Consider the following 56,710-nt stretch of genomic DNA (forward strand, 5'->3'; position numbering starts at 1 on the left):
CCGCAGGAACTCGGCGCGAACGCCCGGCGGGCCGAAATGTGCGATGATCGCGTCATAGCTGCCCAGATGCCGCCCGATCGTCCCCGCCAGATCGGCGAGCGGCGCGTTGTAGCCGCCCTTCGCCGCCTTGATCGCGCGGAGCAGCGTGGTGCGGAAACGACGGCCGAGGATCGCCGTCGCCCCCCGCCCGATCCGTTCCGCGATCGAGCGATGCGGATCGCGCGCGGTGCGGATGGCGCGCAACCGCACCTTCCCCGCCAGCGGATCGGCCACGTCGGGATGATATTTTCCGGTCACGACGGTCACTTCGTGGCCGAGGTCGATCATGCCGCGGATCTGGCGGATCACGAAGGTTTCGGACAGCACCGGATAGGCGGCGAGGAAGAAAGCGATACGCATCGGCTGGGCCATGGTCAGCCGACCAGCGACCGCAGCTTGCGGGCGATCCGCCGTCCGATACCCGGCCGTTCGACCGGTGCCGGCGCGGAGGTCGTCGGCATCGGCATGGTTGCGGCCAATGCCTGCGCGCGCTCCGGATCGGTCTTCGCCAGCAGATGCAATGCCAGCGACGGGATCAGCACCTCGCGCCGTTTGAACGCGCCGGTGACGTGATAGATATACGTATCGTCGTCGTCGCTCAGATAGGGCGTCGCATCGGTCATGTCGGCCCATTCGCCCGCCGGCAACGTCGACGCCGGCAGCCGGTTGAACGCCTTGGGCAGGATCGTCAGCGGCACTTTGGCACTGTTGAGCAAATAATAGGTCAGCGTCTGGTGCGGATATGCCGCGAACAGCATCTCCCGTGCCGCAAGGATGCGTTCGGGCGAGATCGCGTCGGCCATCCCGCGCGTGTAGAGCATGACGCCCGAGTTCATGTAATGCTCGGGGTTATAGGGAATTTCCGGCTCGCCGCGTGCCTTCAGATATTTGCGGATTTCCTTGAAGCTCAGCTCGGCATGGGCATGGCTGGTTTCGGTCAGGCCGACCGCGCCCGGTTCGATAAAGTCGAACACATTGGGCGCATCGTGCTTCACGCAGCAGGAATCGTCGACAACCAGAACCCGGTCATACCCCTCCAGCGCCAGCAGGCGCCATGGCAGGAACGCCTTCAGCGCATACACGCGCTTATGGGCGCGGCCGGGGCTGTCAGGCAGCGCCGGCAGCGGAAAGTCCTCGTCCGACGGTTCTTCGGTCTGGAGGATGAAGGTTGCCCCGCACCGCTTCGCATAGTCGCGGAACAGCTCGGACGTGACGCGCGACCATGGCCGTGCGCCGATCGCGATCATCAAAATGGCAAGCCGCTCGTTCGATCCAGCCACACTCATGGTCGAACACCTCCCTGTTTAGATCCGATCGAAACCAGCCCCCGGCACGGTACGGATCGAACCGAATTTCATGCTGCAAGTGCGAACCAATGGAGCAACCGCAAACCGATGCCAAGCCGTTTCCAGCCCCCTGCTGGTACAGGCAAGACGCGCGCAGGAATATAGCGAAATGCAGCCAAGGCACCGGCGGATCGGGAAACTATCGGGGCGCGCGCCGTAAAACCCTTTCGCTGCGGTGCGTGGTAGGCTAGGCGAACGGCCATGCAAGCTGTTTCCGTCGTGATACCTACGCACTTGCGTTCCCATCTGTTGCGCGAATCGATCGCCAGTGTTGCGGCCCAGACGTTGCAGCCGGCCGAACTGCTGATCGTGGACGATGCGAACGATCCGGCGACGCAGGCGGTGGTTGCCGAAGCCGACGCACGGCTCCCTTTTGCAGTGCGGTATATCGCGAACGACGCGGGCGGCGTCTGTCATTCGCGTAACAAGGGCGCGCAGGCGGCTACGGGCCAGTGGGTCGGCTTTCTCGACGATGACGATCTGTGGCATCCGCCATTCCTCGAACGGCTGGTCGGACTGGCCGGGCAGAAGCGGGTCGGCCTCGTGATCAGCGGCCTGTTGCACCATGAGGACGAACATAGCGTCAAGCCGCGCGCGCAGTTGACCGGCCTGACCGCCGACACCGCCCTGCAGCAGAACGGGTCGATGACGGGCAGCAACTTCGTGATCGATCGGGCCGCCTATCACCGGGTCGGCGGGTTCGATCCGGCGGTGACCGTGTTCAACGACTGGGATTTTTTCGTCCGCGTGCTCGACGCCGGTGTCACCTATGCCGTCGATCCCGAGCCGCTTGCCGAATGGCGCTTCCATCCGGGCGATCGCATCGCCACGCCGTCGCTGCGCCGGGCGGCGGGCATCGGCTTCTTCCTCGACCGGCATGGCAAGCGCATGTCGAAACAGGTGTGGCGCGATCTGGAAACGACGATGCTCGGCATCCGTCGCATCCATACGAAGAGCCGGTTCGAAAAATTGATACTCAGCGCGCAGCTGGTGCGCGCGCACGGGCCGGTGCGCTATCTGAAGCGCATCCTGCACCGCTGACGCATGGTGCCGGACGACCGACGATCGGATCGCCGGCCAGAATTACGATGAAAGTGAGACAGACTGGTGGATATCGCTGAAGCCAAACGGCGGGCGCAGGTCGGGCCGAAAGCCCTGCTGGCGCGGCGTGCCTTCACACTGACGATCTCGCTGGTATCGACCTTCACCATCGCCCGGCTGGTGTCGCCGACCGATTATGGTCTGGCGAACATGTCGCTGATCATGCTCGCCTTTGCGGTGACGCTGCGCGATTTCGGCATGACCAACGCGTTGATGCGCAAGGGCAGCATCAGCCAGGCGGAAATGAGCTTCGTCTTCTGGTTCAATTCGACGACGACGGTGCTGCTGACCGTCGCGATCGGGATCGCGTCGCCGTGGATCGCCGACTTCTACGGTCAGCCGATCATCGTCTGGACCATCCTGGCGTCGCTCGTCGGGTTCCTGTTCAGCGGCATCGCGTCGCAGTACAAGGCGATGCTGTCGCGCAACCTGCAATTCAAACGCCTCGCGCTGATCGATTCCGCGTCGCTGTTCATCGGGTTCCTGTCGACGCTGGTGCTCGCCTATCTCTACCGCAACGTCTGGGCCATCGTGCTGGGCAACGTCGCCCAGCTGGTCAGCGGCGCGATCATGTATGTCGGCAGCAACCGGTGGAAGCCCGACCGTCCGGCGAGGCCCGAAAACCTGCGCGAATTGCTGGCATTCGGTGCCAACACCTCGATCTATTCGCTGGCGCTGTTCGCCGCCGGCAACGCCGCGCCGATCATCATCGGCCGGTTTCTGGGGGCGGCACCGCTCGGCCAGTTCAACCGGGCGCAGGCGCTGTTCCAGATTCCCACGCTCAACATCGTGCAGCCGATCGCACAGGCCACCCTGCCCTTCCTCGCCCGGATGCGCCCGCATCCCGACGAATATCGCAGCGCCTATCTGGGGCTCGTCCGGCGGCTGTGTACCTTCCTGATCCCGGCATCGGCGGCGCTGTGCATCGTCGCGGTGCCGCTGGTCCGCACGCTGCTCGGCGACCGGTGGCATGATGCCGGGCTGGTGCTGGCGCTGCTCGCCCCGTCGCTGGCGGCGGTCGGGTTCGGCTATGCCGCCGGCGACCTGTTCGTGTCCCAGAACCGGTCGAGCGAGCTTCGGACGCTGGGCGTCGTCGACATGATCGTGCGCATCGTCGCCATCCTGATCGGCGTGCAGTTCGGCATCGCCGGCGCGGCGGTCGGGTTTAGCGCGGCATCGATCTTCATGGCGTTCGTCCGCGTCTTCGCATCGGGCCGTACCGGGCCGGTCGGCGGGCGGGATCAGCTTCGCTCCGGCCTGCCGGGCCTGCTGCTCGGCATCGTCGCCGCGACCGGCGCGGGGCTCGGCCTGCTGCTGTCCTATCAGTTCATGTGGTCCGATGCGGTCACGTCGATCGTCGGCTTTGCCGTCGGCGGCGTCTGCACGCTGGCATTCGGTCTGATCGTCCGGTCGACGCGCGTCGCGCTGATCGATCTGTTCGACGCGATCGGGCTGGGCAAGATCGTGACCCTCACCGGCCTGCGACGGTTCGCGGTGAAGTAACCGCCCACCGAACCCCAAGGAGACCCGGACCATGAAGATCGCCCCGCTCCTCCTCGCCCTGTCGGTATCGGCCATGCCGGCCGCCGCGGCACCGCGCCGCGACAGCCATGCGTTTCTGGAACAGGGTCGATGGTGGGGCGTGAACGTCAGCAGTCTGGAGTTCAAGGAACCGCTGCCGGTCCGGCCGCAGGACATTGATTTCTACGCCAATGCCGGCGCGAAAAGCATCCGCCTGCCCGTCAAGCGCGCCCGGCTCGACACGCCGGAGAAGCTGGCGGCGCTCGATGCGCTGATCCAGCGCGGGACGGCGCGCGGCATGTTGATGGTCATCGACGAACACAGCTATGGCAATATCGGCGACCCGGACATCCGCGACTTCTGGCTGCGGATGGGACGCCGGTATCGCGGCCAGCCGCTGGTCGCGTTCGACCTGCAGAACGAGCCAAAGGGCGGGACGTGGGTAAGCTGGGGCCCCGACGCCCGCGACCTGATCCACGCGCTGCGCAAGGCCGGGGTCGACAACCAGCTGATCCTCGAATGGCGCGGATGGTCGGGGTTCGGTCGGGCCGATCGCGGCGAGCCGCCGAAACGGGCCTGCGAAAGCGCGCTGTGCAGCCTGAACCGCGGCGGTATCTTCACGCTGGCCGATCTCGATCCGCTGAAGCGTACCTGGCTGTCGCCGCACCGCTACTTCAATCGTGGCGGCTCCGGCGCGACGCCGGAATGCCGCCCCTATCCGGCGACCGGGCCGCTCGGCAATTCGGTGAAGGCGGCGCGCAAGCTCGGCATGCGGCTCTATGTCGGCGAATTCGCGTTCGGCCGGGCCAAGACGGTGCCGAAGACGTGTCAGGCGATGGTCGACGACATCGTCGCCTTCTTCCGCACCACGCCGGAAGTGGTCGGCGGCGCGGCATGGGGCTGGGGTCCGCGCTGGTCGAAAACCTATCTGTTCCGGGGCGAGAGCATCGGCGACCGCACGAAGAGCTGGGACACCGAAAATGGTCGGCTGATCCGCTCGCTCTGGGCGAAATAGCGCGCTGTCGGCAAAGCGGGACGCAGCACGCGCCCGCCTCCGTCCGGCTGGTCCGGAACGATCAGCCGGTTGCAGAGCGGTGCGACGTTTCCCCATCCCGCATCGCCGCGCTGCGGATCGCAGCTGCCAGCGTGTCGGGTGCGCTCGGCTTGGGACAGACCATCGCCTTCGGATAGCGTCGCCGTAAGTCGGCATCGTCGGCATGGCCCGAATGGAAGATCAGCGGCACCCCGGCGGCGTGGAGCCGGTCGGCCGCCTCGAACACCGTGCCATCGGCCAGACGGACATCGAGCACCGCTGCGGCAAATGCGGCGTTGAAGCGATCGACAGCCTCCTGCGCCTCGACCAGCGTCATGCAAGGCCCTTCTACCGCGAAGCCCGCCGCTTCGATGGTCGCCTGTACGTCCAATGCGATGAACAGCTCGTCCTCGACGAGCAGAACCGGATCAGTCATGCCGCAGCACGGCGGCAGGCAACCGGATTTCCAGACGGAACACCCCGTCCTCGACCACATGGCGCGTCGTGCCGCGCAGCTGTCGCACGCTGGTTTCGACCAGCACCGATCCGAAGCCGCGCTGGCCCGATGCCGGTTGCCGGGTGTCGTCCGTTTCCTCGGTCCATGTCAGTTCTATTCCCCCGTCCCCGACCTGCCACCGGACTTGCAAGTCGCGTTGGCCGTCACTGCCCAACGCCCCATATTTCACCGAATTGGTTGCCCATTCGTGTAGAATGAGCGCCAGCGGTGACAGGCAGTTTCGGTTGAGTGCAACGACCGGACCATCGATTTCGATCCGTGCATGGTCGCGATAGGGCGCGAGCGTCGTTTCGACGATGTCGTCCAGCCCGACCGCCTGTGGCTGACCCGCCGGCGATGCCAGTGAATGCGCCGAGCCCAGCGCGGCGATCCGGCGGCGGATATCGTCAGCAAACCCTGGAACGTCGTCGTAGCTGCGCGACGCGATCGTAATCATGCCCGCGATCACCGCGAACAGGTTCTTCACCCGGTGGTTCATCTCGCGCAACATCAGCTCGCGGGTTTCGGCGACGGCATATTCGGGCGTCACGTCGATCGACACCCCGACCAGCCGCTTCGGCGCGCTGCCCGCGACGATCCGCCCGAACCCCTTTACCCAGCGCGTTTCCCCATCGGGTCGATCGACGCGGAAGGTGGCCTCGTAATCGCCGCTGCGTTCGATGGCGCGACGCAGCGCCGCCTCGACACTGATCCGGTCTTCCGCATGGATCCGGTCGAGCAACGTCGTGATATTGTCGGCATCGTCGGTTTCGAGCGAGAACAATGCGCGCTCGACCGGATCAAGGACCAGTTCACCGGACTCGGGCGCATATTCCCATACGCCGATGCCAGCGGCCTTGATCGCGATGTCGAGCCGCTCACGCTCGGCCGCCAGCTGCCGTTCCAGTGCCAGCGCCTCGGTAATGTCGGTCAGCACCAGCGTCGCGCCATCGACGGCGCCGCTCTGCTTGCGATAGGGCAAGGCGCGCATCGAAAAGATGCGCTGGCCGTCATGGGTATGGACCCGACGCTGGCGGGGCGCGGCACCGCTCACGACCGCACGGGCATCGTCGAGATGGTCGGACCCCTGCAACCGGCTGGCGACATCGGTCAACGGCCGGCCGCGATCGGCGGGCTTGAGCGGGAAGATCGTCGTCGCCGCGTCGGTATAGCTGCGCACCTTCATCTCGGCGTCGAGGACGACCACCGCGAGTTCGGTCGATGCATAGAAGTTGCGCAGGTCGGAATTGGCGACGGTCAGCTGATCGACCTTGCTTTTCAATTCGTCGTTGACGGTCGTCAATTCCTCGTTCGTCGATTGAAGCTCCTCGTTCATCGACATCATTTCTTCGTTGGAGCTTTTCAGCTCCTCGTTTGCAGTCTCCAGCTCCTCGATCGCCGAGCGCAGGCGGTGACGGGTGAGGCGCAGATCGTCCTCCAACGCCTCCATATGGTCCTGCCCCGCTTCCAGATCGCGCATGTCGTCGCCATCGACGGGCTGGAACGGACCCGTTTCGCGGAACACGAACAGCAGCGTGCCGTCGCCCAACGGGTCGCAGATCACCTCGATCGGTTGCGTCCCGTAATCGGTCTCGACGGTCACGTCGCGCGCGACCGTGCGCCGCTTTTCGTCGCGTGCCTGCCGCAACAGCGGGCCGATGACGGTGCGCAATCCCGGACGCGCCAGATTGACGGCGCTGCTGCCCCCGGTCCGCGTCACCGGAAATTCGAAATAGCGGCTGAGCTTGCCATAGGCCGACACGATGCCTCCGTCCTGATCGACGATCAGGCTGGGCGGTGCATAGCGTTCGACCACGCGCCGGATCGCCGTCGCCTCGCTGCCCAGCGACCGGCTGTCGGTCCGGTCGCCGCGCTCGCGCCGGACGACCGGCGGATAGGTGTTGGCCGGCAGGTCGATGGGATAGCTGGTCGCACCGGCCGTACGGACGAACACCCGCGCCGATGGATCGACCGGCTGGAACAGGTGTTCGAACCGGCCGACGCTTTCCGACGGCCCGAGGAACAGATAGCCCCCCTCGCGCAGCGCGAAGTGGAACAGCGGCACGACCGATCGCTGCAACCGATCGTCGAAATAGATCAGCAGGTTGCGACACGACACCAGGTCGATCCGGGAAAAGGGCGGATCCTTGACCAGGTTGTGGTTGGAAAACCGGATCATGTCGCGGATCTCCGGCGTGATCGAAAACCGGTCGGTATGTGGCACCGTATAGCGTTCGCGCAGCGCCGGGGGCAGGTCGACCAGCGCCGAGATCGGATAACTGCCCGCGCGGGCGATGCCCAGCATCTGCTCGTCGATATCGGTCGCGAAGATCTGCACCGCCAGCGGCTGGCCGCTCGCGCGCGCGGCCTCGGCGAACAGCATCGCGATGGTATAGGCTTCCTCGCCGCTCGAACAGCCGGGCACCCAGACGCGCAGATCCTCGTCACCCGGACGCAGCGCCATCAACGGTTCGATGACGCGCACCCGCAATTGCTCGAACGCTTCGGGATCGCGAAAAAAGCGCGTGACGTTGATCAGCAGATCGCGGAACAGCGCCTCGCATTCGCCGGCATCGCCGCGTACCCGCGACAGATACGCCCGGCCGGTATCGATGCCCAGCACATGCATCCGCCGTTCGACCCGGCGGTCGAAGGTCGATCGCTTATACCCCGAAAAATCATGGCCGATCGCCGATCGCAGTACGCGGCACAGTTCGTCGACGTGATCGGCGACGACATCGGCCTCGCGCTCGGCCGGATCGCTGCGCCGCCGCGCAAAAAAACGTTGCAGGCATTCGAGGATTTCACCCGGCGGCCGGACGAAATCGGTCATGCCGGTGCCGACCGCCGACAGCGGCATTCCGTCGTACCGCGCGCTTTCGGGCTGTTGCACGACGCAGACGCCGCCATTTTCCTTGATCGCGCGCAGCCCGGTGGTGCCATCGGCGCCGGTGCCCGACAGGATCACGCAGGCGGCGTTCGATTGCTGGTCACTGGCCAGCGACAGGAAGAAATCGTCGATCGGACGGCGAAGCCCGCGCGGCTGCTGGAATTCGGTCAGCTCCAGCACGCCGTCGCGCACGGCAAGGCCCCGGCCGGGCGGGATGATGTAGACGGTGTCGGCCTCGACCCGCTCGCCGCCCGCACTTTGCAGCACCGGCAGTGCGGTGGTGCGGTCGAGCAGTTGCGCCAGCATGCTTTCGTGATTGGGGTCGAGATGCTGGACGATGACGAAGGCCAGCCCGGTCGGCAGCGTCGCCGGGGCCAGCATCTCGCGCAGGGCCTCCAGCCCGCCGGCCGACGCACCGATGCCGACGATCGGCACCGCCGTCGTCTGCGGCGCGGCATCGGGCCGCGACGTCGTTCCATCATGCACCGGGGGCGGACTCCAGATCGGCGAGCATCATCTTCGCCTGTGCCACGATCGCGGCGCTGTTGGCGATGGTCAGCAACGTACCCTCGACCACGATCCCGGCATCGCCCGCGATCGGGACCAGCTTGCCCAGCGTGGCGCGCAGTTGCTCGTCATATTCGGCCAGCAATTCGGGCTGCGACCGGCTGACGTCGAACTGCGACGCGAAGACGAAATCGCACCGCCCGTCGATCCCGCGCAACCGCGACATATACAGCAGGTTGACGAACGGCCTCCCGTCCTTGCGGAAATTGACGATCGGCGTCCGCACGTTGGTCTGGTCGGGCTGCACCAGGAAATCGCGCAGCTTCGCACGCGGCTGAACGTTCGGAGCGTCGCGCTGAAGCATACGGCAGTTGCGTCCCACCACATCGTCGGCGGTATAACCGGTCAGCGCGGAGAAGGGGTCGTTCACCATCAACAGATGATTGTCGTCATGCGCGGAAGCGACGGCCAGGGCGACGCGCGACTGTCGTAGATAGTCGACGAGCGACCTTGGCAGTTCCTGTTGCACGCGCACTCCTCTTCAATTCCGGATTACCCGCAAATCCGGGAAGATAACAACCCGGTTGCGGACGGGGAACGAACGGCGACGCCGATCGACATGCCATTGCAGCCACCCCCTTGAACGATAATGCAATCCGGATCGTATTTCCGGCAGGAACACTGTAGATCACTGCGGTACTTCCGACCTATTCGGCGGGCCATGCCCAGATCAGGACTATTTACCCGCATGTTGGACATTCCTGCCGCTCTTGCAAAAGCCTCGCGAGCCCTGCCCGGTTTCCTTGCCGGTGGCGGGGACTGCGGCGCGATGATTGCAGCGCACGACTGGGCGCTGACGCCGCTCGGACCGATCGATGGCTGGCCGCAGTGTTTGCGCACGACGCTCGCCATGACGCTCCGCTCGCCGGTGCCGATCGTGCTGTTGTGGGGCGCGGACGGCGTGATGTTGTACAACGATGCCTATTCGGTCTTCGCCGATGCGCGGCATCCGTGGCTGCTGGGGGCGAACGTCCGTGAGGGCTGGCCGGAAGTCGCCGCTTTCAACGACCATGTCATGCAGGTCGTACTGGCCGGCGGAACGCTGCGCTACCGCGATCAGGAAATGACGCTGGCACGCAGCGGCCGGCCCGAACGGGTATGGATGGACCTCGATTATTCGCCGGTGCTCGACGAAGCGGGGGTGCCGGCGGGCGTCATCTGCATCCTCGCCGACACGACCGAACGGTTTGCCAGCGTCCGCCACAGCCGGTTCCTGCTGTCGCTGTCCGATGCGCTCCGGCCGCTGGCGACGCGCCGCGAGATCACGACCGTCGCCTGCGAACGCATCGCCGAATGGCTCGATGCATCGCGGGTATTCTATGCCGAGATCGGCACCGACGGGCGGATGGTCGTCGAACGCGACTATTGTCGGGGGGTGCCGTCGCTTGCCGGGGTCCATTCGCTCGAAGCGTTCGGCCCCGGCCTGCTCGACGCCTATCGCAGCGGCGTGCCGCTGGTCGTCGCCGACGTGGCGGGCGACATGCACCTGAACGACGCAGCCCGCGCCGGTCTGGCCGAACGGCATGTCGGGGCATTCGTCGACATGATGCTGTTCGACAAGACCGATCGCGTCGGCGTGCTGGCGGTCCAGTCCGCCCATCCCCGCGCATGGACGGCGGCGGAGGAACATCTGGTCCAGGAGGTCGGCGAACGCGTCAAGAATGCGGTCGAACGCGCCCGTGCCGAAGAGGGCCTGCGCCGGCTGAACGAGACGCTGGAGGAACAGGTCGCGATCCGCTCCGCCGAACGCGACCGGCTGTGGAACCTGTCGCAGGACATGCTGGCGCGTGCCGATTTCGCCGGCATGATGTCGGCGGTCAGCCCGGCGTGGACGCAGATACTGGGCTGGAGCGAAGCCGAATTGCTGTCGCGTGGGTACGCCAGCTTCATGCATCCCGAGGATACGGCCCACACGTTGGCGGCGATCGCGGGCATGGCGCAGCGGCGGCAGCCGACCCGATTCGAAAACCGGATCCAGACCCACGACGGCGACTGGAAGCATATCGAATGGACCGTCGCCCCCGAGGCCGACGGCATGAATTTCGTCGCGGTCGGCCGCGACCTGAGCAATGCCAAGGCACGCGAAGCCGATCTGGAAGTGGCGCGCGACGCCTTGCGCCAGAGTCAGAAGATGGAGGCGATGGGCAGCCTGACCGGCGGCGTGGCGCATGATTTCAACAATCTGCTGACTCCGATCATCGGCTCGCTCGACATGCTGGTCCGCAAGGGGGTCGGCAGCGATCGTGAGCGGCGGCTGATCGGCGGTGCCCTGCAATCGGCCGAGCGTGCCAAGACGCTGGTCCAGCGCCTGCTGGCCTTTGCCCGCCGCCAACCGCTGCAACCGACCGCGGTCGATGTCGCGCGGGTGATCGACAGCATGGCCGGGCTGATCGGATCGACGCTGGGACCGACGATCGCGATGCGCGTCGACCTGACCGACCTGCCCCCGGCGCGTGCCGACCTGAACCAGCTCGAAATGGCGTTGCTGAACCTGGCCGTGAACGCGCGCGACGCGATGTCCGAAGGCGGCACGCTGACGATCAGCGCGCGACACGAAACCGTCCTATCCGCGAACAGAGGCGACTTTGCACCGGGCCGGTATATCCGGTTGAGCGTCGGCGACAGCGGCATCGGCATGGACGATGCAACCCGTCGCCGCGCGATCGAGCCGTTCTTTTCGACCAAGGGCGTCGGCAAGGGCACCGGACTGGGACTGTCGATGGTCCATGGCCTGACCGCGCAGCTGGGTGGCGGGCTGACGATCGACAGCACGCCCGGCCATGGCACGGTGGTCAGCCTGTGGCTTCCGGTCAGCGAGACGGCGATCTGCGCCGACGAACCGGTCGTCGACGTCCAGCCGCTATCGGCGCGGCGCGGTACCGCCCTGCTGATCGACGACGAGGAACTGGTCCGCATGAGCACGGCGCACATGCTGGCCGATCTCCAATACCACGTGGTCGAAGCCGCCAGCGCCGAGGACGCGCTACGGATGATGGGCGACGGGCTGCGCCCCGATATCGTCGTTACCGACCATCTGATGCCGGGTATCAGCGGCGCGCAACTGGCCCGGATGCTGAAGGCCAGCCATCCGTTGCTCCCGGTATTGATCGTATCGGGCTACGCCGAGGAAGCCGGCATCGATTCGGATATCCCGCGCCTTACCAAACCGTTCCGCAACGACGAATTGCAGGCCAGTCTGACGGCGCTGGCCGCCACCGCCGCGGCAGGCGAGGACGTGATCGAGGTCCTCGAACTAACCTGATCCACCGCGCCAATGCCGGTTCGCAAGGGGACGGTTCGGCGAAGGACGACCATGACCCTGCGGCCGGTGAAGTCTATCGTGTCGGGCGCGAGAGGATGTAGGCGGCACAGCCCGCCATCAGCACCGCCACGCCGCCGCCGAGCAGCAGACCCGGCCCCGCGCTCCACACGAACAACCCATATCCGACCGCGATGCCGCCACACGCCATCGCCTTTGCTCGGCGGCCGATCGCCCCGTCCTGCCGCCATGCGGTCAGCGTCGGGCCGAAGCGCGGATGATCGAGCAGCCACCGCTCCAGCCGTGGCGACCCGCGCGCGAAACAGGCGGCGGCCAGGATCAGGAAGATCGTCGTCGGCATCACCGGCAACAGCGCACCGACCACCCCCAACAGGACGAAGCACCAACCAAGCACGATCCAGCCGAACCGCACCAGCCGTATCCGGCGCTTCATCGGTTCAGGAAAAACGGGCGGGACCATGATCGGCACCCTACCGTGTGCCCGACGATCCCGATACCGCCGAAGCTGAACGGAAGGTTGATCGGGCATGACTAAAGTCGATTCGCGACAATCGCGCGACGCCGGTCATGGTTTAAATCGATTAACACCTGCCGAGTTCATCGTTTCGGCCATGGATTGATCGGATACCGCGAACGGTTCATCGCCGATGAACGGCGGTTGCGTTGACACTTCGCCGCATCACGGCGAAGAGCCGGTCCGAGTTTAGCCGGTCCGGCGATCTGCGCTTTCGAGAAGCAGGTAACGGACGGCGAGACGTGGGGGTTCCTGACGGCCGCTCTATTTTGTCCGCGTTTCTGCGGCCGATGGCGGGCACCCTTGCGCACAAGCAGTGAGTGGGAATGAATAAGCGCTGGTCCGTATTGGTTTTGTGGAGCCTGACCGCAGTAAGCGGCGTCGCGAGTGCCCATGTCGCGATGAGCACGGATTCCGAACCAGAGGTTGCCCTGCAATCGACACCAGTTGCCGACGTCCCTGCCCCCGTCGCTTTTGCCGCACCCGCCCCGGTGGTGCAGGCCCTTCCTAAAGCCGAACCGGCCCTTACCGAAACCGAGACGACCCGCCTCGACAAGCGTGAAGTCGAGTGCATCGCCAAGGTCGTCGTACACGAAGCCGGCAACCAGCCGCATCGTGGACAGGTCGCCGTGGCGCAGGTCATCCGCGCCCGCGTCAACAGCGGCCGCTTCGCCGACAGCGCCTGTGGCGTCGTCAAGCAGCGCGGCCAATTCTTCAACGTCGACGCCTATGACCCCCCGCGCAACAATGGCCGCTGGGAAAACGCGGTCGACATCGCCAAGCGCACGTTGAGCGGCAAGGGCGAAGACGTCGCCCCCGGCGCACTGTTCTTCCATTCGGCCGGCGCGTCGATGCCCAGGCGCACCCGCGTTACCCAGATCGCCGACCACACCTTCTACCGCTGATCGACGCCGCCTGCCCCGGCAGGATCGCGTTTCCGCAACGCCCGCGCTGAGCAAGGCTCGCGCGGGCGTTGCTGTTTGTGGGGTAGCGCGGTGACTCTACCGCCTTTCATTGCCTTCACCGTTCGCAGCCTCGGCATCCCTCCCTCTCCCTGCGGGAGAGGGAGGGAGCGGCGCAGCCGCGGAAGGGTGAGGGCGATCAGCCTTGATCGAAAGCGACTCTGGAAAAGAAACGGACATCCCCCCGCCCGTTCTCAGCGCGCGCTGCCATCCTCGCCCGGCTGCTCGTCGCCGAACCGTGCCGCCTGCGCCGCTTCCCAGCGCCTGCGCACCGCCGCGCGCGGCGCGTCGAACCCCAGCTTCCCCGTCAACGCCACCCAAGACGCGATCGGCGCGCGGAGCGGCTCGGTGAGCGGCGACGGCGGCAATTCGTCGAACCACGACCCGATCGCGTGTGCGTTGAAGACGCTCAGTAGCAGCGCTGCCGTCGCGATGACGCCGGTCATCCAGCGCCACGGCCGCACCGTGTCGATCGGGGCCGCCGGCACCAGCACCGGCGATCCGACCTCGGCGATCTCTCCCTGTTCGGCACCGGTGGTCATCCTCGCGCTCCGTCAGAACTGGTAATAGATGAACGGCGCGACCCCTTCGGGCCGCATCGCGTCGACGATCAGGATCAGGGCGCCCAGCGCCAGCCCGATGACCGGCGCGGCATGCGTCCGCACGCGCGTCGCGATGCCCGGCAGGATGCCGACCGGCACGGCATGGATCGCCAGCCCCAGCGCAACCAGCCCCAGCGACAGCGGCGTCACCAGCGTGTTGCGCCAATCGCCGGCGAACAGCTGACGGAGATAGGCGAACGCCTCCCCCTCCCCCTGCGCACGGAAGAATATCCAACCAAGCACGACGATGTGGAAGGTCAGCAGGATGCCGGCCCAGCGCGGCGCCATCGGCAGCCCGGCCGGGCGATGCCGCGACCAGAACCGTTCGATCGCCAGCCAGCCGCCATGCAGCGCGCCCCAGATCACGAAGCTCCAGCTGGCACCATGCCACAGCCCGCCGAGCAACATGGTCAGGAACAGGTTCAGATAGGTGCGCACCGGCCCCTTCCGACTGCCGCCGAGCGGGATGTAGAGATAGTCGCGCAGCCAGCTCGACAGGCTGATATGCCAGCGCCGCCAGAAATCCTGCAGCGAAGCGGCACGATAGGGCTGATCGAAATTGCGCGGGAACGTGTAGCCGAGCAGCGCTGCCAGCCCGATCGCCATGTCCGAATAGGCGGAGAAGTCGCAATAAATCTGCACCGCATAGCCATAGGCCCCCATCAGCAGGTCGAGGCTCGACCGGCTTTTCGGATCGAAGAACGCCGGATCGACCAGCGCCCCGGCCAGCTGCGACGCGATCACCGCCTTCTTGAACAGGCCCCACAGGATCAGCAGCAGGGCGGCGGCGGCGGTGCCGCGATCGATCGTCGGCACGCGGCGAAACTGCGGCAACAGGTCGGCACCGCGCACGATCGGCCCGGCGACCAGATGCGGGAAAAACGACATCAGCAGCGTCAGGTCGAGCAGGCTCGCGGCGGGCACCCGGCGGCGATGCACGTCGACCAGATACGAGATCGCCTGAAAGGTGAAGAAGGACACCCCGACCGGCAGCACCACCTGCAACAGCGGCAGGTCGCGGCCGAAGCCCAGCGGCTGCAACAGCGCCGTCAGTTGTTCGAGGAAGAAGCCGGCATATTTGAAATAGCCGAGCACGCCCAGATTGGCGGCGACGCCGAGCGTCACCAGCGCCCGGCCGCGCCGGTCGTCGCTGCGCACGATCGCCGCCGCCAGCGCCCAGTTGACGAACGCCGATACGAACAGCAGCGCGACGAACCGCGCATCCCATGCCCCGTAGAAGAACCAGCTTGCCAGCAGCAGCGCGATCTTGCGCCACTCGTTCGACCGCCCGAGCGACCAGGTGATGGCGTAGACGACAAGGAAGAACAGCCCGAAGCTGAGCGTGGGAAACAGCATTTAGCGAACCGTCAGCGCAGGGACCGTGGGTGCCGTCAGGCTGGTCATGGCAAGGTCGAGATCGGCTTGCAGCAGCCGCGCGATCTCGGCCCCGCCACGGCTGGTGAAGTGCACATGGTCGCCGCGCATCAGCGGTGTCGCCCCCTGCGTCCAGCTATCGGCGACACAGCGTCCGCCCATTGCCTGCGCCCAATCCCAATAGGCGATGCCGAACGCCCTTGCCTGCCGCCGCTGGATCGCCTGAACCGATGCCAGTGCCGCCGTCGGTCGCCACAACGCGGAGGATGCGCAGGGCAGGCTGGCACCGCTTTCGCCAATCTGGAGGCTGGGAATGCGGGTCGCGGAATCGGGCGCACCGAACAACAGCATCGGGACGCCGGGGGCCAGTCGCCGCAACCGGGTCAGGTCCGACCGCAGCGTCGTTTCATAGGCTGCGGCGGAAAATCCGGGACGAAACGCCTCGTTGGTGCCGAACGCGACGACGATCAGGTCGGGGCGATAGGTGGCGAGTTCGGTCGCGACGACGCGGTCGTCGGTGCGATTGAAATGGGTGAATTGCGCACCGACGGTGCCAAGGTTCGACAGGATCACCCCGCCGCCCACGCTGCGTTCGGTGCTCCACGATGTCAGCGTCACCGGTCCTGTGACGACGGTGGCCGATGCGATCGCAGCGTCGGCACCGGCGTCGAGCATACGGCAGCGGCTGCCGGGTTCGAGCGCCGCCAGCGGCCATTCGACGACCGCGGCCCCAATGCCGAGTTGTACCGTCCCTGCCCCCGGCCCGGTCAGCGCACAGACGGTCAACCGGTCGAATGTACGCCCGTCATCGGCACCAAGGGTAATCGTTGCACCCGGCGTGTCGCTGGAGAGGCTGTACGCGCTGACGCCCATCCGCACGCTGCCGGCCGACTGATAGGCCGATCCGAAAATACCGTTGACGCTCCACCCGGCTGATTGGGTCGCAGTGACATCTCGTGTGAGATAACCGGCGTAAGGCCTTCCAGCTGCAAGCGTTCCGCGCCCTCCACGGCCATAACGGGTCTGCAACAGCGTTCGCCAGCTTCCCGTGATCTGGTCACCCGCGGTATGGCTGTCGCCGATCTGGAGGATGCGGACTGGTGCCAAACTGCTGCGGGCCGTCGCCAGCTTTTTGAGAAAGGGGCGGATACGGTCGGCGTCGCACAACGCGCCATGACAGGTCGATGTCGCCATGGCCTGCGCCATGGCCCAAGCGAGCAGCGCGGGCATTAGTTGCCGCTCCCGGTCGGCTTCGCCGCCAGCGCGGGGCGGCCGGCGGCCTGTCGCACCCGCTCGGCATAGCGCCGCAGGTCGGCAGCGACGCCGTTCGTCAGCCGCTGATACCCGACACCGATCATGTGCAGCCCGTCGCCGGTCCGCATCAGGGCAGGCTTGCCGGTTTTCAGGTCGGGCAGATAGGCGTTGTACTTGCCCTCCGCATCTAGCGTCAGCGGCCGCGAATCGATGAACGGCACGCCCAGACGACGCATATGCTCCTCGTAGAACGAGTCCATCGCTTGCATATCCGCATCCAGTTGCGCATCCCGCATCACCGGCAACCCCACCCAGTAGACGACTGCGCCGGACGAACGCACCGCCGCCACGAACTTGTCGACGCGATCGCCAATGAACTGTTTCCAGCCATCGCTCATCAACGGATGGAGATGCCCGTCGGCGAACACCGCCTGATTGTCGTTCGCGCCGAAGCTGATGACCGCCGCGTCGACCGGTTGCTGTCGCAACTGTTCACGGGCACGCTGTTCGAGGTCGAGGGTGCGATAGCGGGTGAAACCAGTGGCTTCCTTGGCGAACTTCAGAACCTCGAACCCGTCGCTCTTTGGTAACTGCCGGTACAGCGCATCCCAGATGCCATTGCCGAAACTGTCGCCGAACACGCCGACCCGCAGCACGCCGTCCCGCCGCATCCGGTCTATCACGCGCGGGTCGAGCGGGCTGTCGACGGTGCGGGCGTTTGCCGAAGGCGGTATTGCCGCCGGCGCGACGGTATCGCGCCCGGTAGAGGATGCGCCGGGGGCCAGTGGCGGCGTCGGTGAGGTCGTCGGTGCGGGCGCGTCGGGCAACTCGATCCGCCCCTGCCCGGCGAAGGACAGCCCGACCACGAACCCCGCGATCAGACCAAGGACGAGGACCGCCATCCGGTCCCCCAGCCACCACAGTCTGGAATCCGTCGCGCGAGAGACAGCAGTCACGTTCGATACTCGTTCAGGTAAGAAATAGGCGCGCATCGCAGCGCGCGGGTGATGCGATGCGCGTACCCCGTCCCGCAAATCCCGGCAAGCCGACCCAGCGCGACCCAACCGGCAGACCGGGCGATTGATCGTCGCAGAGACTAGCTGGACGACGGTGGGGAATAGTGCGTTGGTCGAAAAGAACCGATGAATGCGCGGCGAAATCCATGGCTAGTGCTGGTTTGCAGCGGGTCGGAAAGCGGCATGCGCTATACTAGGCCAACCGTTAATGGGTGTTCGGTCGACGTCGACCGACGACGCCGTCGGATCTACGCAAACCGTCCGATCGGCTATTTCCCAATCGCGCAACGCCCCGGTCCGGCATATCCAGTACATCCCGGTTGAGCCGGAACCGCAGAATAAACGATAGCAACGTACTGATAATCCAATATCAATTCGCCATCCATTCGATGCTTTTCGATATGGGACCAAATCAACAGGGGTACGTGAAACCGTCGGGCCGATTGTGATAACAGTGTCGGGAATTGGGTTGGGGAACTGGAAATGAGGATGTGCAAGTTACTGGGCGCGGCCGTTGCACTGGCGACGGTGGCGATGCCGGTGCATGCCGCACCGTGGGTCGCGGGTTGGACGACGTCGCCGATCAAACGGAGTGCCGAACAGGGCCTGATCGACGCGCAATATCGCGGCGCGACGGTGCGGCAGGTGGTCCGGGTGACGATCGCTGGACGGGCGGTGCGGGTGCGATTCTCGAACCGGTTCGGCGCGACGCCGTTGCGCATCGCCGGTGCCAGCATTGCGCTGGCGACCGGTCCGGCTGCCGCGTCGATCCGTGACGGTAGCGACCGGGCGTTGACGTTCGGTGGCAGGGCGATGGTCGAAATCCCGCCGGGGGCCGACTTCTGGTCCGATCCGGTCGCGTTGCCGGTAACGGCACTCGCCGATCTGGCGATCAGCACTCGCTTCACCGACCTGCCGCTACAACAGACCGGCCATCCGGGCGCGCGGACCCGCAGTTGGATCGCGCAAGGCGAACGGCTGTCCGATGTCGCCTTTGCCGGTGCGGTGCCGGTCGAGCGATGGTTCCAGATCGCGGCGGTCGAAGTCGATGCCGCGCCGACCGCGCGCGCCATCGTCGCGCTGGGCGATTCGATCACCGACGGGTACGGCGTGAAGGACGGTGGTAACCAGCGCTGGACCGATGGCCTTGCCAGACGACTCGCGGCGAACCGGGCGACGCGTGAGGTGGCGGTGCTGAACCACGGGATCGGCGGCAATTGCCTGCTGATCGAATGCCTCGGCCCCAACGCGCTGTCGCGGTTCGACAGCGACGTGCTGAGCCAGCCCGGCGCGCGCTACCTGATCCTGCTCGAAGGGATCAACGATCTGGGCGGCTTGGCGCGCGAAAAGCCGGCGAGTGCCGACGAGCGACGCGCGCATGTCGACCGGATGATCGCCGGCTATGCGCAGGTCGTCGCCCGCGCCCGTGCCAAGGGGCTGAAGGTCATCGGCGGCACGGTAATGCCGTTCATGGGCAACGAATATTACCACCCCGATGCGGCGGCCGAGGGTTCGCGGCAGGCGGTCAATGCGTGGATCCGTACGGCGGGCAATTTCGACGCGGTGATCGATTTCGACCGCATCGTTCGCGATCCTACCCAGCCCGACCGGCTGTTGCCGGCATATGACCTGGGCGACCATTTGCATCCGTCGACGGCGGGGTATCAGGCGATGGCTGATGCCGTCCCGCTGGCATTGTTCGCGAGGTGACATCGACGCTCGATCACGACGGCGCGATGCTGCTGCCGGGTGCGGCGGCGAGCGTCCTGCCGGCGATCGAGGCGGCGCTCAACACGGTGCCGATCGAACGTGCGGGCGTGCGGCTGCACGGCGTTGCGGCACTGCGCTACCTGTTGGCACCGGGCGGCGCGATCGGTGCGGTCGCGGGCGATGTGCTCGGGCCTGAATCCCGGCCCGTCCGCGCGCTGCTGTTCGACAAGTCGGCGGCGACCAACTGGGCGCTCGGCTGGCATCAGGACCGGACGATCGTGGTGCGCGAACGGCGCGATGTGGCGGGTTTCGGTCCGTGGACCGTCAAACAGGGGTTGCAGCATGTCGCCCCGCCCTTCGCGCTGCTCGAAACCATGGTGACGTTGCGGGTTCATCTCGATCCGGTTCCGGTCGATAACGCACCGCTGCTGGTCGCGCTCGGGTCGCACAAGCTCGGGCGTATCGCGGAGAGCGCGGTGGAGGGGGTCGTCGGTGCCAGCAGCATCCTTGCCTGTCTCGCGCGACGTGGCGATATCTGGCTCTATGCGACGCCGATCCTGCATGCGTCCGACGCCGCCATGCGTCCGGCCCGACGGCGGGTGTTGCAGGTCGATTTCGCCGCGCAGCCGCTTCCCGGCGGATTGGCGTGGCTGGGCGTCTGACCCTTGGCGCAAGCGGGAGCGCCCCCCATGTGCGGCGCGAACCAATCGGAGCCTGCTTCATGATCGACCTGCACTACTGGCCGACGCCCAATGGCCACAAGATCACGCTCTTCCTTGAGGAAGCGGGGCTGCCGTACACCATTCATCCGGTCGACATCGCCAATGGCGAGCAGTTCCGCCCGGAGTTCCTGGCCATCGCACCCAATAACCGGATGCCGGCGATCGTCGATCACGAACCGGCGGGCGGCGGCGGCCCACTGGCGATCTTCGAATCGGGTGCGATCCTGCTGTATCTGGCGGAAAAGACCGGCCGGTTCCTGCCCGCCGACCTGCCGGGGCGCTATGACGCGATCCAGTGGCTGATGTGGCAGATGGGCGGGCTGGGACCGATGGCCGGGCAGAACCTGCATTTCAACGTCTACGCGCCCGAAAAGATTCCCTATGCGCAGGATCGCTATATCCGCGAAACGGCGCGGCTGTACGGGGTGCTCGACAAGCGGCTGGCCGACCGATCGTTCGTCGCGGGCGACTATTCGATCGCCGACATGGCCGCCTATCCATGGATCGTGCCGCACGAAGCGCAGGGGCAAAAGCTGGACGACTTCCCCCATCTGAAGCGCTGGTTCGATACGATCGCCGCGCGTCCAGCGACCGTTGCCGCCTATGAGAAGGGCAAGTCGGTCGGCTACCGCGAGCAGCCGATGACCGACGAACAGCGTCGCGTGCTGTTCGGCAAGCCGGCTACAAGCTGAGCGAGCGTTGCGACAAACTGCGACAAAAAGGTGCCGCGGCGACATAGGCTGACGACAAGTCGCGGCGATACGGGGGCATCATTTACCGGGGTTGCCCCCGTTTTCGAAAGGTTCGTCATGCGATCGTTCATCATTGCCGCTTCTTTGGCCGCCATCGCCCTGCCCGGCATGGCGTTCGCCGCACAGACCCCGCCGCCCGGTCCCGACCGCGTCGTCACCCGCGCCGATGCAATGGCCCGCGCCGACCAGCGCTTCGACGCGCTGGACACCGACCGCGACGGCAAGATCAGCGCGACCGAACGTGCCGTCGCGGCAGGTCCGGCCGGCGAGGACGGAGCACGCCGTCGTGGTGGTGGGCGGATGCTCGAACGGGCCGATGCGAACCGCGACGGCGTCGTCACCCGCGGCGAGTTCCGCGCGATGGCCGCTGCGGGCTTCGACCGGCAGGACGTCAACCGCGACGGCAAGGTCGATGCGACCGAACGCCGTCAGGGGCGCGAACAGCGGATGAGCCGGCAGGGACAGCAGGGCGGCACCATCACCCGCGCGGCGTTTCAGGCGCGCGCGCTCGCCCGGTTCGAGCGCATGGACGTGAACAAGGACGGGCAAATCGATCCGGCCGAACGCTTCATGGCGCGTGAAAAGCGGATGCAGCGCCGCGCGCCGCATATCGCCGGCTGATCTCATGCCGGACGGCGGGTGTCGCCCGCCGTCCGGCGTTCCTTTCAGGAGCTTGTGCGCCTAGCATGTCCGACATGGCCGATATCCCGCACCTCCTGCTGGTCGACGACGAACGATCGATCCGCGAACCGCTTGCCCAATATCTGACCAAACAGGGGTTCCGCGTGACCCAGGCGGGCGATGCCGAGGGCGCGCGGGCGCGGCTCAATGCCTATGCCATCGACCTCGCCATCCTCGATATCATGATGCCGGGCGAGGACGGGCTGTCGCTGTGCCGCCATATCCGCGAGACCAGCGAAACCCCGGTCATCCTGCTGACGGCGCGCACGGAGGAGACCGACCGGATCGTCGGGCTGGAAATGGGAGCCGACGATTATGTCGTGAAGCCCTTTTCCCCGCGCGAACTGGCGGCACGGGTCAAGGTGGTGTTGCGGCGTACCGCCGGCGGTACGGTCCGGCAACACGCCCCGGAGGCGGGGTCGTTCGCCTTTGCCGGTTGGGTGCTGAAGACCGGGGAACGGGCGCTGGTCGATCGCGAGGGCGTGTCGGTGCCGCTGTCGACCGGCGAGTATAACCTGCTTCATGCGCTGGTGACGCGCCCGAGGCAGGTGCTGACCCGCGACCAGTTGCTCGACCTGACCCAAGGGCGCGAGGCCGCCGCCTTCGACCGGGCGATCGACAATCAGGTCAGCCGGTTGCGCAAGAAGATCGAGACCGATGTCCGCAACCCGGAGATCATCAAGACCGTCTGGGGCGGTGGTTACACGCTGTCAGCCGAGGTGACGCGCCTGTGAGGCGGCTATGGCCGACGAGCCTGCCCGGCCAGATCGCGCTGCTGGTTGCGGTCGCGCTGTTCGTTGCGCAGGCACTCAATTTTGCGCTGCTGCTGCGCGAGCGGCGTGCATTTCGCTTTGCCGAGATCACCTTGCCTGCGGTCACCCGTTTGATCGACGCGGCCGAGCGGACGACCGCGCCGCGCCGGATGGCCGGCGAGGACCGGATGCGCGGCGTCCGGCTGGTTACCAACCGGGTGCCGCCGCTGCGTGGTGAAGCCGAAACCGATGTCGAGCAGGCGATCCGGGGGGGCTTTGCCGATGCCGGTATCCGCGTCGGGCACATTGCGGCGCGCATCCGCCCGATCGACGAGGCCGAGATTCGCGAGCGCGGTATTGCCGGACGGCGGGCCGAGCGGTTGCGGCGGATGGGCGCGGTGCTCGACGCGGCGGTCGAACTGCCTGGGCGCGGCTGGCTGGTGTCGCATACGCCGTGGCCGATGGCCGAGCGCGGGCTGTTGTGGCAGCTGCTGGCGCAGACCTTCATCCTCTACGTCATCGTCCTGTTGCCGGTGTTGTGGATCGGACGCCGGATCGCCAAGCCGCTACGACAGCTGGCGGTGGCGGCGCGGGCGTTTCATCCTGCCCGTCCCCTGCCCGCGATCGAGCCGTCGGGGCCGCAGGACGTGCGGCTGCTGATCTCCGCCTTTATCGACCTGGGGCAGCGGGTGAATGCGATGGTCGATGAGAAGGACCGGATGCTGGGCGCGATCGGCCATGATCTGCGCACGCCGCTCGCCGCGCTTCGCGTCCGGATCGAGTCGGTAGAGGACGATACCGACCGCACGCGCATGGCGGAAACGATCGACGAGATGAACGCGACGCTCGACGATATCCTGTCGCTGGCGCGGCTCGGCCGACCGAGCGAGGCGGCGACCGATGTCGACGTGGCCGCGCTGGTCGATGCGGTGGTCGACGATTTCCGCGACCTTGGCCATGACGTCGATTTCGTCGAAGCGGCGCGCGTGCCGCTGCATCTGCGCCCCAATCTGATGCGGCGGGCGGTGCGCAACCTGATCGAGAATGCCATCAAATATGCCGGGGCGGCGGAAGTGCGGGTCGAAACGGGCGCGCAAGCCGTGACGATCGTCGTCGCCGATCGGGGGCCGGGCATCCCGGTCGACCGGCTGGACGCCGTGTTCGATCCGTTCATCCGGCTGGAAACGTCGCGCAACCGCGATACCGGCGGCATCGGTCTGGGGCTGGCACTGGCGCGGGCGATCGTTCGGGATGCCGGTGGCGAGATCGCGCTGGCCAACCGCGACGGCGGCGGGTTGAACGCGACGATCCGCTTGCCGCGCTGACCGCCCGAGAAACGAAATACGGTACCGCGACGTTGTGCGCTGAACGATGATCAAAGTAGCCAGCTACAACATGCGCAAGGCGATCGGCACCGATCGTCGCCGGATGCCCGAACGGACGCTGGAGGTGCTGCGCGAGATCGATGCCGATATCATCGCGTTACAGGAATGCGACCGGCGGCTGGGCGAACGCGCCGGCGTGATTACGGCCCATCTGCTGGACGAACACAGCCCATGGGTCGCGGTGCCGCTGGCGATCCGGGCCCAGTCGATGGGATGGCATGGCAACGCCCTGCTGGTACGCAAGGACGCGACGGTCAGCGGCCCGCGACGGATCGATATCCCCGCACTCGAACCGCGCGGGGCGGTGCGCGCCGATGTGACCACCCATGGCGTAACGCTGCGGGTGGTCGGCATGCATCTCGACCTGTCGGGGCTTTGGCGGCGCAAGCAGGCCCATGCGATCCTGAGCGAGGTCGAGGACTGTACGCCGAAACTGCCGAGCGTGCTGATGGGCGACCTGAACGAATGGACGCCGCGTTCGGGGTGTCTGCGCGATTTCGGACGGACGCATTGCTTTGCAGAGACCGGTCCCAGCTTTCACGCGCGCCATCCGGTCGGTCGGCTCGACCGGATCATGGTGTCGGGCGAGTTGAAGATCATCGACGCCGGCGTCCATCACAGTGCGGCCGCGCGCAAGGCGTCCGACCATCTGCCGATCTGGGCGACGCTCGCGCCGGCATGAGCGATGCCCCGCTGCACGAACGCGAACTGCGCCTCGCGCTGGTCTGCTATGGGGGGATCAGCCTTGCCGTCTATATGCATGGGCTGGTCAAGGAAATCTGGCACATCGCCCGCGCCAGCCGGGCGGTGCAGGATGATGGCGAGCCGCTGACGGGCAGCGCGGGCGTGTATGAGGCGATGCTGACCGATCTGGCGGCGTTGACCGGCATCCGGCTGCGCGTGCTGGTCGATATCGTCGCCGGGGCGAGTGCGGGCGGGATCAACGGCGTGTTTCTGGCGCAGGCGGTGTCGACCGGTCAGCCGCTCGATCCGCTAACCGACCTGTGGCTGAACGGTGCGGATATCGAGGCGCTGATCGATCCGGCGCAGAGCCCGGCCAGCGCGCTGTCGCGGCCATGGGCGCGGCCGATCGCGTGGATGGCGCTGGGCCGCGAGGGCGAGGATGCGTCGAGCGTCGATATCGCCGCGCGCGACGAATTGCGCCAGAAGCTCGATCGGTTCGTCCGGGCGCGCTGGTTCCAGCCGCCCTTTGGCGGGCGGGCGATCGTCGACATGCTGCTCGACGCCTTTGCCGCGATGGCGGCAGCACCCGCCGGACCGAGGCTGTTGCCGCCGGGCCAGCCGCTCGACCTGTTCGTGACCGTTACCGACTTCGCCGGCCATCCCGAGGTGCTGCGGCTCAATTCGCCGAAGGAAGTGGTCGAGACCGAACATCGGCTGGTCATCGGTTTCCACGACCATGGCGGCGACCGGCTGGCCGACACCGCCGAACTGGTGTTCGCGGCGCGCGCGACGTCGAGCTTTCCCGGCGCGTTCCCGCCATTCCGCGTGGGGGAACTGGATGCGGCACTGGCCGATCGCGCGGTCGACTGGCCGGGACGCGATGCGTTTCTGCGCCGGGTGCTGCCGCGCCAGTCGGCGGTGGGGATGGCGGATCAGGCGACGCTGATCGACGGGTCGGTGCTGGCCAACGCTCCCTTCGCCCCCGCCATCGATGCGCTGCGCGAACGGCCGGCGCGGCGGCAGATCGACCGGCGATTCGTCTATCTCGATCCGGCACCCAACCATAAATTCGGCATCGGTACCGCCGCCGAAGGACCACCCGGCTTTTTCCAGACAATCCTCGGCGCGCTGTCCGAACTGCCGCGCAAACAGCCGATCCGCGACAATCTGGACGCGATCCAATGGCGGTCCGAACGAATCGAACGGATGCTGGCGATCGTGGACAAGCTGCGTGCCGGGGTCGAGGCGGAGGTCGAGCAGCTGTTCGGCTATACGCTGTTCCTCGACTGGCCGACCCCGGCGCGGCTGGTCGGCTGGCGGCAACGGGCGCAGGTGCAGGCGGCGAAGCGTGCCGGATACGGCCATGCGGCGTATGGCCTGTTGAAGGTCGATCAGGTGCTCGACCGGCTGGCCGATCGTGTCGCGACGCTGGCCGAGGATGCGTCGCCCGACCGGGTCCGGTGGTTGCGCGAAGGATTCGCACAGGTGGTCGCCGACAGCGATGCGGGCCGGTTCGACGGTGACGGCGCATCGGAAGCGGCGATCGGCTTTCTGCGATCGCATGACCTCGCCTTTCGCATCCGGCGGTTGCGGTTGCTGGTTCGGACCCTCTCCGCGATGGAGCCGGAACAGGATGCGGCGGCGCTGGCCCCGGTACGCGAGGCGATCTTCGCCAGCCTGACGCCGTATCTGGCGTGCGAGAATGCCGACCATTTCGCCGAAGTGCGGACGCTGGTCGGGGACAAGCGCACCGATCCCGGCGCATTGCTGGCGGCGATGGCGGAGGCGATGGACCTGACCACGCTCGACGCGCGGACCGATGCGCGGTTGTCGGAGGCGCTGGCCGCCGCCCCGCGCGATATCCGGCGGCCGATCCTGCTCGCCTATCTCGGCTTTCCGTTCTTCGACATCGCGACGCTGCCGTTGCTCGGCGGCGAGGGGCTGGACGAATTCGATCCGGTGCGGGTCGATCGCATCGCGCCCGACGACGCGCCATCGATCCGGGCGGGCGGGGCCGAGGCGACACTGAAGGGGATTCGCTTCAACAATTTCGGCGCGTTCTTCAGCCGGTCCTACCGCGAGAACGACTATCTGTGGGGGCGGCTGCACGGGGCCGAGCGGATGATCGACATCGCGCTGTCGACCCTGCCGCCCGAGGTTCATCTGCCGCCGGGGTGGCTCACCCGGCACAAGCGCGCCGCGTTCCTCGCCATTCTGGACGAAGAAGAGCCACGGTTGCAGGCGATCCAGCCGCTGTTCGACGAATTGCGCGCCGAAATCGGCTGACCCCGTCGCCTATTGGAAAAGCCGGCGCGACGGGCGTAAGGAAGGAGCGACGACAACGACGAAGGCTCCCCGAGCAATGCAGTTCCTGAAAACCCTGTTCTGGGCATTGCTGGTGGGGGTGATCGTCGCCTTTGCGCTCAACAACATGACGATGGTCCCGCTGAAGCTGTGGGGCACGCTGTACGCCGATGTGAACCTGCCGCTGCTGCTGATCGTCACGTTTCTGGCCGGGTTCCTGCCGACGTTCGTCGCGCTGCACCTGACGCGCTGGCGGTTGCGGCAGCGGATCGCCGCGACCGACCGGACGCTGGCCGATCTGCACCGCGTCGAGGCGGCGCCGGTCGCCGATCCCGTGCCGACCATCACGCCGGGAGGGATCGTATGAGCCGTTCGCCGATCTATGTCGCGATCGACACGCCCGATCTGGACCGGGCCAAGGCGCTGGCGCAGGCGGTGCGCGGCCATGTCGGCGGGCTGAAACTGGGTCTCGAATTCTTCATGGCGAATGGCCGGGCGGGCGGTCGGACGATGGCAGATCTGGGCCTGCCGATCTTTCTCGACCTGAAATTCCACGATATTCCGAACACGGTGGCCAAGGCGATCCAGGCGCTGGGGCCGCTCGACCCTGCGATCCTGACCGTCCATGCCGCGGGGGGGCGGGCGATGCTGGAGGATGCGAAAGCCGCCGCGCCGCTCGGTACCAAGGTCGTCGCGGTGACGATGCTGACCAGCCTCGACGCGCACGACCTGTCGTCGATCGGCCTCGCCCCCGATCCGCATGCGCAGGTGGTACGGCTGACCGAACTGGCGAAAAGCGCCGGGATCGACGGTGTCGTCTGTTCGGGGGCCGAAGTGGCGGCCGCGAAAAAGGCGTGGCCGCAAGGGTTCTTCGTCGTGCCGGGGGTGCGGCCGGCCGATGGTCCGGTCGGCGACCAGAAACGCGTGGTGACGCCGCGTGCCGCGCTGGATGCCGGGGCATCGGTGCTGGTGATCGGACGGCCGATCACGCAGGCGGAAGATCCCGATCAGGCAGCAAGAGCGATCGAAGCGACACTTTAGACGCGTCGGGCAAGGTCGAGCGCAGCAAGACCGCCCGCACAAGGCCTGTCCAGCCGGTGAAGCCGACAGCGCGGGCTCCGCCCGCGGCACGCCCGAAGTTTGCGAAGTTGACACGTATCCAGTCGTCGAGGCGGGGCGGCGTTTAAAAATAGCCTATCATTTACAGATACTTGCGTCAGTCGCGGTGTAAACTTCGGCGGTGAAAGTTTGTCGGGATTGCCACATGCGGGGCCGACAAGCGCACGAACGTTTCAAAGGGTTCGGACGATTCAAGGAGCAGGGGCCGCCGATCGGCCCGGCGCGAACCTTGACACTGCCGCGCCGCGTAGGAAACCGATCAGCCGCCGACGCGCACCCACAGCGCGGTCGCGTCGTCGCTGACCTTGAACCGGGCGAAGCGCAGGCAGGCGGCGTTCTCCTGTTCGATCCGGCGCAGGTCGACGCCGAGTGCCGCGAGGCCACGGGTTCGCACTGCGGCGAACAGGCTGTCCGCGTCATGGACGCCGTAGGAATCGACCAGCGCCACAAAGCCGTCGGTCATCAGCAGCAATTCGTCGCCGATCGCGATGTCGAACCGGGCGGTGGTCATCGCCGCCGCGCTGTCGGCGGCATCGACCCCCAACACATGCTGACCGGCGCGCGAGCGGGACTGGCGACGGTCCTCCAGCACGGCGGCGCTGCGCAGCTTCACCGCGCCGATGCCGGGGCCGAGGGCGGCGGCCTGTGCGCTTTCGCGGGTTCGGCTGGGGGCCGGGGTGCGCCACGCCACCCTGTCGCCCGAAGCATGAAGGATCGAACAGTCGCTGGCCCATGCCACGTCCAGACCGGCATCGACCAGTTGGACGGCGGCGAAGGAAGCGCGGGGCAATTCCCATGGCCCCTGCGGGTCGCGTTGCCGCTGTCGGTCATAGGCGGCCTCGACCGTGGCGAATACCTGATGGCAGGTGTAGCGCAGGTCGGCACCCTCGATCGCAGCGAAGGCGGCATCGGCAGTGGCGGCGAGCCATGCCGCCCCGCCCTGCGCCCCCAACAGGCCCGGCGGGGACAGGTCGGTCGCACCGTCGATCACCCATGCATGACGCGCCCGCACCCCGGCACGATCGTCGTTCGGAACATGGGTGTCCCCGCACAGGCCGAGCGACTGGATCAGATCGAAATGCATGGCCGCGCTGTAGGGGAAAGTCGGCTGACGCTCCAGATGGACATTGGGCGGATCACATGCCCTATCGTCATGGCCGATCGCCCGCTAAGCCGCCCGGCATGACGCTCATCAAGATCTGCGGCCTGTCGACGCCTGAAACGCTGGCCGCCGCACTGACCGCCGGAGCGAGCCATGTCGGGTTCGTGTTCTTTGCCCCCTCCCCCCGCAATCTGGCGCTCCATGCGGCGGCCGGGTTGGCGCAGCAGGTGCCGGGACAGGTCGCGAAGGTCGGCGTGTTCGTCGATCCCGACAATGCGTTGATCGACGCGGCGATGGCGGCGGGACAGCTGGACGTGATCCAGCTGCACAAGACCGCGCCGGATCGCATCGCGGCGATCCGCGCGCGAACCGGCAAGGAAGTTTGGGGCGCGGTCGCGGTCAAAACGCGGGCCGACCTGAACGAGGCGAGGACGCTGGTCGGTGCCGCCGACCGGGTGCTGTATGACGCGAAGACGCCGCCGGGGGCGGCGCTGCCGGGTGGCATGGGATTGCGGTTCGACTGGGGCCTGCTCGACGGGTTCGCCCATCCGCTGCCATGGGCGTTGTCGGGCGGACTCGACGCCGGGAACGTCGCGGAGGCGATCCGCGTGACGCGTGCGCCGCTGGTCGATGTTTCGTCGGGCGTCGAAAGCGCACCGGGCGTCAAGGATGTCGGCCGGATCGCCGCGTTCGTGCGTAGCGTGACCGGCGGCTGATACTCGACAGCGCCCGCCGCCGGGCGTAACGAGCGGCCTATGAACGCTCCCAACAGCTATCGCGCCCAGCCCGACGATCGTGGTCATTTCGGCGCCTTTGGCGGCCGCTATGTCGCCGAGACGCTGATGCCGCTGATCCTCGACCTCGATCGCGAATATAAGGCGGCAAAGGCCGATCCCGCCTTTGCCGCGCAGTTCGACGACCTGATGACGCATTATGTCGGCCGGCCCAGCCCGCTCTATCATGCCGAACGGCTGTCGGAGACGCTGCGCGCGTCAGCCGAGCCGGGGATGGGCGCGCAGGTGTGGTTCAAGCGCGACGAGCTGAACCATACCGGCGCGCACAAGATCAACAACTGCATCGGCCAGATCCTGCTGGCGATCCGCATGGGCAAGACCCGGATCATCGCCGAGACGGGCGCGGGCCAGCATGGCGTGGCGACAGCAGCGGTCTGCGCGCGCTTCGGCCTGCCCTGCGTCATCTATATGGGCGCGCGCGATATCGAGCGGCAGCAGCCCAACGTGTTCCGCATGAAGCTGCTGGGGGCCGAGGTCCGCCCCGTGACCAGCGGCGCGGCGACGCTGTCCGACGCGATGAACGAGGGGTTGCGCGACTGGGTCGCCAACGTCCACGACACCTTCTACATCATCGGCACCGCCGCCGGCCCGCATCCGTATCCGGAACTGGTCCGCGATTTCCAGAGCATCATCGGCCGCGAGGCGCGCGCGCAGATGCTGGAGCGGACCGGACGCCTGCCCGACCTGTTGGTCGCGGCGATCGGTGGCGGATCGAACGCGATCGGGCTGTTCCACCCGTTCCTCGACGATGCGGATGTGCGGATGCTGGGTGTCGAGGCGGCCGGCCATGGGCTGGACAAGGACCATGCCGCGTCGCTGGCCGGTGGCTTCCCGGGCATTCTCCACGGCAACAAGACCTATCTGTTGCAGGACGAGGACGGGCAGATCGCCGAGGGGCATTCGATCTCCGCCGGGCTCGATTATCCGGGCATCGGGCCGGAACATGCGTGGCTGCGCGATATCGGGCGGGTCGAATATGACAGCGCGACCGATGTCGATGCGCTCGACGCGTTCCAGATGCTGTGCCGGACTGAAGGGATCATCCCCGCGCTGGAGCCGGCGCACGCGATCGCGGCGGTGGCGCGGCGGGCGAAGACGATGCGGTCGGATCAGATCATCCTCGCCAACCTGTGTGGGCGGGGGGACAAGGATATCTTTACGGTGGCGTCGGCGTTGGGGGTAGAGATCTAAAAGCCCTCTCCCCTTCAGGGGAGAGGGTTGGGAGAGGGGCAGTGCGCGACGCTGGTTTGATTGAGAGAGCCAAGGCGGCGCGCAAGGCTCCTACTCCGGCCGAACAGCGGTTGTGGTTCGCGTTGCGCGCCGAGCGGTTGACTGGCGTCAAATTCCGCCGCCAGAAGGTCATTGGCCCCTACATTGCCGACTTTGCGGCTAACTCTCCGAAGCTGGTGTTGGAACTCGACGGCCACCTGCACGGCGACACCGCCGCTTACGACGCCGAACGCACCGCCTATTTGACGCAAGCCGGCTATCGGGTAGTGCGGTTTACCAATGCCGATGTGATGTACAATCTCGACGGCGTGTTGAGACAGTTGGAAGACGTTGTGAACAATCCCCTCTCCCAACCCTCTCCCCTGAAGGGGAGAGGGCTTTGACCCGCCTTGCTGCTGCGTTTGGCAAGGGGCGTCCGGCGCTCGTCTGCTTCGTCACCGCAGGTGATCCTACGCCCGACGCTACCCCCGCCATCCTCGACGCGCTGGTCGCCGGGGGTGCGGATGTGATCGAACTCGGCATGCCGTTCACCGATCCGATGGCCGATGGCCCCGCGATCCAGTCGGCGAACATCCGGTCGCTGGCGGCGGGCACGCGGACCGCCGATGTGTTGCGCATCGCGACCGGCTTTCGCGAACGCCATCCTGACGTACCGCTGGTGCTGATGGGCTATGCCAATCCGATGGTCCGGCGCGGGGCCGACTGGTTCGCGCAAGCCTGCGCCGCCGCTGGCGTCGACGGCGTGATCTGCGTCGACATTCCGCCCGAGGAGGACGACAGCCTGGGCGAACAGCTGCGCGAGCATGGCGTCGCCGCGATCCGGCTGGCCACGCCAACGACCGACGCGGCACGGCTGCCACAGGTATTGGCGGGGGCCGGCGGTTTTCTCTATTACGTCTCGGTCGCCGGGATTACCGGCAAGCAACAGGCGGTGCAGGCGTCGATCGACGATGCCGTCGCCCGGCTGAAGGCCGCGACCGACCTGCCGATCGCGGTCGGCTTCGGCGTGCGTACCCCCGAACAGGCGGCGAATATCGCCCGCGTCGCGGACGGCGTGGTCGTCGGATCGGCGATTGTTGAAATTGTCGCTGAACATGGCGCGCAGGCTGCCGCCCCCGTCCAATCCTACATCGAAAGCCTCGCCGCTGCGATCGCAACGGCGAGCAGGGAACCCGCATGAGCTGGCTCAACCGCGTCCGCAACGCCCTGCCCTTTGTCGCGCGCAAGGAAACGCCCGATCACCTTTGGCATAAGTGCAAGGGCTGCGGGCAGATGATCTTCAACAAGGAATGGGAAGAGAATCTGCACGTCTGCCCGCAATGCGACCATCATGGCCGCATCGGGCCGAAGGAGCGGTTCCAGCAGCTGTTCGATGACGGCAGCGTCGAGATCCTGCCCAATCCGAAGGTCGCCGAAGACCCGCTGAAGTTCCGCGACAGCAAGCGCTATGTCGACCGGCTGAAGGCGGCGCGGACCGATACCGGCGAACAGGACGCGTATCAGAACGCGTACGGCACGATCGCCGGCCGGGCGTGCGTGATCGGCGTGCAGAATTTCGCATTCATGGGCGGGTCGATGGGCCAGTTCGTGGGCGAGGCGTTCATTGCCGGGGTCGAGGCGGCGATCGCGCGCGGTGTGCCGTACATCGTCTTTACCGCCAGCGGCGGCGCGCGGATGCAGGAGGGCATTTTGAGCCTGATGCAGATGCCGCGCACGACCGTGGCGATCGAAATGCTGCACGATGCCGGGCTCCCCTATCTGGTGGTGCTGACCGATCCGACGTCGGGCGGGGTGATGGCGGCCTATGCGATGCTAGGCGACGTGCAGATCGCCGAGCCGAAGGCGACGCTGGCATTCACCGGGCGGCGGGTGATCGAGAGCACGATCCGCGAGAAGCTGCCCGACGATTTCCAGACCAGCGAATATTACCGCGATCATGGGTTGATCGACCGCGTGACGCATCGCCGCGATCTGCCGGCCGAACTGGCGCAGTTGATCGAGTTTCTGGGGCGCAAGGAAGCGGCTTGAAGTAGCGCCTCCCCGCTCGCGGGGAGGGAACCATGCGCAGCATGGTGGAGGGGGATCGCCATGGGCGGAGCGTGTGCGGCGACGCCCCTCCACCATCGCTTCGCGGCGGTCCCCCTCCCCGCGTAGCGGGGAGGATTTGGGTTGCCCGATTTCGCTGTTTCGACCGATCCTGCGGTACAGGCGCAGCTCGACCGGCTGACGTTGCTGTCGCCGGGGACGGATATCCTCGGCCTCGACCGCATCACCCGGCTGTTGGCGCGGCTGGGCGATCCGCATCGGCATTTACCGCCGGTATTCCATGTCGCTGGCACCAACGGGAAGGGATCGACCTGCGCCTATCTGCGCGCGGCGATCGAGGCGGCGGGGTTGCGGACGCATGTCTATGCCAGCCCGCATCTGGTGCGGTTCAACGAACGCATCCGGCTGGCCGGCACGCTGATCGACGATGCGGCGCTGGCGGTGCTGCTGGGCGAGGTGCTCGATGCCGCCGACGGAATCGGGGCGAGTTTTTTCGAGATCACCACTGCGGCCGCGTTCCTTGCCTTTGCCCGGACGCCGGCCGATGCGTGCGTGATCGAAGTGGGTCTGGGCGGGCGGCTGGACGCGACCAACGTCCTGCCTGCGCCGGTTGTTTGCGGCATTGCGGCGCTGGGCATCGATCACGAGGCGTTTCTGGGATCGTCGCTGGTCGGTATTGCCGGCGAGAAGGCCGGCATCGCCAAGCCGGGCGTGCCGGTCGTCACCCTCGCCTATCCGTCCGAGATCGCAGCGCGGATCAAGGCGACGGTCGATGCCGTGGGCGCGACGCTGATCGCGCGGGGGCCGGCATGGGAATCGGTCGACGGGCGGTACCGCGACGCGATGGGCACGCTCGACCTGCCCGAACCGGCGCTGGCCGGGGCACATCAACGCGACAATCTGGCGCTGGCGGCGGCGATGGTGCGGCATCAATCGGCAGTGGCGATTTCCGATGCGGCGATCCGCACCGCCGCCAGTACCGCGCGCTGGCCGGCACGGATGCAGCGGCTGCGCCCGCGCGGGCCGCTGACCGGACGGGTCGATCCGCGCCATGGCGTGTGGCTCGACGGGGCGCACAACGAATCCGCCGCGATCGAGGTCGCACGCGGCTGGCCCCGGATCAGCCGTGGCGAGCGATCGGCGCTGGTGCTGGGGATGCTCGCCAACAAGGATGCGGGGGCGGTGCTGCGGCACCTGGGCGAGGTGGTCGATCAGGTCGTCGCGGTGCCGGTATCGGGTCACGCCCATCATGCGCCGGCCGATCTGGTACGGCAGGCGCGGGCGATGGGATTGCGGGCCGATGTCGCGACCGATCCGGCGGCGGCGCTCGACGTGCTGGCGCGGTCGGAACCGGAGGCGGTGTTGATCGCCGGGTCGCTGTATCTCGCCGGAACCGTGCTGTCGGCGAATGACGAGGTGCCGGTTTAAGTTGGTTCACGCGAAGGCGCGAAGACACGAAGAAGGTTTTCAGTGCGCAAAGGCGCAAAGGACGCTGAGAGCGTGTCGACTTGGCCGGCGTCGTCGCTCCGGCGAAGCCTCTTCGCGCATCGCAGTGAGACAGAGCCGCTATCGCGGCAAACAGTATCTCTCAGCGTCCTCTGCGCGAAAATCTTATCTTTCTTCTTCGCGTCTCCGCGCCTTCGCGTGAATCAACCCCTCCGAAGTTCGCGCCGCCACCGCACCCATTCGAGCAGCACGAACACCACCGCCACCAACCCCAGCGCGGCGGTGAAGCGGAATACCGGGGCATAGCCCATCTGTTCGACCGCTTCGCCAAGGCCGGCGCGGCCGAGCGAGCCGACCAGCAGCGTCAGCGACGACAGCAGCGCATATTGGACCGCGCTGTGTTCCTTGCTGGCGATCGAGGAGAGATAGGCGACGAATGCCGCGCCGGCCAGGCCGCCGGCGATATTCTCACCCGAGATCGCGACCATCAATCGCATCATCCGCGCGTCGACGCCGAGGTTCAGCAGCCCGGTTGCACCCGACACCGCATCGATCACCGGTGCGCCCGATGCGAGATCGGCATAGAGCAGGTTGCTGGCCGCCGCGACGATCGCGCCGATCAACAGCGTCGGCATCCGCCCGAGCACCGCGAACAGGATTCCGCCCAGCGACACGCCGAGGATCGTCATGCCGACGCCGAAGATCTTGGAGGCGAAGGCGACCTCGGCATTCGTGTAGTGGAGTTCCTCCAGATAGAAGGGATAGGCGAACGGCCCCCAGATCGAATCGCACAGCCGGTAGCTGAGGATCAGCCCCAGCACGATGACCGCGCCGAACCCCAGCCGCCCGACCAGTTCGGACAGCGGCAGGATCAGCGCCCGATAGCCATGTTCGATGAAGCCGGGCGTCGGCCCCTCTGCCCCGTCCCGGTTCCAGCCGAGCCATTCGGCCAGTTGCGTCTGCCGGTTCAGCCAAGCCGCAACCAGGGCGGGCACGACGACGGTGATGACAATGATCCACGGACCGGTCAGGCGGGTGAAATCGCCGACGCTGGGCGGGGTTTCGCCGGGCGCGACGTTCAGCACACGCACCATGAACGCGCCGATGGTGAGGATCGCCCAGCCCCAGCACAAGCCGACGATGATGAGACCGGTACGCTTGTCGCGGCGGCTGGGGCCGATCGCGCCCTCGACCGCCCGCTCCACGACCGGGCGCGGCGTGTCGGGGGCGAACAGCGTCACGACCAACAGCGCGGCCATGAACAGTCCCATCACTGCATAGACCATCGGCCATGTGATCGCATCGGCCAGCACCAGCGCCAGCGCCCCGCCGATCAGCGTCGCAAGGCGGTAGCCGAGCTGGTAGATCGACGACAGGATGCCCAGCGTCGCGCGTTCGTCGGCGACGTCGATCCGCCACGCATCGATGACCGTATCCTGCGTCGCCGCCGCGAACGCGCCGATGACGGCGACCAGCGCGAACCAGCCGATCGCCACCGCAGGATCGCTGAGCGACAGGGTGAGGAACGCCGCGACCAGCACCGCCTGACACAGCAGCAACCACGATTTCCGCCGCCCGAAGCGTTCGAGCAGCGGCAGGCGAAGCCGGTCGACGACCGGCGACCACAGGAATTTGAACGCCGCGATCAACCCGATCCACGACAACAGGCCGATCGTGGCGAGATTGATCTTCGCTTCCGCCAACCATGCGTTGAGCGTGCCGAGCAGCAGCGTGAACGGCAGCCCGGCGGCAAGGCCGAACGCGAACATCGCCGCCGTCTTGCGATTGCCCAGCCCCATGCGGATCAGCGCCAGCCCCTTGGGCGCGGCTTCGGTCATTCATGTCCTCCCGGAAGGGGCGCGACCGTAGAAGGGGTTGGCGGTGGCGGCAAGGCGGGGGTGTGGCGACGTCGTTTTACCCCCTACTCCTCCGTTTGGTTCGAGTAGCGATCGAAGGAAGTCGAGAGCGCGTATCGAGAACGGCGTTCCGCTGGACAGGCGTTCTCGACGGACGCTTCTCGACTACGCTCGAAGCTGCTCGAACCAAACGGGGAGCGAACCGGTAGGAACCGATAGGAAGTTCTACGCCGCGGTTCGGAACAGGTTGAACCCGCTCGGCAACCGCCGGGGCAGTTTCGCCCCGCCGATGACCGCGTCGATCGCTTCGATCGCGCTCAGCAGATCCTTTTGCGGATAGGGTTTGGCGAGACAGCCGGCCGCGAACACCTGCGCCTCCAGCGGGCAGGCACCGGTCACCAGCAGTACCGGCATGCCGCGTTCGTGCGCGGCACGCGCGACGTCGAGCCCGCTGCCGTCCGACAGGTTGATGTCGACCAGCACCAGATCGATGTCGCCGACCGACTCCAGCGTCGCCAGCGCGCCGGCGACGGTATCGACCGTCGCCGCGATCTCGAAACCCGACGCCCCGAGGAAGTGTTCGGTATCGAACGCGACCAAGGGTTCGTCCTCCACGACGAGGATCCGGTTGATGTGCCGCTTCTTGCGCCCGAACAACATTGCCCCACTCGCTTTCCACCGGGATGCTTACAGCTTATACGAACCCACAAACTCGCGAAGGCGACGAAGGAACCGCTTCGGCTGAAACTTTCGTCGCGTCGCCGCAAACGGAAACCCTGACCATCGTTACCCCACCCGAATCCACGAACGAATCCCCCCGTGAAGGCCAGCGAATCGCCAAGTTGCTGGCGCGTGCCGGCGTGGCGTCGCGCCGCGACATCGAGCGCATGATTTCCGCCGGGCGCGTCGCGCTGGACGGCGTCGTGCTCGAAACGCCGGCGACCATCCTGCCCAATCTGAAAGGCGTGACCGTCGACGGCGCACCCGTCGCCGCGCCCGAACCGACCCGGTTGTTCCGGTTCCACAAGCCGGCCGGCACGTTGACTGCCGAACGCGATGGCGCGGGGCGGCCGACGATCTACGATCGCCTGCCCAAGGACCTGCCGCGGGTGATCCCGGTCGGTCGGCTCGACCTGAATACCGAAGGGTTGTTGCTGATGACCACCGACGGCGAGTTCAAGCGCCGTCTGGAACTGCCCGCGACCGGGGTCGAGCGAACGTATCGCGCGCGCGCCTATGGCGAAATCAGCCAGCAGCAGCTCGAAGACCTGATGATGGGGATCGAGATCGAGGGGGTGCGCTATGGCCCGATCAACGCCAATCTCGAACGCCGCACCGGCACGAACACCTGGATCGAGATGACGCTGACCGAGGGCAAGAACCGCGAGGTTCGCCGCGTCCTCGAACATCTCGGGCTGAAGGTGTCGCGCCTGATCCGCACCCGTTATGGCCCCTTCTATCTCGAAGACCTGCCCGAGGGCGAGGTCGACGAGATCAAGCAGCATGAGCTGGTCGCGTTCCGCAAGACGCTGACCAACAAGCCGACCAGCAAGCCTGTGCCGGACGGTGCCGATCCGGCGGCGCTGAAGGCGTGGCGGCGCGCGACGCCGCTGCCGCGTCCCGAACCGGTCGCGACATCGCGTTTCGACGAACGCCGCCCGCGCACCGAGCGCGACGGACAGCGTTCGGGCTTCAGCGGTCGCCGTCCCGATCGCGATGGTCCGAACCGGCCGCAGGGTGACGGCGAGCGGCGCAGCTTCGGCGCGCGGCCGCAGGGTGATGGCGAGCGGCGCAGCTTCGGCGCTCGGCCGCAGGGTGATGGCGAGCGGCGCAGCTTCGGCGCTCGGCCGCAGGGTGATGGCGAGCGGCGCAGCTTCGGTCCGCGGCCGCAGGGTGATGGCGAGCGACGCAGCTTTGGCGCGCGGCCGCAGGGCGATGGCGAACGGCGCAGCTTCGGCGCGCGACCGCAGGGTGATGGCGAGCGGCGCAGCTTCGGCGCTTGGCCGCAGGGTGATGGTGAGCGACGTAGCTTCGGTGCACGGCCGGAACGCCCCGGGTTCGGCGATCGACCGCGCGCTGCCGACACGCGGGCGATCGGTCCGCGCACCCATGCGACCGAACGGCCGGTCGACCGCCGCGATAACTTCGATCCGCTGGCGCAGGCCGGACAGACGCCCGCCGAGCGACGGCAGCCGGGGCTGGGCGACCGACGCGCTTATGGGGAGCGCACCGACAATGCCCGCACCCGCCGCGCCGCAGCCCATGCCGACCGCCCGGGCTATGACGGCGTCGCGCGCCGGCCACAGGTGGAGCGCACGACCGAAGGCCCGCGCGGTCCGGTCGAAAAGCGGATGACGCGCGAACAGGCGTCCGATGTCGACCGGGCGAGCTTCGTCGAACGACCGAAGCGCAAGCCGACCGGCTGGGCCAAGGCCACGCCGTCGACCAAGCCGGCCAAGGGCAAGCCGAAGGGCGGTGGCCGTCCCGGCGGGGGCAAGCGCTGATGCGGGTCATTTCGGGCCTGTGGCGCGGTCGGCCGATCGTCGCGCCGAAGGGGGACGCGACCCGTCCCACCGCCGATCGCACGCGCGAGGCGTTGTTTTCGATGCTGGCCAGCCGCGTCGGCAGTTTCGACGAACTGGCGGTCGCCGACCTGTTCGCCGGATCGGGCGCGCTGGGTATCGAGGCGTTGTCGCGCGGTGCCGCGACCTGCCTGTTCGTCGAACAGGACCGCGCCGCGCTGGATGCGCTGCGTGCCAATCTGACCAAGCTGGACGCGGCGGGCGGGGACGTGCGCGCGACGTCGGTACTGGCGCTAGGACCGGCGCCGCGTCCGCTCGACATCGTCATGATGGACCCGCCCTATGGCAGCGGGGCCGGCGCGGTGGCGGCGGACAAGCTGGCGCGGCTCGGCTGGATCGGGCCGGCGACATGGGTCAGCATCGAGACCGCGAAGGCCGAAGTGCTGGACTTGCCGCGCTTCACCGTCGATGCCGAGCGCGTCTATGGCAAGGCGCGGATCACGCTGTTGCGGCTGGCCGACGAAATCGATTGATTAACCTTTTAGGGGTGAATCTTCGTTAGTTCGAAAGGATGGCGAAGCGAATGGAAACGGATCGATGGACAGCGCGCTCTACGCTCTGATCGTCAATGCCGTGGTCGCGGGGCTGTTCGCAGTCACCTTTGCGATCATTCGCCTGTCCTATCCCGGACAACGTCATGTGACGTGGTTCGTGCTAACCTTTCTGATCGGCGGACTGGCGCCGATCAGCGAACTGGGCGTGCGGCTGACGCCGTTCACCACGCCGTTCATGCTGTTGAGCTATGGTTCGTTCCTGTGCAGCGTCGCGTTGCTGCCGTTGGGGTTGGCAGCGATGGCGGGGCGGCGGCGGCCGGGGCGGTGGGCCGCGCTGCTGGTGCTGTTCGGCATCGTGGTGCGCGCCGCGATCTGGAACGGACCACGCAACGAACTCTGGTATGAATTCGCCTATCAGGCCCCCTTTGCGATCGGGTCGGGGTTGGCGACGGCGCTGGCGGTCGATGCGGCGCGGCGACGGCGCGAGGGATTGTGGCTGGCGCTCGGCATCGCCACCGGGTTGATGACGCTGCATTTCCTGATCAAACCGCTGTTCGCCGTGCTGTTCGGATCGGGGGCGTCGGCGAAGGAATATGCCGCGAGCAGCTATGCATTGTTCTCGCAATCGATCGGCGGGATGCTGATCGTCAGCGTCGGGCTGCTGATGTTGTTGCTGGTCGTACAGACGGCGATGGGCCGATCGATCGCGGAGGCGGAAACCGATCCGCTGACCGGTATCGCGAACCGTCGCGGGTTCGACCGGCGGGCGCAGGCGATGATCGCCGATGCGCGCAGCGATGACCAGCCATTGGTGGCGATCCTGTTCGACCTCGACCATTTCAAACGGGTCAACGACAATTACGGTCACGCGACCGGCGATGCGGTGCTGCGCGCCTTTGCCCGGCTGCTGGTCGACCGTTTGCCACGATCGGCGGCGATCGCGCGGCTGGGTGGCGAGGAATTCGTCGCGCTGCTCGATCGGACGACGTTGCGCGGGGCGTGGCTGGGCGCACAGTCGGTGCGCGCGACGCTGTCCGAAATCGCCGGTCATCTGCCGGCGATCACGATCAGCGCCGGGCTGGCGGAACTATCGGCCGACGACGATCTCGACCGCCTGCTCGAACGCGCCGATCGCGCGGCCTATGATGCCAAGCGGGCCGGGCGCAACCGCATCCTGCCGGTGCCCGATCCGGTCAGCGCCCTGACCGATCGCGCCGGGTGAACACGCAACGTTCGCGCGGAGCCAGTGCCAGTCCGATCAGGCTCGCCACCCCCGCCCCGGCCAGCACGACGCCGACCGACCACAGGCCGTAATCGATCGACAGCGCCTGCGCGATGCTGGGGGTCAGGCCGCCACCGATCACACCGCCGACGTTGAAGCCCATCGACGCACCCGTATAGCGGACCCGCGCGGGGAACAGCGCCGGCAACCACGCGCCGAGCGGGCCATAGACGAACCCCATCATCAGCAGCGCGAACGACAGCCACGCGCCGATCACGAACAGCGATCCCGCCCCGACCATCGGCCCCAGCAGACCGCCGGCGACGACGACGCCGATGCACCCGCCCGCCAGTACCCGCGCCGGGGTCGACCGGTCGGACAGCCATCCGGCGAGCGCGATGCCGGCGGCCATGAACAGGATCGCGATCAATTGCGTCTGCAGGAATGCGCCACGCGCATAGCCGAGCGTGTTCGTGCCATACCCCAGCACGAAGGTCGTCGCGATGTAATAGAGTGCGAAGCAGGCGACGACGCCGAACGTTCCGGCCAGCGTCGCCCGCAAATGGCTGCCCGCCAGTTCGGCGATCGGCACGCTCGGCGGCGCTTCGTGCGCCAGCGCTTGGGCAAAGGCGGCGGTCTCGGTCAGCTTGACCCGCACCCAGAGGCCCAGCCCGACCAGCGCAACGCTGAACAGGAACGGCAGCCGCCAGCCCCAGGCGAGAAAATCCGCCTCCGACAGGGTCAGCCCAAGCAGCAGGAACAACCCGTTGGCGGCGATGAAACCGACCGGCGCGCCCAGTTGCGGGACCATGCCGAAGCGGCCACGCCACCCCGGCGGTGCATTCTCCACGGCGAGCAACGCCGCCCCGCCCCATTCGCCGCCCAGCCCCAGCCCCTGCGCGAACCGCAAGGTGCACAGCAGCAGCGGCGCGACCCAGCCGACCTGCGCATAGGTCGGCAGGAACGCGATCAGCAGCGTCGAGCCACCCATCAGCATCAGCGACGCGACCAGCGTCGATTTGCGGCCCAGCCGATCGCCGAAATGGCCGAACACCACCGCACCGAGCGGCCGGGCGATAAAGGCGAGGCCGATCGAAAGATAGCTCGCCATCAACTGTGCCGACGTGCTTTCGAGCGGAAAGAACAGCGAGCCGAACACCAGCGTCGCGGCGGTCGCATAGATATAGAAGTCGTAGAATTCGACCGAGGTGCCGATCAGGCTGGCGATCAGGATGCGGCGATGGGCACGCATGGGATGTGGTTGGGCCATGCGCCCGCCTACCGATTTGCAGCTTCGGGGCAAGAAGCTTTCGCGCGGATCGACCGTCGCGCAATTATCGGTGATACCGCCCCGGACATCGTGTCCGGGGCGGTAATCCCGTCGAACGGTTACTTGGCGCTGGCGACCTTCACCGGCGCGATCTGCGCGACGCGAACCTGCGCGTCGCGGCGCATTTCGTCCCGGCAGCGGTTTTCGTCGGCGAAACGGCGCAGGCCGGACACGCCCGAACGGCACGCGATCAGCGATGCACGATCGATCCGGGCGTCGAGGGTCCGGCGATCCTCCATCCGGTTGAGGTCCAGGCCGGCATAGGACACGCGTGCGGTGACCCGCTCGCGGACTTCGGCATGGGCGGCGGACGACAGGCATGCGACAGCGGTCGCCGCAAGGGCGATGGTACGAAGGGTCATGATGGTAGCTCCTGCGGATACGGTGCCCGTCGCAGCAGCGGTCGCCCGCGATCCGGGTGCCGCCGTCCACCGGCAACGCGCTGGTACGGCGTAATTATTGCAACGCAGCGAAGCGTCGATGGCGGGACGATGACGGTTCCGAAACAATTTCCTTGCTTGTCGCTTAACGCTTCGTTCCCTACCTGTTCGACGATGTCGCTTGCCCTTACCCCTGCCGATCCGCCCTATTTGCGCGGGCTGAACGAACCGCAGCGTGACGCGGTGCTGACCACCGATGGCCCGGTGCTGGTGCTGGCGGGCGCGGGTACCGGCAAGACGGCGGCACTGACCGCGCGGCTGGCGCACCTGCTCCACACCCGCAAAGCCTATCCGTCCGAAATCCTGTCGGTGACCTTTACCAACAAGGCCGCACGCGAGATGCGCGAACGCGTCGGGCGGCTGGTCGGCGATCTGGTCGAGGGGATGCCGTGGCTCGGCACGTTCCACGCGATCGGCGCGAAGATGCTGCGGCGGCATGCCGAGCTGGTCGGGCTGCAATCCAATTTCACCATCCTCGACACCGACGATCAGCTGCGCCTGCTCAAACAGCTGATCCTTGCCGCTGATCTCGATGAGAAAAGGTGGCCGGCACGCAGCCTTGCCGGGCTGATCGACGGGTGGAAGAACAAGGGCATGACCCCTGCCGATGTCGATGCGGGGGAAAGCGAACGCTTCGCCAACGGCCGCGGCGGGGAGATGTATCAGCAATATCAGGACCGGTTGAAGGCGGTGAACGCCTGCGACTTCGGCGACCTCTTGCTGCACGTGCTGACGATCCTGCGCACCGACCGCGCGGTGCTGGCGCAGTATCAGCAGCGGTTCCGCTACATCATGGTCGACGAATATCAGGACACCAACAGCGTCCAGTATCTGTGGCTGCGGTTGCTGGCGCAGGAACGGCGCAATTTGTGCTGCGTCGGCGACGACGACCAGTCGATCTATTCGTGGCGTGGCGCGCAGGTGGAGAATATCCTGCGCTTCGAACGCGATTTTCCCGGCGCGAAAATCATCAAGCTCGAACAGAATTACCGGTCGACGCCGCATATCCTTGGCGCGGCATCGGGCGTGATCGCGCATAATGGCGGACGGCTGGGCAAGACGCTGTGGACCGAATGCGATGTCGGCGAAAAGGTCCGCGTGATCGGCGTGTGGGACGGCCCGGAAGAAGCCCGCCGGGTCGGCGACACGATCGAACAGGTACGGCGCGAGGGCAAGAGCCTCGACGATTGCGCGATCCTTGTCCGCGCACAGCATCAGACGCGCGAGTTCGAGGAACGCTTCATCGGCATCGGCATGCCGTACCGCATCGTCGGCGGCTTTCGCTTCTACGAACGCGCCGAAATCCGCGATGCGCTGGCGTATCTGCGGGTGGTCAACCAGCCGGCCGACGACCTCGCGTTCGAACGGATCGTCAACGTTCCCAAACGGGGTTTGGGCGACAAGGCGGTGCAGACGATCCATCGATACGCCCGCGCGACGGGGTCGTCGCTGATGACCGCCGCCGCCCGCATCCTCGACACCGACGAACTGACCGGGGCGGCGCGCAAGTCGCTCGGGCGGCTGGTCGGCGACTTCGCCCGTTGGCGCGACATGGCGCGCGACCTGCCGCATGCCGAGCTGGCGCGGCAGTTGCTCGACGAAAGCGGCTATACCGCGATGTATCAGGCGGAAAAAACGGCGGAAGCGGCCGGGCGGCTGGAAAACCTGACCGAACTCGTCCGGGCGATGGAGGAGTATGAGTCGCTCGGTGCCTTCCTCGAACACGTATCGCTGGTCATGGACAACGAGGCGTCGGCCGAGGAGCCGAAGGTCACGATCATGACCATCCACGCCGCTAAGGGGCTGGAATTCGACACGGTGTTCTGCGTCGGATGGGAGGAAGGGCTGTTCCCTTCGCAACGCTCGCTCGACGAAGGCGGGACCGCGAGCCTCGAGGAGGAACGCCGCCTCGCCTATGTCGCGATCACGCGCGCGCGGCGGCTGGCAGTCGTTTTCCATGCCGCCAATCGCCGCATCTATGGCCAGTGGAATTCGTCGCTGCCGTCGCGCTTCGTCGGCGAATTGCCGGCGGAGCATATCGATACGGAAACGACCATGGCAGGGGGCGAAAGCCTGTGGCGGGCAAATTGGAGCGAACGCGCCGATCCGTTCGCCGATGTCGCACGCGGCACCGGGCGGGGTCCGGGCTGGCAACGCGCCGCGTCGCAAGGGTCGACCTTCACCACCACCCCGGCGCGCGTCGTCGAGGCGCGGGCAAGCGCGATCAGCCTCGGCAACAAGGGGCGCAGCGACCTTTCGACCGGGCAGCGCGTGTTTCATCAGAAGTTCGGGTACGGCACGATCGAGACGATCGAGGGCAACAAGCTGGAGGTATTGTTCGAAACCGCCGGTCAGAAGCGCGTTCTGGACAGCTTCGTCACGCCGGGGTGAAGGTTCGTCCCGACTGAAACTGTCCTTAACGTATGTAATCGACCGAATAATCGGTTCGGTATATTGATCGGTCCACCAGGTAAGGACAGGCAGGAGGACCAGATGTCGATCGTCGACAATGCCGAATATTACCGCCGCCGGTTGGGCGAGACACGCACCCAGGCCGAGAGTGCGCAATTGCCCGAAGTGCGGCGGGTACATCGTGAGATGGCAGAACGCTATTCGATGATGTTGCAGGATGCCGAACGGGGAAACATCGCCCGCCCGACGCTGGGCATCGTTCCGCGCGACTGACCGGCCATACCGATCGGGGTGCAGCGAGGCAACCGCGGCGCGTGTCGGTCGTTCAGGTCGGACAATTCCCCGACGAGGATCGATCAATGCCCTATGTAAAGACCCGCGACGGTACCAACCTGTTCGTGAAGGATTGGGGACAGGGTCGCCCCGTCGTGCTGATCCATGGCTGGCCGCTGTCGGCCGACAGCTGGGACCCGCAGGCGATGGCGCTGGCCGATGCCGGTTACCGGGTCGTCGCCTATGACCGGCGCGGTTTCGGGCGGTCGGACCAGCCATGGTGGGGCTATGACTATGACAGCCTTGCCGACGATCTGGCCGACGTGATGGCCGAAACCGGCGTCACCGACGATGCCGCGCTGATCGGTTTCTCGATGGGCGGCGGCGAGGTCGCGCGGTACATGTCGCGCCATGGCGGCAAGGGGGTGACCCGCGTCGGCTTCATCGGCTCGGTCGTGCCGTACATGCTCCAGACCGACGACAATCCCGATGGCGTCCCACAGGACCAGCTTCAGGAGATCGCCGACAATATCAAGTCGGATCGCCCGAAATTCTTCCGGACCTTCTTCGACCAGTTCTACGGCGTCGGGTTCATTACCAGCCCGGTGAGCAAGGAAGTGCTCGACCTGTCGTGGAACACGGCGATGCTGGCGGGGCTGAAGCCGACGCTGGCCTGTGCGGAATCGTTCGGAACTACCGATTTCCGGCCGGACCTGCCGTCGATCACCGTGCCGACGCTGATTATTCACGGTACGTCGGACCAGACCGTGCCGATCGATGCGACCGGGCGTGCATTGGCCAAGGCGCTGCCGAACGCCGATCTGATCGAATATGACGGCGCGCCGCACGGCCTGTTCGCGACCGAGAGCGAGCGGTTGACCGACGATCTTCTGTCGTTCCTCGGTCGGCGGTAAGCCGCTACACCTCTGCCCCGTCATTCCCGCGCAACCGGGAATCCATAGACACTGTCGTCGTGATCGATCGATAACGCAGTGTTTATGGACCCCCGCCTTCGCGGGGGTGACGAGGGGGAGGCATGAAGTCGCTTCACAATACCCCCCAAGCCGATCTGCATTGCCCCGGCCCAACAGCGGACCTAAACCCCCACTCCATGTCCGCGTTTCCGCACCCCTTCGCCATTCCTGCGTTTCGCGCCTATTTCCTCGCGCGGCTGTCGAACACGCTGGCGCAGATCGCGATGGTCGTCGTCATCGGCTGGCAGGTGTACGACATCGCGCGCGAGACGATGACGATCCGGCAGTCGGCGTTCCAGCTGGGGCTGATCGGCGTTGCGCAGTTCCTGCCGCTGCTGGTCCTGTCGCTGGTCGCCGGATGGGTCGCCGACCGGATCGACCGGCGCTGGATCGCGCGCGGATCGGTCGCGCTGGAGGGCAGTTGCGCGCTGCTGCTGGCATGGCTGACCTATAGCGGCGCGATCACCCTGCCGTGGCTGTTCTTCGTCGCGGCGATGCTGGGCGTCGCGCGGGCATTCGCCGGACCGGCGTTGCAGGCGCTCGCCCCCAATCTCGTCCCTGCCGCCGTGCTGCCGACCGCGATCGCGATGAGTTCGATCGCGTGGCAGGGCGGATCGGTACTCGGGCCGGCGATGGGTGGCTATCTCTACGCGGCCGGTCATTATGTCCCCTATGCAGTATCGGCGGGGCTGTTCCTGTTCGGCCTCGCCATGTTGTTCCTGATCCCGCCGATCCCGCGCGCGGTGATCGCCGGGAAGGCCAATCCGTGGCGGCAGATGCTTGACGGACTGTCCTATGTCCGGCGCAACCGGCTGGTGTTCGGCGCGATTTCGCTCGATCTGTTCGCGGTGTTGCTGGGCGGCGCGACGGCGATGCTGCCTATCTATGCCCGCGATATTCTGCAGATCGGTGCGGACGGCCTCGGTCATCTCCGCGCTGCACCGGCACTGGGCGCGGTGGTCGTCGCCGCGGTGTTCGCGGTCAAGCCGCTGTCGAGGGACGTCGGTGCCAAGATGCTGTTGTCGGTCATGGGCTTCGGAGCGGCGACCGCGTTGTTCGGACTATCCGCGCCGCTGCTGCTTCCGGTGTTCGGACAGGCTGCAATCGGCAGCGACTTCGCGCCGGCCGTCCTGCTGGCGTTGGCGGCACTGTTCGTCGTCGGTGCGACCGACATGGTGTCGGTCTATGTCCGCCAGTCGCTGATCCAGTTGCATACGCCGGATGCGATGCGCGGGCGGGTCGGCGCGGTATCGACCCTGTTCGTGTCGGGATCGAACGAGCTGGGCGAGGCGCGCTCGGGCTTCCTCGCCGCGCTGGTCGGGCCGGTCGTCGCGGTTGCCGGCGGCGGCATCCTCGCGATAGGCGTGACCATGCTTTGGTCGCGGCTCTTCCCCGAACTACGCGCCGCGCGTAGCTTCACGCCCCCCAAAGACCTCGAAGTCATCCCCAAGGAGACCCAGCCATGAAGGCCGATACCATCCTGCAAACAATCGGGAATACGCCGCATATCCGCGTCAAGCGGCTGTTCGGCGATGCCGAGGTCTGGATCAAGTCCGAACGATCGAACCCCGGCGGATCGATCAAGGACCGCATCGCGCTGGCCATGATCGAGGCGGCCGAGGCGTCGGGCGACCTGAAGCCCGGCGGCACGATCATCGAGCCGACCAGCGGCAATACCGGCGTCGGCCTTGCCATGGTCGCGGCGGTCAAGGGATACAGACTGGTGCTGGTCATGCCCGAGAGCATGAGCATCGAGCGTCGCCGGCTGATGCTGGCGTACGGTGCCAGTTTCGACCTGACGCCCCGCGAAAAGGGCATGAAGGGCGCGATCGAGCGCGCGCATGAGCTGGCTGCGGAAACCCCCGATGCGTGGATCCCGCAGCAGTTCGAAAACCCGGCGAACATCGACGTCCATGTCCGCACGACCGCGCAGGAAATCCTGAACGATTTCGCCGATACGCCGATCGATGTCATCATCACCGGCGTCGGCACCGGTGGCCACATCACCGGCGTCGCCGAGACGCTCAAGGAGAAATGGCCGGACCTGCAGGTCTATGCGGTCGAGCCCGACCTCTCGCCGGTCATATCGGGCGGACAGCCGGGGCCGCACCCGATCCAGGGGATCGGCGCGGGCTTCGTCCCCGCCAACCTGCACACCCGCGCGATCGACGGCGTCATCAAGGTCGACGCGGCGGTCGCCAAGGACATGGCCCGTCGATCGGCAAGCGAGGAAGGCATATTGGTCGGAATCTCGTCGGGCGCGACGCTGGCGGCGATCCTGCAAAAGCTGCCCGACCTGCCCGATGGCGTCCGCGTGCTCGGCTTCAACTACGACACCGGCGAACGTTATCTGTCGGTTCCCGACTTCCTCCCCGAACAATGAGCGAACCGGCGGTGGCCGAACGCAAGGGATTAGGGAGCGGATCGGCCGCGATCGACGGCGTCCTCGTGGTGTTGTCGATCGCGGCCGTCGCCGTGCCCGCGATCCTGATCCGATCGACCCCGCCGATCCAGCCGGCGGTGTATTCCGCCGGACAGGGCCGTCAGAGCGTTGCGCAAACACCGGAAGCGCCGCCGCCCCCGGTCGAGCCGATCGAGTATCGCGCGTTGGAGCCGGAGGACGCCCGCGCCTTCAATGCCAAGGTGCCGTTCGTCACCGGCCCCAACCCGGCGGCGCGACCGTTCCGCTTTGCCGGCGACCTCGACAACCGCACCCGCGCGACCGACTGTCTCGCCGCCGCCGTGCTGTACGAGGCCGGCGACGATGCGAAGGGGCAGCGCGCCGTCGCGCAGGTCGTGTTGAACCGGTTGCGCCACCCCGCCTTTCCCAAAAGCGTTTGCGGCGTGGTGTTTCAGGGGTCGGAACGCACCACCGGTTGCCAGTTCACCTTCACCTGCGACGGGGCGTTGGCGCGCGCCTATCCGCAGGCCTATTGGGATCGGGCACGCAAGGTCGCGGCGGCGGCGCTGGCGGGCAACGTGTTCGCGCCGGTCGGCTATGCGACGCACTACCATACCGACTGGGTCGTCCCCTATTGGCAGTCGAGCCTCGACAAGATCGCGGCGGTCGATACGCACCTGTTCTTCCGCTGGGCCGGATGGTGGGGCACGCCCGGGGCGTTCCGGCGCGTCGTCGGCACGGTCGAACCGCGCATCGAACAGCTCGGCCCCTATTCCGCCGCGCACAAGCTGCCCGAGGTACTGGCGGTCGAGCAGGAGGCAGGCGTGCTGACCGGCAGTTTCGCCCCAGCGGCGCTGCCGCATCCGAGCAGCGACGATCCGGTCACCTTCCTCGTCCCACTCGATACGCTGACGCCCGACAAATGGCCGGCCTTCGCGCAGGCTACCTGCGGCGAGCGGACGCGGTGCAAGTTCCTCGGCTGGCGCGATCCGGCGGCGGTCCCGGCCCGCGCCGGGCTGGCATGGGAACCGGCTGCACTGAACGCCATGTCGTTCAGCTATCTGCGCGACCGGGGCGCGGGCGTCGAAAAGCAGTTGTGGAATTGTCAGCTCGTATCGCGGCCCGCTTCGTCGTGCATGCGCCGCGCTATCCCCGCCCCGCCGCCGGCAGCGCCCGCAACCAATATTCGCAGCGACCTGCCGCCGCTTACCGGCATCCGGCGTAGCGGTGATACGGCGCCTGCCCCCGGCCCGTCAGCGGAGTAAGGCGGCGGACAGTCGCTCGGCATCCTCGACCGCGACATCAACGACGTTCGGCCGGCCCATCCCCTTGGCACCGGCGGTGTCGACATGGAGGGTGGCGAGCCCGAGCAACCGTTGCAGCGGCGAGCGGCGCACCGATACCGCCTGTATGCGCGCGATCGGTACGATCCATACCTGTTTGGCGAGCACCCCGCGCATCACTTGCAACGTGTCGCCGACGACCGCATAGCGGTGCCGCCGCCGCGCGAGGATCGCCAGCACCACCGGGATCGGGACCAGCAGCAACGCCAGCCCCGCCAGCGGCACGAAGAACGCAGCGATGGTCACGACGATGAGCGGCACCCCGCCCCGCACGATGCCGGTCCGCACGACATGCCCGAACGCGACCGGACGCAGCGGAAGCGGATCGAACGGCGCATAGCCCGCCGCCGCGAGCACGTGCGCAATCTCCGCGTCGCGCGCGAACGGGGCGACGCTCTGCCGCCCGCCGACATCGTCGCTGCCGCCCAGCGTCTGCAACCGCAGGCTCGCCCAGCCCAGCCGTCCGCTGACCATGCCACGTTCGATCAGTGCCAGCTGGACGCGGCGCAGGCTGAGCGCGATTTCGGTCCGGGTGGCCAGCCCGCGCACGCGGCGCAATCGGTCGCCTTCGCGCTCCAGCCGAAATCCATGCTCGACCAGCACCGTGCGCAGGACGCCGCTGATCGCGCCGACGGCCAGCGCAACGACACCCGCCATGGCCACGAACACCGGCGTGGCCCATGCGATCGCTTCGCGACGCGCAACGCCAGCCCAGTCGCGGACATCGACCCAATTCCATCCGATCAGATCGCCGACCTGATTGAGGCCGGCGAACAGCACCCCGACCCAGACCAGCGAAAAGCCGAACAGACCCATCGTCAACACGCGGCCGGGCGACATGGTGAAGACGACGTCGCGCGCCGGTTCGTCGGACACCGCGTCGGTCGAGTTCGTCTGCGGAACTGCCCCGCGCAATATCGCGCGCAGCCGGGCCGCCTCCGCGAGCGTCACGCTGTCGAGCTTCGCCTCGTCCGCCTCGCCGCCACCCGTCTCGACCCGCACCCGCGCCAGACCGAACGGGCGGGCCAGCAGCTTCTGGTCGATCGACACGTCCTGAATGCGGTCGAACGGGATCGATCGCCGCTTGCGGTTCAGCACCCCGTCGGCAATCACCAGTTCGCCGTCGCCGATCGTGTAGGTGAACGACCGCCACCGGATCCACGCGAACAGCGCCGTCCCGACCACCAACGCCGAAACGATGCCGATCATCGGCCACAACCCGCTGCGCGACGTGGCGGCGGCGAGCGCGACCAGCCCGGCGATTTCCTGTGGCGCGCGCGAGACGATCCGCAGGGCGATGGTGCCGGGGTGCAGCCGGCGCGGACGCTCGGTCACCATGGCGACGCTTCGATCGCGCCACGGATACGGTCGCGCACCGCTTCGGCCTGATCGCGGGCAAGGCCCGGCACCGTGACCAGACTATGGTCGGTGCCGGCGGTGTGCAGCACCAGCGTCGCGACGCCGCAGCCGCGCTCGATCGGCCCCTGTGTCAGGTCGATATGCTGGACGCGGCCGATCGGCACGATGGTATGCACCCGCGTCAGCCAGCCATGGCCGATATGCAATTCGTGCTCGTCCAGCGCGAACCCCCAATGCGCGAAGCGACGCGGCGGGGCGACCACCACCAGCCATAGCGCGATCAGGACTGCCACCACCGCGACGATGCCACTGGGCCAATCCTGCTGATACAGGATCGCTTCCGCCACCCCGGCGATGGCCAGCACGATCAGGGCGACGACGGCCGCCCGCCAGCGCAACACGGTAACGAACCGACGGTCGAGCGGCGCGAGCGAAAGGGGCATAGGGTCCATGGCAGTGTGATAGGCAGGCAATACGGCGCGCTCAAGCGAATCCGGATGCGATGGCCCCGCGCCTCTTGTGCGCGGGCGCGGGCGGGGCCATAGCGCCCGCGACAAACCCAATTCGGACTTGAGGCAAGCTGCATGAAACTCCGCATCGTCGTGACGCTCAAGAACGGCGTACTCGATCCGCAGGGCAAGGCGATCGAACACGCGCTGGCCTCGCTCGGCTTCGCGGGCGTCGGCGAGGCGCGGGTCGGCAAGCTGATCGAGCTGGACGTCGCCGACGGCACCGATGACGAGACGATCGACGCGATGTGCCGCAAGCTGCTCGCCAATACGGTCATCGAAAACTACCGGGTCGAACGCGCATGAAGACCGCCGTCATCGTCTTTCCGGGGTCGAACTGCGACCGCGACATCGCGGTGGCGCTGGAATCGGTCACCGGTACCGCGCCGACCATGGTCTGGCATCGCGACGCCGATCTGCCCGACGATATCGGTCTGGTCGCCGTGCCCGGCGGTTTTTCCTATGGCGACTATTTGCGCTCGGGCGCGATCGCGGCACGGTCGCCGGTGATGCGCGCCGTGGTCGATGCGGCGGGCAAGGGCCTGCCGGTGCTCGGCATTTGCAACGGGTTCCAGATCCTGACCGAGGCGGGACTGCTGCCGGGCGCATTGATGCGCAACCGTGGCCTGTCCTTCGTCTGTCGCGACGTGGCGCTGCGCGTGGGGGAAGCCAGGTCGGCCTTCACCAGCGGATATCGCGCGGGCGACACGATCCGCGTGCCCGTCGCGCATCATGACGGCAATTATGTCGCCGACGAAGCGACGCTCGACCGGCTGGAGGGTGAGGGTCAGGTGGCGTTCCGCTATGCGGAACCGGTCAACGGCTCGGCACGCGACATCGCCGGACTGGTCAATGCCGGGGGCAATGTGCTCGGCATGATGCCCCACCCCGAACGCCGCATCGAAGCGGCACATGGCGGCCGCGACGGTCGCGCCCTGTTCGAAGGATTGCTGGCACGCGTCGGCGCCTGACCTAGCGCGACCGGCCGCCTCCGGCGAAGGGGGAGAAGTCGGTCGCGGCATCGAACACATCGACCCCCTCGCGCCGCTTCAGCCAGCCGACCACGGCATAGGTGACCGGGGTCAGCACGATTTCCCAGCCGACCTTCATCGCCCAGTTGGTGACCAGGACGGTCAGCACCTGACCGGTCGGCCAGACGCCAAGGAACGCCAGCGGGTAGAAGATCGCGCTGTCGACCGCCTGCCCGACGATCGTCGACCCGACCGTCCGCGTCCAGAGCGCGCGCCCGCCGGTCCAGATCTTCATGCGGGCAAGGACATAGGCGTTGACGAACTCGCCCGCCCAGAACGCGGCGATCGAGGCGAAGACGATGCGCGGCACCTGTCCGAAGACCGCTTCATAGGCACCCTGCCCCGTCCATCCGTCCGCAGGCGGCATGGCGACGACGACCGCGGCCATGAACGCCATGAACAACAATGCGGCAAAGCCGACCCAGATGCACCGCCGGGCCCGGGCATAGCCATAGACTTCGGTCAGTACGTCGCCGATGACATAGGATACCGGAAAGAACAGGATGCCCGCGCCGAACACGAACGGCGTGCCGCCGATGTCGATCGCCGCCACCTTGCCCGCGCCGATGATGTTCGACAGCAACAGGATGGCGACGAACGCGGCCATCACGATATCGAAATGGCGGAACCCCCGCGCCGGAAGCGTAGCGGCGTCGATTCGGGGCAACGCGGTATCGGACAGGTCGGGCATGGCCGGGTTATGATAGCGGTTCCGCTTTGCCGCAATGCACGCTAACGAAGCAACGGGCACCCGTAGCTCAGCTGGATAGAGCAAGGAGCTTCTACCTCCTTGGTCGGGGGTTCGAATCCCTCCGGGTGCGCCATTTCCGTGTCCTTTGCCACGCACGACGGACGTTCCGTCCGACGTGGTGGACCGCGGCGACACTGAGTTGCCTGCCCTGCCGGAGCATTGAGCAGGCCATTCAGCGCCGCTTAGCATTGCCGTCCAAACCGGCCTGTTCGGCAATCCGTTCGCTGATGCTGCGGCGTCGACAAAGGCACCGGCCGACATCGCACGGTTCGAATCGAACAGCGCAAAGCATTAAATAAGTTCCTTATTGCCTTGCCCGGACGCAATTATCATATATTTACGAACAAACGATTGCACATGAGGTGGTCGGTAGGAGGGGGTTGCGATGAAGCTGAGCAATGTGCTTCTCGCCGGACTGATCGGGGTTTCCGCGACGACGCCTGCCTTTGCGAAGGTGACGGCCACGCAGGCTGCCCGCGTCTTTCGCCTCGATGGCGACGGCATGACCTGTGCGCTCGGCGTCGACGACAAAGGGTATCTGCAGCCGCTCTACTGGGGACAACCCTCGCGGCGGGTGATCCGGGCCTCAAGACCATTTTTGCCGACGGCAATCGCGACCTCGTGCCCAAATACAAGTCGCACCGGGTGCAGGGCGAGACGCTGCTGGTCGACTTGGTCGATATCCGGCGGCCGCTCGGCGTTACGTTGCGCTACACGATCGATCCAGAAACCGGCGTGCTGGCACGGTCAGCATCGGTCCGCAACGGAGATCGGCGCGCCGTGCGCGTCGACCAGATCGCATCGGCGGTGTTCGCCCTGCCGGTCGGCGACGATTATCGGTTGCACTATCAGACCGGCTGCCATGCCGCAGAATGGACCGGGAAGGACGTGGCGATCACCCCCGGCGCCGACGCTGCTGGAAAGCCGACGCGGTTCGACCGGCCACGGTAACAATCCGTATTTCGCCATCGGTCGCGAAGGGGTCACCAGCGAGGACGCCGGGCCGGTATGGTACGGCGCGCTGGCATGGTCGGGATCGTTCCGGATCAGCGTGGGACAGGACAATCTGGGACGTGTCCGGGTCATGGGTGGCTACAACCCCTATGACTTTTCGTGGTCGTTGAAGCCCGGCGAGACGCTGGACACCCCTGTCTTCTACGCAGGCTATTCGGACGGCGGCATGGGAGGCGCTTCGCGCACCTTCCACCGCTTCCAGAACGCGAACATCCTGTCCGACGGCGAACGCGCCAAGCCGCGCCCGGTCGTCTACAACAGCTGGGAAGCTACCGCGTTCGACGTGACCAAGGCGGGACAGGAAGCGTTGGCGGAGAAGGCGGCGAGGATCGGTGTCGAACGTTTCGTGGTTGATGACGGCTGGTTCGGCGCGCGCAACAGCGACAAGGCGGGGTTGGGCGACTGGACCGTCAACCGCACCAAATTCCCCAATGGCCTGAAACCGCTGATCGACAAGGTGCATTCGCTCGGCATGGATTTCGGTCTGTGGGTCGAACCGGAAATGGTCAATGTCGACAGCGACCTGTACCGCGCCCACCCCGATTGGGTTCTGCATTATCCCGATCGTCCCCGGACCGAGGGCCGAAACCAACTGGTGCTCAATCTCGCGCGGACCGACGTGCGTGATCATCTGCTGGCGGTCCTCGACAAGCTGGTCGCGGAGAACGACATCGCCTTCCTGAAATGGGATTACAACCGCAACTGGACCGAAGCCGGATGGCCGGCGGTACCGGTGCAGGATCAGCAGCGCGTGTATGTCGAATATGTCCGCAACCTGTATCATATCCTGTCCGAACTGCGGCGGCGTCACCAGAAGCTGGAGATCGAGGGTTGCTCGGGCGGCGGCGGTCGTGTCGATCTGGGCATCCTCGGTTTCTCCGACGAAGTATGGCCGTCGGATAATACCGACCCGGCCGACCGGTTGATGATCCAGGACGGTTTTACCCAGGCCTATCCGGTGTCGGTGATGATGGCATGGGTGACCGACAGCCCGAGCTGGGCGAACACCCGCGCCACCTCGCTCGACTATCGCTTCCTGTCGTCGATGCAGGGCGGGCTCGGCATCGGGGCCAATCTCGACAAATGGCAGGCGGAGGATTTCACCACCGCCGCCAAATGGGTCGCCGCCTACAAGACCATCCGTCAAACCGTGCAGCGCGGGCAGCTCTATCGAATCGATCCGCCGACCAGGGACAACGCATCGTCCGCGACGATGTATGTCGAACAGGATCGGCGGCAGGGCGTGATGTTCCAGATGCTCCATTCGTCGATGTGGCGCGACAATCCGGTCGCCGAGCATCCGCAGGGGTTGGACCCGGCACAGACCTATACCGTCCGCATCCTAGGTGGCGGCAAGCTGCCCGAAGGTGTGCCGGCGCGGGCCAGCGGCGCCTACTGGATGGAGCGCGGTCTGCGCGCACCGCTCAAGGGTGACTTCGTGGGGTCCGCTTTCGTGTTCGACGCCGTGAAATAGTCGATAGAATCGAGGGGACAGAGTCCATTCAGAAGGCTCGCCCCTCCCCGACCACCATCCATTCTCAGGGGGGGATATCTATGCGTACGTCATTCAAGACCGTATTGCTCGCAGGCGGAATGCTGCTGGCCGGACCCGTGTTCGCGCAGGACGCCACGCAGCCGGAAGCGGGCGCGCCGCAGACCAGCCCTGCGGGCGCCGTGCAGGAACCGACCCCCGTTGCCGCACAGGTCGGCCCGGACACCCCCGAGGTTGCCGACGATATCGTCGTCACCGGCATCCGAAGCAGCCTCGCATCGTCGGCGCGGGTGAAGCGGGAATCGCAACAGATCATCGATACGATCTCTGCCGAGGATGTCGGCAAATTCCCCGATGCGAACATCGCGGAGTCGCTGCGACGGATCACCGGCGTCGCGATCGACCGGTCGGGCGGCGAAGGCCAGTTCATCACCGTTCGCGGGCTCGGGCCGGAATTCAACACCGTGCGGGTCAACGGCCGGGTGATGGCGACCGACAATCCGGT

53 protein-coding genes and 1 tRNA gene (2 of these 54 running past the window's edge) are annotated in these 56,710 nt (G+C 66.7%); 36 read left to right on the forward strand and 18 right to left on the reverse strand.

The genetic code is table 11. The annotated features are described in order from the left end of the window. Positions 1–399, reverse strand: partial view of a glycosyltransferase gene (locus ASE90_RS10260; RefSeq protein WP_162235078.1) — the beginning only. 807 nt of this gene lie to the left of the window's left edge; only the first 399 of its 1,206 coding nucleotides appear in the window; its start codon is at positions 397–399; its stop codon lies beyond the left edge, outside the window. Positions 400–413: 14 nt separating this feature from the next. Next, the gene (locus ASE90_RS20140; protein WP_055999730.1) at positions 414–1,325 is read right to left on the reverse strand and encodes a hypothetical protein; all 912 of its coding nucleotides are present in this window, start codon (positions 1,323–1,325) and stop codon (positions 414–416) included. 261 nt (positions 1,326–1,586) lie between these two features. Here ASE90_RS20140 and ASE90_RS10270 point away from each other — a divergent pair, with 261 nt between their 5' ends. The 3 genes from ASE90_RS10270 (at position 1,587) to ASE90_RS10280 (ending at position 5,022) form a co-directional block, all read left to right on the forward strand. Next, entirely contained in the window at positions 1,587–2,426 is an 840-nt protein-coding gene (locus ASE90_RS10270; protein ID WP_082449708.1) for a glycosyltransferase family 2 protein, read from the forward strand. Between the two features lie 66 nt (positions 2,427–2,492). Beyond that, entirely contained in the window at positions 2,493–3,989 is a 1,497-nt protein-coding gene (locus ASE90_RS10275; protein ID WP_055999735.1) for a lipopolysaccharide biosynthesis protein, read from the forward strand. Positions 3,990–4,020: 31 nt separating this feature from the next. Further along, on the forward strand, positions 4,021–5,022 hold the full coding sequence (locus tag ASE90_RS10280; protein WP_055999738.1) for a glycoside hydrolase family 5 protein: 1,002 nt from the start codon (positions 4,021–4,023) through the stop codon (positions 5,020–5,022). Positions 5,023–5,083: 61 nt separating this feature from the next. Here the strand turns inward: ASE90_RS10280 and ASE90_RS10285 are convergent, their stop codons facing one another. The 3 genes from ASE90_RS10285 to ASE90_RS10295 are packed head-to-tail and all read right to left on the reverse strand — an operon-like array spanning position 5,084 to position 9,462. Next, the gene (locus ASE90_RS10285; protein WP_055999740.1) at positions 5,084–5,476 is read right to left on the reverse strand and encodes a response regulator; all 393 of its coding nucleotides are present in this window, start codon (positions 5,474–5,476) and stop codon (positions 5,084–5,086) included. Then, positions 5,469–8,912, reverse strand: coding sequence for a CheR family methyltransferase (locus tag ASE90_RS10290; protein ID WP_268795008.1), 3,444 nt, complete (start codon positions 8,910–8,912; stop codon positions 5,469–5,471). The genes ASE90_RS10285 and ASE90_RS10290 overlap by 8 nt, the downstream gene beginning before the upstream one ends. Next, positions 8,905–9,462, reverse strand: a complete 558-nt coding sequence (locus ASE90_RS10295) for a PAS domain-containing protein (protein WP_056000175.1) — start codon at positions 9,460–9,462, stop codon at positions 8,905–8,907. The genes ASE90_RS10290 and ASE90_RS10295 overlap by 8 nt, the downstream gene beginning before the upstream one ends. A 300-nt stretch (positions 9,463–9,762) precedes the next feature. Here ASE90_RS10295 and ASE90_RS10300 point away from each other — a divergent pair, with 300 nt between their 5' ends. Further along, entirely contained in the window at positions 9,763–12,255 is a 2,493-nt protein-coding gene (locus ASE90_RS10300; RefSeq protein WP_235531749.1) for an ATP-binding protein, read from the forward strand. Positions 12,256–12,328: 73 nt separating this feature from the next. On the opposite strand, the gene ASE90_RS10305 is transcribed toward ASE90_RS10300, so the two are convergent. Continuing rightward, positions 12,329–12,706 (reverse strand): YbaN family protein, encoded by a 378-nt coding sequence (locus tag ASE90_RS10305; protein ID WP_055999745.1) that lies wholly within the window; start codon positions 12,704–12,706, stop codon positions 12,329–12,331. Between the two features lie 407 nt (positions 12,707–13,113). Here ASE90_RS10305 and ASE90_RS10310 point away from each other — a divergent pair, with 407 nt between their 5' ends. Continuing rightward, positions 13,114–13,692, forward strand: coding sequence for a cell wall hydrolase (locus tag ASE90_RS10310; protein WP_082449710.1), 579 nt, complete (start codon positions 13,114–13,116; stop codon positions 13,690–13,692). Between the two features lie 251 nt (positions 13,693–13,943). Here ASE90_RS10310 and ASE90_RS10315 read toward each other — a convergent pair whose 3' ends face one another. The 4 genes from ASE90_RS10315 to ASE90_RS10330 are packed head-to-tail and all read right to left on the reverse strand — an operon-like array spanning position 13,944 to position 17,935. Then, positions 13,944–14,291 (reverse strand): hypothetical protein, encoded by a 348-nt coding sequence (locus ASE90_RS10315; RefSeq protein WP_055999750.1) that lies wholly within the window; start codon positions 14,289–14,291, stop codon positions 13,944–13,946. Between the two features lie 12 nt (positions 14,292–14,303). Further along, positions 14,304–15,707, reverse strand: a complete 1,404-nt coding sequence (locus ASE90_RS10320) for an MBOAT family O-acyltransferase (protein WP_055999753.1) — start codon at positions 15,705–15,707, stop codon at positions 14,304–14,306. After that, positions 15,708–16,919: a GDSL-type esterase/lipase family protein gene (locus tag ASE90_RS10325; protein ID WP_235531750.1), complete on the reverse strand. Its 1,212-nt coding sequence runs from the start codon at positions 16,917–16,919 to the stop codon at positions 15,708–15,710. 35 nt (positions 16,920–16,954) lie between these two features. Continuing rightward, entirely contained in the window at positions 16,955–17,935 is a 981-nt protein-coding gene (locus tag ASE90_RS10330) for a GDSL-type esterase/lipase family protein (RefSeq protein WP_162235080.1), read from the reverse strand. A gap of 543 nt (positions 17,936–18,478) precedes the next feature. On the opposite strand from ASE90_RS10330, the gene ASE90_RS10335 reads away from it, so the two are divergent. From ASE90_RS10335 to pyrF, 10 genes are all read left to right on the forward strand, one after another. Next, positions 18,479–19,705, forward strand: coding sequence for an SGNH/GDSL hydrolase family protein (locus ASE90_RS10335; RefSeq protein ID WP_235531751.1), 1,227 nt, complete (start codon positions 18,479–18,481; stop codon positions 19,703–19,705). Then, positions 19,702–20,367, forward strand: a complete 666-nt coding sequence (locus tag ASE90_RS10340) for a phytanoyl-CoA dioxygenase family protein (protein ID WP_235531752.1) — start codon at positions 19,702–19,704, stop codon at positions 20,365–20,367. The genes ASE90_RS10335 and ASE90_RS10340 overlap by 4 nt, the downstream gene beginning before the upstream one ends. Before the next feature lie 59 nt (positions 20,368–20,426). Then, positions 20,427–21,119 (forward strand): glutathione binding-like protein, encoded by a 693-nt coding sequence (locus ASE90_RS10345; protein ID WP_055999766.1) that lies wholly within the window; start codon positions 20,427–20,429, stop codon positions 21,117–21,119. Between the two features lie 117 nt (positions 21,120–21,236). Next, entirely contained in the window at positions 21,237–21,800 is a 564-nt protein-coding gene (locus ASE90_RS10350) for an EF-hand domain-containing protein (RefSeq protein WP_055999769.1), read from the forward strand. Between the two features lie 74 nt (positions 21,801–21,874). Continuing rightward, a complete protein-coding gene (locus ASE90_RS10355; RefSeq protein WP_055999772.1) occupies positions 21,875–22,594 on the forward strand; it encodes a response regulator in 720 nt (239 codons plus the stop codon). After that, positions 22,591–23,937 carry a sensor histidine kinase gene (locus ASE90_RS10360; protein ID WP_055999774.1) on the forward strand — a complete coding sequence of 449 codons (1,347 nt, stop codon included), beginning with the start codon at positions 22,591–22,593 and terminating at the stop codon, positions 23,935–23,937. The genes ASE90_RS10355 and ASE90_RS10360 overlap by 4 nt, the downstream gene beginning before the upstream one ends. Positions 23,938–23,983: 46 nt before the next feature. Beyond that, positions 23,984–24,679, forward strand: a complete 696-nt coding sequence (locus ASE90_RS10365; protein ID WP_055999777.1) for an endonuclease/exonuclease/phosphatase family protein — start codon at positions 23,984–23,986, stop codon at positions 24,677–24,679. After that, a complete protein-coding gene (locus ASE90_RS10370; protein ID WP_055999780.1) occupies positions 24,676–26,967 on the forward strand; it encodes a patatin-like protein in 2,292 nt (763 codons plus the stop codon). The genes ASE90_RS10365 and ASE90_RS10370 overlap by 4 nt, the downstream gene beginning before the upstream one ends. A gap of 76 nt (positions 26,968–27,043) precedes the next feature. Then, complete coding sequence (locus ASE90_RS10375) at positions 27,044–27,352, forward strand: LapA family protein (RefSeq protein ID WP_055999783.1); 309 nt, start codon at positions 27,044–27,046, stop codon at positions 27,350–27,352. Further along, positions 27,349–28,026: an orotidine-5'-phosphate decarboxylase gene (gene pyrF, locus ASE90_RS10380; RefSeq protein ID WP_055999785.1), complete on the forward strand. Its 678-nt coding sequence runs from the start codon at positions 27,349–27,351 to the stop codon at positions 28,024–28,026. The genes ASE90_RS10375 and pyrF overlap by 4 nt, the downstream gene beginning before the upstream one ends. Positions 28,027–28,363: 337 nt before the next feature. Here the strand turns inward: pyrF and ASE90_RS10385 are convergent, their stop codons facing one another. Further along, the gene (locus tag ASE90_RS10385; protein WP_055999788.1) at positions 28,364–29,188 is read right to left on the reverse strand and encodes a SpoIIE family protein phosphatase; all 825 of its coding nucleotides are present in this window, start codon (positions 29,186–29,188) and stop codon (positions 28,364–28,366) included. A 98-nt stretch (positions 29,189–29,286) separates the two neighbouring features. On the opposite strand from ASE90_RS10385, the gene ASE90_RS10390 reads away from it, so the two are divergent. The 6 genes from ASE90_RS10390 (at position 29,287) to ASE90_RS10415 (ending at position 34,704) form a co-directional block, all read left to right on the forward strand. Continuing rightward, positions 29,287–29,922: a phosphoribosylanthranilate isomerase gene (locus ASE90_RS10390; protein WP_055999790.1), complete on the forward strand. Its 636-nt coding sequence runs from the start codon at positions 29,287–29,289 to the stop codon at positions 29,920–29,922. 39 nt (positions 29,923–29,961) lie between these two features. Beyond that, a complete protein-coding gene (gene trpB / locus ASE90_RS10395; protein ID WP_055999793.1) occupies positions 29,962–31,191 on the forward strand; it encodes a tryptophan synthase subunit beta in 1,230 nt (409 codons plus the stop codon). Positions 31,192–31,232: 41 nt separating this feature from the next. Then, positions 31,233–31,613: an endonuclease domain-containing protein gene (locus ASE90_RS10400; RefSeq protein ID WP_235531753.1), complete on the forward strand. Its 381-nt coding sequence runs from the start codon at positions 31,233–31,235 to the stop codon at positions 31,611–31,613. Then, positions 31,610–32,410 carry a tryptophan synthase subunit alpha gene (gene trpA / locus ASE90_RS10405; protein WP_056000185.1) on the forward strand — a complete coding sequence of 267 codons (801 nt, stop codon included), beginning with the start codon at positions 31,610–31,612 and terminating at the stop codon, positions 32,408–32,410. The genes ASE90_RS10400 and trpA overlap by 4 nt, the downstream gene beginning before the upstream one ends. Beyond that, positions 32,407–33,258, forward strand: a complete 852-nt coding sequence (gene accD, locus ASE90_RS10410) for an acetyl-CoA carboxylase, carboxyltransferase subunit beta (RefSeq protein ID WP_055999796.1) — start codon at positions 32,407–32,409, stop codon at positions 33,256–33,258. The genes trpA and accD overlap by 4 nt, the downstream gene beginning before the upstream one ends. A gap of 141 nt (positions 33,259–33,399) precedes the next feature. Then, the gene (locus tag ASE90_RS10415; RefSeq protein ID WP_055999799.1) at positions 33,400–34,704 is read left to right on the forward strand and encodes a bifunctional folylpolyglutamate synthase/dihydrofolate synthase; all 1,305 of its coding nucleotides are present in this window, start codon (positions 33,400–33,402) and stop codon (positions 34,702–34,704) included. Positions 34,705–34,925: 221 nt separating this feature from the next. On the opposite strand, the gene ASE90_RS10420 is transcribed toward ASE90_RS10415, so the two are convergent. Together ASE90_RS10420 and ASE90_RS10425 are read right to left on the reverse strand one after the other, a co-directional pair. Further along, entirely contained in the window at positions 34,926–36,560 is a 1,635-nt protein-coding gene (locus tag ASE90_RS10420) for an AmpG family muropeptide MFS transporter (protein ID WP_055999802.1), read from the reverse strand. A 243-nt stretch (positions 36,561–36,803) separates the two neighbouring features. Next, positions 36,804–37,238, reverse strand: a complete 435-nt coding sequence (locus ASE90_RS10425) for a response regulator (protein ID WP_055999805.1) — start codon at positions 37,236–37,238, stop codon at positions 36,804–36,806. Positions 37,239–37,420: 182 nt separating this feature from the next. On the opposite strand from ASE90_RS10425, the gene ASE90_RS20925 reads away from it, so the two are divergent. The 3 genes from ASE90_RS20925 (at position 37,421) to ASE90_RS10440 (ending at position 40,876) form a co-directional block, all read left to right on the forward strand. Beyond that, positions 37,421–39,082: a pseudouridine synthase gene (locus tag ASE90_RS20925; protein ID WP_414889105.1), complete on the forward strand. Its 1,662-nt coding sequence runs from the start codon at positions 37,421–37,423 to the stop codon at positions 39,080–39,082. Then, positions 39,082–39,633: a 16S rRNA (guanine(966)-N(2))-methyltransferase RsmD gene (gene rsmD / locus ASE90_RS10435; protein WP_055999808.1), complete on the forward strand. Its 552-nt coding sequence runs from the start codon at positions 39,082–39,084 to the stop codon at positions 39,631–39,633. The genes ASE90_RS20925 and rsmD overlap by 1 nt, the downstream gene beginning before the upstream one ends. Positions 39,634–39,697: 64 nt before the next feature. Next, on the forward strand, positions 39,698–40,876 hold the full coding sequence (locus ASE90_RS10440; protein ID WP_055999811.1) for a sensor domain-containing diguanylate cyclase: 1,179 nt from the start codon (positions 39,698–39,700) through the stop codon (positions 40,874–40,876). On the opposite strand, the gene ASE90_RS10445 is transcribed toward ASE90_RS10440, so the two are convergent. Next, positions 40,848–42,128: an MFS transporter gene (locus ASE90_RS10445; RefSeq protein WP_082449715.1), complete on the reverse strand. Its 1,281-nt coding sequence runs from the start codon at positions 42,126–42,128 to the stop codon at positions 40,848–40,850. The two genes, ASE90_RS10440 and ASE90_RS10445, sit on opposite strands and share 29 nt — an antisense overlap. 137 nt (positions 42,129–42,265) lie before the next feature. After that, positions 42,266–42,568: a UrcA family protein gene (locus tag ASE90_RS10450; RefSeq protein ID WP_055999817.1), complete on the reverse strand. Its 303-nt coding sequence runs from the start codon at positions 42,566–42,568 to the stop codon at positions 42,266–42,268. Between the two features lie 192 nt (positions 42,569–42,760). Between ASE90_RS10450 and ASE90_RS10455 the strand changes: the two genes are divergently transcribed. The 6 genes from ASE90_RS10455 to ASE90_RS10480 all read left to right on the forward strand — a co-directional run bounded on the left by ASE90_RS10455 (position 42,761) and on the right by ASE90_RS10480 (position 49,971). Beyond that, on the forward strand, positions 42,761–45,037 hold the full coding sequence (locus tag ASE90_RS10455; RefSeq protein WP_055999820.1) for an ATP-dependent helicase: 2,277 nt from the start codon (positions 42,761–42,763) through the stop codon (positions 45,035–45,037). Between the two features lie 102 nt (positions 45,038–45,139). Next, positions 45,140–45,331 (forward strand): hypothetical protein, encoded by a 192-nt coding sequence (locus ASE90_RS10460; protein ID WP_055999823.1) that lies wholly within the window; start codon positions 45,140–45,142, stop codon positions 45,329–45,331. 86 nt (positions 45,332–45,417) lie between these two features. Further along, entirely contained in the window at positions 45,418–46,245 is an 828-nt protein-coding gene (locus ASE90_RS10465) for an alpha/beta fold hydrolase (RefSeq protein ID WP_056000188.1), read from the forward strand. A 197-nt stretch (positions 46,246–46,442) separates the two neighbouring features. Then, positions 46,443–47,771 (forward strand): MFS transporter, encoded by a 1,329-nt coding sequence (locus ASE90_RS10470; protein ID WP_055999826.1) that lies wholly within the window; start codon positions 46,443–46,445, stop codon positions 47,769–47,771. Next, positions 47,768–48,688, forward strand: a complete 921-nt coding sequence (gene cysK / locus ASE90_RS10475) for a cysteine synthase A (RefSeq protein ID WP_055999829.1) — start codon at positions 47,768–47,770, stop codon at positions 48,686–48,688. The genes ASE90_RS10470 and cysK overlap by 4 nt, the downstream gene beginning before the upstream one ends. Then, entirely contained in the window at positions 48,685–49,971 is a 1,287-nt protein-coding gene (locus ASE90_RS10480) for a cell wall hydrolase (protein ID WP_082449716.1), read from the forward strand. The genes cysK and ASE90_RS10480 overlap by 4 nt, the downstream gene beginning before the upstream one ends. Here ASE90_RS10480 and ASE90_RS10485 read toward each other — a convergent pair. Next, a complete protein-coding gene (locus ASE90_RS10485) occupies positions 49,960–51,387 on the reverse strand; it encodes a PH domain-containing protein (RefSeq protein ID WP_055999833.1) in 1,428 nt (475 codons plus the stop codon). The genes ASE90_RS10480 and ASE90_RS10485 overlap by 12 nt on opposite strands. After that, complete coding sequence (locus ASE90_RS10490; protein WP_082449717.1) at positions 51,381–51,860, reverse strand: PH domain-containing protein; 480 nt, start codon at positions 51,858–51,860, stop codon at positions 51,381–51,383. Before ASE90_RS10490 ends, ASE90_RS10485 begins: the two co-directional genes overlap by 7 nt. Positions 51,861–51,992: 132 nt before the next feature. Between ASE90_RS10490 and purS the strand changes: the two genes are divergently transcribed. Together purS and purQ are read left to right on the forward strand one after the other, a co-directional pair. Beyond that, a complete protein-coding gene (gene purS / locus ASE90_RS10495; protein WP_055999839.1) occupies positions 51,993–52,223 on the forward strand; it encodes a phosphoribosylformylglycinamidine synthase subunit PurS in 231 nt (76 codons plus the stop codon). Further along, positions 52,220–52,888 carry a phosphoribosylformylglycinamidine synthase subunit PurQ gene (gene purQ / locus ASE90_RS10500; RefSeq protein ID WP_055999842.1) on the forward strand — a complete coding sequence of 223 codons (669 nt, stop codon included), beginning with the start codon at positions 52,220–52,222 and terminating at the stop codon, positions 52,886–52,888. Before purS ends, purQ begins: the two co-directional genes overlap by 4 nt. Position 52,889: 1 nt before the next feature. On the opposite strand, the gene ASE90_RS10505 is transcribed toward purQ, so the two are convergent. After that, on the reverse strand, positions 52,890–53,639 hold the full coding sequence (locus tag ASE90_RS10505; protein WP_200910859.1) for a queuosine precursor transporter: 750 nt from the start codon (positions 53,637–53,639) through the stop codon (positions 52,890–52,892). 56 nt (positions 53,640–53,695) lie between these two features. Here ASE90_RS10505 and ASE90_RS10510 point away from each other — a divergent pair. The 4 genes from ASE90_RS10510 to ASE90_RS10520 all read left to right on the forward strand — a co-directional run. Beyond that, a tRNA-Arg gene (locus ASE90_RS10510) sits at positions 53,696–53,772 on the forward strand. Between the two features lie 548 nt (positions 53,773–54,320). Continuing rightward, a complete protein-coding gene (locus ASE90_RS20850; protein ID WP_268795009.1) occupies positions 54,321–54,650 on the forward strand; it encodes a glycoside hydrolase family 36 N-terminal domain-containing protein in 330 nt (109 codons plus the stop codon). Beyond that, positions 54,562–56,187, forward strand: a complete 1,626-nt coding sequence (locus ASE90_RS10515; protein WP_268795010.1) for an alpha-galactosidase — start codon at positions 54,562–54,564, stop codon at positions 56,185–56,187. The genes ASE90_RS20850 and ASE90_RS10515 overlap by 89 nt, the downstream gene beginning before the upstream one ends. Positions 56,188–56,267: 80 nt before the next feature. Continuing rightward, positions 56,268–56,710: the 5' portion of a TonB-dependent receptor plug domain-containing protein gene (locus ASE90_RS10520; RefSeq protein WP_082449718.1), read on the forward strand. 37 nt of this gene lie beyond the right edge of the window; only the first 443 of its 480 coding nucleotides appear in the window; its start codon is at positions 56,268–56,270; its stop codon lies off the right edge, out of view.

Source organism: Sphingomonas sp. Leaf67 (assembly GCF_001421965.1).
Taxonomy (GTDB): Bacteria; Pseudomonadota; Alphaproteobacteria; order Sphingomonadales; family Sphingomonadaceae; genus Sphingomonas.

Excerpts from the sequence above, each read along its gene's own strand:
- ASE90_RS20140 (WP_055999730.1), bottom strand. The coding sequence starts at position 1,325 with ATGAGTGTGGCTGGATCGAACGAGCGGCTTGCCATTTTGATGATCGCG.
- ASE90_RS10270 (WP_082449708.1), top strand. The coding sequence starts at position 1,587 with ATGCAAGCTGTTTCCGTCGTGATACCTACGCACTTGCGTTCCCATCTG.
- ASE90_RS10280 (WP_055999738.1), top strand. The coding sequence starts at position 4,021 with ATGAAGATCGCCCCGCTCCTCCTCGCCCTGTCGGTATCGGCCATGCCG.
- ASE90_RS10285 (WP_055999740.1), bottom strand. The coding sequence starts at position 5,476 with ATGACTGATCCGGTTCTGCTCGTCGAGGACGAGCTGTTCATCGCATTG.
- ASE90_RS10300 (WP_235531749.1), top strand. The coding sequence starts at position 9,763 with ATGATTGCAGCGCACGACTGGGCGCTGACGCCGCTCGGACCGATCGAT.
- ASE90_RS10305 (WP_055999745.1), bottom strand. The coding sequence starts at position 12,706 with ATGAAGCGCCGGATACGGCTGGTGCGGTTCGGCTGGATCGTGCTTGGT.
- ASE90_RS10310 (WP_082449710.1), top strand. The coding sequence starts at position 13,114 with ATGAATAAGCGCTGGTCCGTATTGGTTTTGTGGAGCCTGACCGCAGTA.
- ASE90_RS10315 (WP_055999750.1), bottom strand. The coding sequence starts at position 14,291 with ATGACCACCGGTGCCGAACAGGGAGAGATCGCCGAGGTCGGATCGCCG.
- ASE90_RS10320 (WP_055999753.1), bottom strand. The coding sequence starts at position 15,707 with ATGCTGTTTCCCACGCTCAGCTTCGGGCTGTTCTTCCTTGTCGTCTAC.
- ASE90_RS10325 (WP_235531750.1), bottom strand. The coding sequence starts at position 16,919 with ATGGCGACATCGACCTGTCATGGCGCGTTGTGCGACGCCGACCGTATC.
- ASE90_RS10335 (WP_235531751.1), top strand. The coding sequence starts at position 18,479 with ATGAGGATGTGCAAGTTACTGGGCGCGGCCGTTGCACTGGCGACGGTG.
- ASE90_RS10345 (WP_055999766.1), top strand. The coding sequence starts at position 20,427 with ATGATCGACCTGCACTACTGGCCGACGCCCAATGGCCACAAGATCACG.
- ASE90_RS10350 (WP_055999769.1), top strand. The coding sequence starts at position 21,237 with ATGCGATCGTTCATCATTGCCGCTTCTTTGGCCGCCATCGCCCTGCCC.
- ASE90_RS10355 (WP_055999772.1), top strand. The coding sequence starts at position 21,875 with ATGGCCGATATCCCGCACCTCCTGCTGGTCGACGACGAACGATCGATC.
- ASE90_RS10365 (WP_055999777.1), top strand. The coding sequence starts at position 23,984 with ATGATCAAAGTAGCCAGCTACAACATGCGCAAGGCGATCGGCACCGAT.
- ASE90_RS10370 (WP_055999780.1), top strand. The coding sequence starts at position 24,676 with ATGAGCGATGCCCCGCTGCACGAACGCGAACTGCGCCTCGCGCTGGTC.
- ASE90_RS10375 (WP_055999783.1), top strand. The coding sequence starts at position 27,044 with ATGCAGTTCCTGAAAACCCTGTTCTGGGCATTGCTGGTGGGGGTGATC.
- pyrF (WP_055999785.1), top strand. The coding sequence starts at position 27,349 with ATGAGCCGTTCGCCGATCTATGTCGCGATCGACACGCCCGATCTGGAC.
- ASE90_RS10385 (WP_055999788.1), bottom strand. The coding sequence starts at position 29,188 with ATGCATTTCGATCTGATCCAGTCGCTCGGCCTGTGCGGGGACACCCAT.
- ASE90_RS10390 (WP_055999790.1), top strand. The coding sequence starts at position 29,287 with ATGACGCTCATCAAGATCTGCGGCCTGTCGACGCCTGAAACGCTGGCC.
- trpB (WP_055999793.1), top strand. The coding sequence starts at position 29,962 with ATGAACGCTCCCAACAGCTATCGCGCCCAGCCCGACGATCGTGGTCAT.
- accD (WP_055999796.1), top strand. The coding sequence starts at position 32,407 with ATGAGCTGGCTCAACCGCGTCCGCAACGCCCTGCCCTTTGTCGCGCGC.
- ASE90_RS10420 (WP_055999802.1), bottom strand. The coding sequence starts at position 36,560 with ATGACCGAAGCCGCGCCCAAGGGGCTGGCGCTGATCCGCATGGGGCTG.
- ASE90_RS10425 (WP_055999805.1), bottom strand. The coding sequence starts at position 37,238 with ATGTTGTTCGGGCGCAAGAAGCGGCACATCAACCGGATCCTCGTCGTG.
- rsmD (WP_055999808.1), top strand. The coding sequence starts at position 39,082 with ATGCGGGTCATTTCGGGCCTGTGGCGCGGTCGGCCGATCGTCGCGCCG.
- ASE90_RS10440 (WP_055999811.1), top strand. The coding sequence starts at position 39,698 with ATGGACAGCGCGCTCTACGCTCTGATCGTCAATGCCGTGGTCGCGGGG.
- ASE90_RS10445 (WP_082449715.1), bottom strand. The coding sequence starts at position 42,128 with ATGCGTGCCCATCGCCGCATCCTGATCGCCAGCCTGATCGGCACCTCG.
- ASE90_RS10450 (WP_055999817.1), bottom strand. The coding sequence starts at position 42,568 with ATGACCCTTCGTACCATCGCCCTTGCGGCGACCGCTGTCGCATGCCTG.
- ASE90_RS10455 (WP_055999820.1), top strand. The coding sequence starts at position 42,761 with ATGTCGCTTGCCCTTACCCCTGCCGATCCGCCCTATTTGCGCGGGCTG.
- ASE90_RS10460 (WP_055999823.1), top strand. The coding sequence starts at position 45,140 with ATGTCGATCGTCGACAATGCCGAATATTACCGCCGCCGGTTGGGCGAG.
- ASE90_RS10465 (WP_056000188.1), top strand. The coding sequence starts at position 45,418 with ATGCCCTATGTAAAGACCCGCGACGGTACCAACCTGTTCGTGAAGGAT.
- ASE90_RS10470 (WP_055999826.1), top strand. The coding sequence starts at position 46,443 with ATGTCCGCGTTTCCGCACCCCTTCGCCATTCCTGCGTTTCGCGCCTAT.
- cysK (WP_055999829.1), top strand. The coding sequence starts at position 47,768 with ATGAAGGCCGATACCATCCTGCAAACAATCGGGAATACGCCGCATATC.
- ASE90_RS10480 (WP_082449716.1), top strand. The coding sequence starts at position 48,685 with ATGAGCGAACCGGCGGTGGCCGAACGCAAGGGATTAGGGAGCGGATCG.
- ASE90_RS10485 (WP_055999833.1), bottom strand. The coding sequence starts at position 51,387 with ATGGTGACCGAGCGTCCGCGCCGGCTGCACCCCGGCACCATCGCCCTG.
- ASE90_RS10490 (WP_082449717.1), bottom strand. The coding sequence starts at position 51,860 with ATGGACCCTATGCCCCTTTCGCTCGCGCCGCTCGACCGTCGGTTCGTT.
- purS (WP_055999839.1), top strand. The coding sequence starts at position 51,993 with ATGAAACTCCGCATCGTCGTGACGCTCAAGAACGGCGTACTCGATCCG.
- purQ (WP_055999842.1), top strand. The coding sequence starts at position 52,220 with ATGAAGACCGCCGTCATCGTCTTTCCGGGGTCGAACTGCGACCGCGAC.
- ASE90_RS10505 (WP_200910859.1), bottom strand. The coding sequence starts at position 53,639 with ATGCCCGACCTGTCCGATACCGCGTTGCCCCGAATCGACGCCGCTACG.
- ASE90_RS10515 (WP_268795010.1), top strand. The coding sequence starts at position 54,562 with ATGCCGCAGAATGGACCGGGAAGGACGTGGCGATCACCCCCGGCGCCG.